Raw genomic sequence first — 52,849 nt, 5'->3', positions numbered from 1 at the left:
CCGGTGCAGGTCCGCTGGACGTGTTGCAATTGCGTCATTTCATGTTGCCGACACGGGTCTTCGTCACCGGTGCGGCGAATGGGGCGGCGAATGGGGCGGCGAATGGGGCGGGGAATGGCGTGCCAAAGCGCCTGGCCACGGCTTTGCCAGCGCAGCCACCGCCGCTGCCGCCTGCTGCGATGGCCGCAGCGAGGCGCGCCGGGACGCCGTTGCCATACGGCGCGTTGCCGGAGGTGGAGTGATGCTGGCAGGACTGTTTGAGAAACTCTTTCCGGCACGGGACGACGGCGAGGAGCTGGCCCGCTCGCGCCTCGACGCGTGGAGTGCCTGGCTTCAGCCGCTCGCGGGCGACGCCGGTGTGGGCCGCGATCCCGGATATGAAGACACGTTTTTCCAGCTCCGGGAAGAAACGCAAAAACTCTCCGGAATCGACGATGGACTCATCATCCGCTCGTGCGAGCAACTGCTCATGGAGACCGGCAAGGACTTGCGTCTGGCCGGCTACTATGCACTCGCACGGCTGCGGCAGGATGGCCCCGCAGGTTTCGCGGATGGCCTCGAGTTGGCGGCAGCGCTCGTCGACCGGTTCGGCGAAGCCGCGCTGCCCGCACGCGTCGAAGCGAAAAAGGCGGCACTTGAGATGCTGGCCACCACCCGCATGATCGAGTTGCTGGAAACCCGCGGCGACTTCGCGTCAGCAGATCTCGAACGCGCGCTGGCCGCGCTCGACGTGCTCGTCGCACACACCGGAAGCTGGCCCGAGGCCGCGCGGCCCAACCTCCAACCACTCGTCTCACGATTCGAACGGAACGATGAAGCCACGGCAGGCACGCACCACCATGCCGTACTGCCTACCTCATCGTCGTCGTTATCGCGGGCACCGGCTTCTGGCTCGATCACTTCGACGCGAGATCTGCTGGACCAGGCGCGCGCCATGGCGACCTGGCTGCGGGATCAGGAAAACGGCTACCTGCCGTCCGTGCGACTCGTGCGCAGCGTGCGCTGGGACACGCTGCATGAAGTGCCGCCCGCCGACGCGACAGGCCGCACGCGTCTGGCGCCGCCGCGCATGGAGTTGCGGCAGCAGCTCAAGCGGCTCGTGCTGCAGAAGCAGTGGCACGAACTGCTCGAACGCATCGAAGGCGCTTTTATGGAGGGAGTCAATCACCTGTGGCTCGATCTGCAGTACTTCCAGCACGTTGCGCTGGATAGCGTCGGCGCACCGTACAGCACGTGGCGCGACATGCTGCGCGCGGACTTCGCGCTGTTCCTCGAACGGCTGCCTGGCATTGAACGGCTGGCGTTCAACGACGGCACTCCGTTCGCCGACGACGTGACGCTCGAATGGATCGCGCGGCACGCTGTCGTGCGCGATCTGGAAGCGGGCGAATTGCTGGCGTCGCTTCCGGTGTCCGCCGATAGCGAGGACGGCGCAACCGGCGACTGGCCGGAGATCGAGCTGCAAGCGCGGGAACTGGCTGGACGAGATGGCATCGAGGCCGCTTTCGCCTGGCTGGAAGCGCTGCCAGGGATGAAGACCGACCGTCATCGCTACCTGCAGCGGCTCGTGATGGCGCGCGTGGCCAATCACGCGGGCCGCGCTGACACGGCACTGGCCCTGCTCGCCGAGCTCGATGCCGGCACGCGTTCGTTACCGCTCGCGCGCTGGGAGCCGGCACTTGTCTTCGAGATCAAGCAGCAACTGGTCAGAGCGCTCAAGACGATGAGCAACCGCAAGGATGCCGACAAGCCAGGCCTTGCGCGTCGCATCGGCGAATTGCAGGCGGAACTCACCGTGCTCGATCCGGCGCGCTCGCTGACCCTTTCGTAACAAAAACTCCATGAAAAACGACGATCCAATTTTGCGCTACTACGAAAGGGAAATGCGCTATCTGCGCGAGTCGGGCAAGGAATTCGCGAAAGCGCATCCTGACCGCGCGCGCATGCTCAACCTCGATCGCGTGGGTGACCGCGACCCGTATGTCGAGCGGCTCTATGAAGGTTTTGCATTTCTCACCGCGCGGCTCCAGCAGAAACTTGACGACGAACTGCCTGAGCTGACTGAAGGGCTCGTGAGCCTGTTGTGGCCCCACTACTTGCGGATGATCCCGTCGCTGTCGGTGGTCGAGCTGATTCCGCTTGCGGAAAAGCTCCAGCGAACCGATGTCGTGCCGGCGGGCGTGCCGGTGCGCTCCGCGCCGATAGCGGTGCCGCTCGTGCCAGGCTCTGAGGGTACGACGCCGAAGACGGTGCAGTGCCTGTACCGGACCACGCAGCCGGTCACACTCCAACCGGTTGCCATCACGCACGCCGGCCCGACCGTGCGCCACGACGGCCGTTCTGTGGTCCGGCTCGGGTTTGCGCTGGACGCGTCGGCGCGTCGCCAGGAAACGGATTTGTCGCGGTTGCGCCTGTACCTGAATGCGGACCTGCCGACCGCGTTCGCGATGCATCTCGCGCTCACGCGCCAGGTCGATTCAATCGCGTGGCGTATCGAGGAAGCGAACCATGGTCAGGCCGCCGGCGAAGCATTGCCGCTTACCGGTGTCGCGCTCGAGCCAGCCGGGTTCTCGACCGAAGAGCGCCTATGGTCGAAGTCCGATGCGGCGTTCTCGGGCTACCAGTTGCTCCTCGAGTACTTTACTTTTCGCGAGAAGTTCCTCTTTGTCGACCTCCGCGGGATCGATATCACGAAACTGCCTGAGAAGGCGACCCGCTTCGAGCTCGAGATCCTGCTCAAGCATACGTATCCGTCGGACCAGCGTTTTACCGCGGAGAACGTGCGGCTCTTCTGCGCGCCGGTCATCAACCTCTTCGAACTCGACGCAGAGCCGATCGAAATCGGTCACCACGAGACGGAATACCGGGTGGTGCCGGCCGGCCATCAAGGGGAGCACGTCGAAACATACTCGGTCGATGCGATCGAGGCGTTCGATCACGAAACCGCGCAACGGTACGAATACGCACCGTTCACAACGTTCCGGCACCGCGGCGGCATGCTGCGTCACGAAGCGCCGGAGCGCTACTTTCATGCTCGCGTACGCCCCGGCGTCTCCGGGCTGCACGAGACGTGGGTCATTCTCGGCGGTCATGCGTGGGAATCCATGGCTACGCTGCCTGAGGAAAGCCTCTCGCTGCGCGTAACGGGTACGAACGGCATGCTGCCGCGCAAGGGTCTGCGCGAAGCGAGCATCGCCGAGCTTGCGGCGAGCACGCCGAACGTCGTGGGTGTGAGCAATCTCGTTGCCCCGACGCTTCCGCTCTATCCGCCGACCGGCGACCGCTTTCAGTGGCGGGTGCTGTCGCATCTCGCACCGAATTTCCTCTCGATGATGAACGCGGAAGTACTGCGCGGCGCGCTCGCGCTCTACGACTGGACTCATGACGAACTGAACCGCCGGCGTCTCGCCGGCATTCTGTGGGTTTCACAGGAACTGCTCGAAGAGGTCTCGGGCGGCGCTGTCGAACGCGGTGTGCTCATCGAAGTGACCCTTGATTCCCATGCATTCGCCGGTGAGGGCGATGTCATGCTCTTTGGTGAGCTGCTGCATCGCTTCTTCGAGCAGTATGCGGAGATCAATCTGTTTACGAAGCTGTCGATCGTGAGCCTGCCGTTGCAAACGCGCACGGACTGGCCGCGCAGCAAGGCACAGAGGGCGCCGCTATGAAATTGCGCGAGTTGCCCGATCTCGATCCGCCGAATCTGGACCCGCTGGTCGCATCACTGCTCACCCGCGCCCCGAAGATGAACTTCATGCAGCTGTGTCGTCTGCTCGAGGTGCGTGTACCGGCGCGTCCGGGCTTCGGCACGTGCGATACACCTGAGCACGAACCGGTTCGCTTCAGGCCGCGTCCCCGCACGGGGTTTCCGGCCGGTGAAGTAGCGTCAGTGGAGTTCCATGACGGGACAGATATCTTCGGCCCTGCGTTCGGCTCCCGCTTGCCGCCCACTGTGCGCACCACGTTCATGGGCCTGTACGGCGTCGACGCAGCGATGCCTCCGCACATGATCGACGATATCGTGCTGCGAGAGGAAGGGCACGAGGCCGTCGAGGCTTTTCTGGATCAGTTCCATCACCGCGTGGTCACGCTGTTGTACCGCGCATGGAAGAAGTACCGCTACGCCGAGAGTTTCCGCGCGGGCGGCAGCGATGCGCATTCACGTAATCTGCTGTGCGTGGCCGGCTTTGGCTTGGGCGATAAACCTCAGCGCGCTGGCTTGCCGGATTCGCGGATGCTCGCATTGCTGGGCTTGCTGATTCAGCGTACGCGAACGTCGGAAGGCCTCGCGCGCGTCGTCGCGCTCGCCGTCCCTGGCGTCGGCGTGCGCGTCGACGAATTCTTTCCCGTACTCACGCGGGCAGGGCAGCCGCGGCCGCTGACGTCCGGCGGCCGTGCTTCGGTTCCAGAAGACCGTGCGCAGCCCGGTCTTGGGGGCAGCTACGTGCTCGGCAGGCGGCTCGTCCATCGCGGCCGGGCAGTGCGGGTCATCTTGCGCCCGGCCGACGCGCAGCAGGCCCACGAGCTGCTGCCCGGGGCCACGCTTCATCGTGAGTTGCTGGCGTACGTGCAACTGTACGTGGGCGCGAAGGCGGACGTGCACCTGCGCATGGAAGTGTCGTCGCGGCTTGCACCTAAGCCAGCCATCGGTCACCCGTCAGGCGGACCGGCGCCGCGCCTCGCGTGGACCAGTGTGCTGCCCGCCGATGAGGAACGCCTGATCAATATCGCGCTCGGCGTCTACGAAGCATTCCCGAAGCCAGCGCCTAATCCACACCTCGCACCGCGCCATGCCTGACCGAGGAATATCGATGTCCATTCGTTTCGCTACCTCAACCCTCGCATCCGCTCTCCTGCTGTCGGCGTGCGGCGCGTGGCAGTCCGTTTCCGACGCGTCGTCGAGCGCGTACCACGCTGTGTTCTTCAAGCAGATCAAGGTGCTCAAAGTCGATCTTTCCGCCCGCGAAGCATTGAACCCCGATGACGCCGGCCGCCCCACGTCGGTTGCGGTGCGCGTCTATCAGCTGAAGGACCGCAAGATGTTTGACGGCGCTTCGTACGAAGACCTTTTGAAAAACGACCGGATCGTGCTTGCGCAGGATCTGCAGGCGAGCATGGCGTCCGTGCTGAACCCGGGTGCGTCTGCGAGCCTTACGCAGCCGATGCAGGCTGACACCAACTACGTGGCTATCGTCGCGTTCTATCGCAATCCGGGCACGGGCGACGGCTGGAAATACGCAATCGTCAGGAAGAAGCTCGACGCCGACAAGCCGTTGAAGCTCGAGCTGGTCGACCAGTTGCTTGTTGCGTCGGGCAGTGAGTCTCAGAACAGCTCCCGGTGATGGACCATCGGACACGCTTAACACTTTGTGACGACGTCGGGAACTTCGACCGCAGCTTTGCAAGGAGCAATGTCGAGTACTAGTCGCGGTATCGGAATATAAATTGGCGCGCCGCGTGTCGATCCACGGCAGTCGGTATCTGACTAATGCTCGACGCACAGCGCCGGATGAATGCGGTCGCTCGCCTGTTCAGCGCGTTGCGCCATCGACATTTCAGATCGACGCGCGCCCCAGCCATTCCCGCAAATAAAGCGAAGGCGACGGTCGCGAGGCAACGGCTGCGCGAGATTTCGGTGTCCCGACGAATAGAAAGCCGAGCACGCGCTCAGAAGACTCGAAATCGAGCGCAGCCTGCACGTTCGGATCGTAAGCGTCCGCGCCCGTCGCCCAGAAGCCGCCATAGCCGAGGGCGTGAATCGCGTTGAGCATATTCATCGCGGCCGCGCCGACTGAAAGCATCTGTTCAGCTTCGGGAATGTGCGAGCTCGCTGAAGGCGCTGCGGCTATCACGACGACGAGCGGCGCCGTGTACGCAAGTTGCCGCCGATGTTCGTGCTCAGCGCGCGCCTTCGCTGGCTCGCGGCGCGCCGCGGCATCCACGAGTATCTCGCCGAAATCGGCGCGCGCGTCGTCGCGTATCAGCACAAAGCGCCACGGACGCAGCGCGCCATGATCAGGCGCGCGCATCGCGGCATCGAAGATCACGCCCAACTCGGCATCGCTCGGACCTGGCTCGGCCAGCGGCCAGTGAGACTGGCGCGAGAGCAGCGTGTCGAAAAAGGCGTGCTGCGCGTTTGTCAGACTGTCGGAAGCGACGGAGTGGCTGAGGCGACGCTGTGAATTGGCCATGGCGAACGGCTTAAGTTTTGAATCCCCCCCATCATGGCGACAAACACATGCCAATGCAAATGATTCTTATTTGCTTGTCTGATAAAAGTTTTTGGCTTATGCTGCGTTCTTGTCTGGCGCACGTTTGCACCGCAGAGCCGAAGTGGGGCTTCGACCACGGGTCACGCCCCTTGATGCCCGCCGTGCCGACGGATCGCTTTAAATGTAAATGATTCGCATTTAAAACCTGTGCCAGATGCACGAGAATTGCAGTGGACCGCTCCGGCGGGACGCAGAAGGCAATACACAACTTCATTCAGGAGCCGCGATGAGCTGGGGTGACGAAAACAGCAATTTCGTTGTCGTTGTCAATCACGAGGAACAGTATTCGATCTGGCCTGACTACAAGGCCATTCCGGCCGGTTGGCGCGAAGCAGGCAAGTCTGGCAAGAAAGACGAGTGCCTGCAATGGATCGACGAGGTGTGGACCGACATGCGTCCGTTGAGCTTGCGTCAGGCAATGGCCGGCAGCGCAGGGCCCGAAGGCGTCACGAACGCCTGAAGCATGGGCACGGAACCGATGACTTCGTCCCGGCACGAAGCGCACGTGTCGAGCACGCTCACCCTTGTCTGCCTCGCGCATGCCGGCGGCAGTGTCGCGCTGTATCGCGATTGGTCGCAGCGGCTGCCGTCGTATGTGCAGGTGCGCACGCTCGAATTGCCGGGCCACGGTATGCGCCGTTTCTCGCCGCCGCATACCGAATGGCCTGCGCTCGTGGAGCAACTTGCGGACGAACTGCTCACGCTGATCGACGGTGCGGCTCCGTTCGCCTTGTTTGGGCACAGCATGGGTTCTCTCGTGGGGCTGGAACTCATGCATGCGCTGCGCGAGCGGGGCAAGCCCGGGCCTGTCTGGTTCGGAGCGTCCGCCACCATTTCGCCGGCGCGCCGCAAACATGAAACGCACTGGCTGAATTGTTCGCATGCCGAAATGATTGCGTGCCTGCGCGAGCGCGGCGGTACGCCCGCCGAACTGCTCGACGACGCGGATTTCGTCGACTTCATGTTGCCGCTCTTGCGTGCGGACTTTCACTTGTGCGGCATGCATCCGGCGCATAGGACGGCGCGCATCGTGTCCGCGGATAGCCCCGTTATGCCCGATTGCCCCATCGACGTGTTCGTCGGCCGGGACGATCCCGCGACGGCAAACAGCGCAGACGTCGAGGCCTGGGCGGAAGAGACGCGCGGCGCATGTACCGTGCACTGGTTCGACGGCGGGCATTTCTTTATCGACACGGCGCGCGAAGCGGTACTTGCAGTCGTCGCCGGATCGCTCGCGAAACGAGGCGGTCCAGTGCCAGGCATGGAAGAAGCGCAAGAAGCGAAATTTGCACAGCCGCCGCAAGAGTCGCAGCGCGCCGCGCCCATGACCGACCCGTTGCGCAGAGCCCTTGCATGAACCACTCGCTCAAAGCGCTGTGCAGCCACCACTCGCAGTTTGAGGCAACCCGGATAAGGACCGAATGACCATGAGCCAGGCTTCGCTGCCGATCTTCGATTTTTCGCCGTTCGTTGGCCAGAGCGGGCGCTACGTCGCGCTCATCAAACAGTTTGCCGCGGCCAAGCCGTTTCGCAGCGCGACCGTCGATGAGCTGCTGCTCGCCGACGACTTCCATCGCCGCCCGCTGCGGCCCGAGGACTTCGAGTTCCTCAAGTTCATGAAGCCGGTGCGCGAGCACAACGTGAGCCGCCTCCCGGCGCTCGCGTCCGGCCGCACGCTGATGTCGATTTACGAGCTCGACATTGCGCGCGCGCCTTCGAGCGGCGAGCCGGCAGACTGGCAACACTTTACCGACTTCTACCGCGAAGACACGCGCGAACTCGGAGCGCAAATCGCGCCGTTTCTCGAAGCGTATTCGTTCGAATACCTGACTAAAGATGTCGTCACTAGCGAAAGCGTCGACGCAACAAGTGCACGCGTCACGCGCATCGTCGACGAAGAACTCGCGTTCTGGAGCGCCACGTTCGAGCGTCTCATGCGCAACGATTACCTCGAGGAGGGGCTGCGCTTCATCATGGTGCAGCGCTGGGCGTTAGCAGTTTCGACGCGCCGCGCGCTCGCACGAGCTGCTGCGAGCGGCTTCTTCGACATGTTGCCGCCCGACGAACGGCCGAGCCTTCATCGCGAAGTGCCGGATGACACGCTCCTTGAACGCGTCGCGGCCGCGAGCGGCATCACGCGCCGGCAGCATGCGTACTGGCAGTTCTATCTGCCGACCAGCACGGCCAAATGCAACCTGTTGTATGCGCTCGCGCGTCGGCCGGATCGCGCATTCGGGCTCGTCGGCGCGGCATTCGCGGCCGAGGCTGAATGGCTCGCGTTCGGTCTTGCGCTCGAACGCGCGTGCGCCCATCTGCAACCCGCGGGTCGCGGTCGCGCGCAGGCGTCTGCGTTGAAAAGCGCGTTGGAACAGCGGGCGGCGCGCGCATTGGGGCGCGTGGCCGAAAACTTCGGCGCGGCCGCGCACGCACAATACGTGCAAGGTCTCGTCGCCGGCGAGCGACTTGCCGGGCGTGCGCGCTGGGATCTCGGCGAGCAGCTGCGCTGGCTTTCGTCGATTCGCGACTATGTCGCTTTCGCGCATCGCATCAGCTCGCGCATCGACGCCGAGTGTCCCGGTATCGATCGGGAGACCTTCGTCGAGCCGCACGAAATGTGTTCGACGACGCACGTGCATAACGATCATCGTCTCGTGACCATCGAAGAGGGCGACATGCTCTTCTGGGGCAACATCGGAATGCAGCTTGCCTTGCACAAAGGCGACATGGTGCTGATTCCAGATGGCCGTCTGCATGGCTCGACGGTGGTATCGAACGAATGCACGTATCACCAGCCGATCATTCCCGACGAGTGGGTCGAGGCCCTCGTCGCCGGGCTCGATGAACCGGCGGCTGCTTCGGCCTGAATGCGGTGCAACGACGAGCAAGCGGCAACACCATGCAGGCGCCCACGGCGAAGATCGACAACAAAGGTGCCTCTTCCCCACGACAGCAATATCGACGTCCCGGCCACGCGGTCCGGGATGCCTCGCGCGTTCGGCGCGTACAACAGTGGGTCAGGAAGAGAGAGCGAACGATGCAAAGTGGCAACAGTGCTATCGGAGAGGCAGATCGATTCGAAGTCAGCGACTGGAAAAGCCGGATCATCGCAGGCAGGGCGACGGGTGCGGCCGTGTCGGCGCCCGCGTGGCTGGACGCCTCCTACGCGACGCTGCGCGAGCAGGTGCTGGATCCGGCGTATCCGTGTTTTTTCGGCACGATGGCGGAACGGCGCGGCGAGATGTTCTACTCGTTCGTCAACGGGCGCGATCTGCGCGATCTACCCGCGACGATGCAAACCTTCGCAGAGCTCGCATCGCAGCCAGCGTACCGGAGAAACAATATCGCAGTGTTCTTCGAGCCGGACCCGCAGCCGCTTTCGCACGACGCCTATAGAACGTTGTTCTGGGGCATTCTGCAGCGCCTGCACGACATCGACCCGGACCCGTCCGCGGACCAGCAGCCGGACCCGATGGACGAGGCGTGGGAGTTTTCGTATGCCGGCGTGCAGATGTTCGTCGTCTGCGCGTGCCCGTCGTTTCGCGCGCGCCATAGCCGCAATCTGGGCCCAGGCATGGTGCTGCTGTTTCAGCCGCGTTCGGTGTTCGTCGACACGATCACGAACAAGGTGATTGGCCGCGAGGCGCGTAACCAGGTGCGCAAGCGCCTCGAAACGTGGGACGACATTCCCGCGCATCCGGATCTCGGCTTTTACGGCGATCCGGGCAACCTCGAATGGAAGCAGTACTTTCTCGACGACGCGAACGCGCCCATCGAGGAACGCTGTCCGTTCCTGAAACGCCGCACCCAGGGGGGGCATTCGGTGCATTCGGTGCAGGTGCACCGTCATGCGCCTGCCCACGGCACGCGTCACGAACACGAAAGAGCCTTCGCGCAAAGCGACGATGCGCGAAGCACCGATAACTGAGGGGGCCGGTGCGAGAGGCTGCCGGCTTCCGCCTCGTGCACTCACGCTCGCAATGGAAGGAGCTTCATGTCGTTACTTTTGCAACTGGTCAGCAGATCGCGCTGGATGATTGCCGCCGCGCTCATTACCAGCGTACTCGGTGGCCTCGGCAATGCCGCGCTCCTTGCGCTCATCAACCAGGCGCTCATCGCGACGCCGGACGGCCTCGCGCGGCTCGGCTTGCAGTTTCTCGCCGTGGGCCTCGTCGTACTCGCGATGCGCGCGCTCGCGCAGTCGCTCTTCATGTGGCTCGGCCAGCAGGCGAAGGCGACGCTGCGCATGCGCACCATCCGCCGCATCGGCGACGCCGCGTTTGCTCAGCTGGAAAAGCAGGGCGCGGCGAAATCGCTAGCAGTCCTCACGCAGGACCTCGATACGATCGTCGTGTTTTTCGTGAGCCTGCCTTCGCTTGCGATGCAAAGTGCGGTAATCGCAGGCTGTCTCGCGTATCTCGGCTACATGTCATGGCCGATCCTGCTCGTTGCAATCGTCACCATCGTGCTCGGCATGACGGGCTTTCGCTACGCGCATAGCCGTGCGATGTTTCATCTGCGCGCGTCGCGCAAGCGCGAGGACGACCTCGTCCGGCACTTCCGCGCGCTATTCGACGGCGCCAAGGAGCTGAAGCTGCACCGTGCGCGCAAGCGTGCTTTCGTCGAAGACACGCTCGCGAGCAACGTCGAGGCGGTGCGCGTGCAGCGCACGCGCGGCTACATGCTGTATGCGGCCGCGTCGAGCTGGGGCAACTTCATCCTGTTCGCCTTTATCGGTCTCACGCTCTTCGTTTTCGCGCGCTACATCAAAGTGGACCCGCACGTCATGTCGGGCTACGCGATCGTGTTCGTCTACATGATCATGCCGATCGAAGCCGTCCTGTCTGCGATGCCGAGCCTCAGTTCGGCGCGCGTTGCGCTCGAACGTATCGAACAGGTCAACGCGGAACTGCCGGGCGAAATCATGCTCGAGCCGCCAACCGCCGTGTCGTTCGAGAGCATTGCGCTCGACGGCGCCACGCATCGTTACTTCCGTGAAAAGGACAACGAAGTATTTACGCTCGGTCCAGTCGACCTCACGTTCCGGCCCGGCGAGCTCGTTTATCTGATCGGCGGCAACGGCAGCGGCAAGACCACGCTCGCCAAGATGCTGGTCGGCCTTTATGTGCCGGAGAGCGGCCGTCTGCTGCTGAACGGCGAGCCCGTCGACGAGGCGCGGCGCGATGTTTATCGTCAGCATTTCTCCGTCGTGTTCAGCGACTTCTTCCTGTTCGACACGCTGCTCGGCATGCAAGCAGACGGACTCGACGCGCAGGCGCAGCAGCTACTCGCGGACCTGCAGCTCGACCACAAAGTGAGCGTGAAAGACGGCAAGTTTTCCACGCTGGACCTCTCGCAAGGACAACGCAAACGGCTTGCGCTTGTCGTCGCCTATCTCGAGAACCGGCCGTTCTATGTGTTCGACGAATGGGCCGCGGACCAGGACCCGCTGTTCAAGGACGTGTTCTACGAGCGCCTGCTGCCGGAGCTGAAGGCGAGAGGCAAGACCGTGCTCGTCATCACGCACGACGATCGCTACTTTCATCTCGCCGAGCGCTTCATCAAGCTGGATTTCGGCCAGATCGTCGAAGAAGAAGCGGGCGCCGCGCGGCCCACGAGCCTCACGGCCGCCCCTCACTGATTCGGGATTCATCTTTCATGACCAGCAATCCGTCTGTTATCTCCGCGCCGCTCGCGCAAGGTGAACCGATGTACGAACTCGACGGCGTGTCGTTTCGCGTCGGCGAGCGCGTGCTGTTGCACCCGCTTGCCCTCACGCTGCCCAAGGCTCGTGTGTGCGGGCTGATCGGTCACAACGGGTCGGGCAAATCGACACTGCTGAAGCTGCTTGCGCGTCAACAGTCGCCGACTGCAGGCACGCTGCGTTTCGCCGGTCGTCCGTTGCACGCGTGGGAGAACCGCCAGTTTGCCCGTCAGGTGGCCTATCTCCCGCAGCACCAGCCGGCGGCGAACGGCATGACGGTGCGCGAGCTGGTCGCACTCGGCCGCTATCCCTGGCATGGCGCGCTCGGCCGCTTCACCGGGGTCGACGGCGAAAAGGTTCACGAGGCCATGACGCTGACCGACATCACGCGGTTCGCGGATCGCGCGGTGGACAGTCTGTCGGGCGGCGAGCGACAGCGTGCGTGGATCGCGATGCTGGTCGCGCAGGACAGCCAGTGCCTGCTGCTCGACGAACCGATTTCCGCTCTGGATATCGCGCATCAACTGGAAGTGCTCCATCTCGTGCGCACACTGAGTGAGCAACGCGGTCTCGGCGTGGTGGTCGTGCTGCACGACGTCAACATGGCCGCGCGATTCTGCGACGACCTGATCGCGCTCAAGGGCGGCCGGCTGCTCGCGAGCGGCAGCGCGACGGAGCTCATCGAAGAAAAGATGCTCGGCGCGATTTACGGCGTGCCGATGGGCACGGTCGCGCATCCGCGCGGCGGCACGCCGATCAGCTTCGCGTATTGACCGGCACGCGCGGGCCCGCGCTCGCCTCGCTTCGGCGATGAGCCGCGGGCCGCGCAGCTCCGGTACGACATAACGGCGTTCCCAAGAGACGCCAGGCTTTCCCCGCAATGACGAAATTCACGCTGCTGGCACGAGTGCATAGGCAAACGCAGATGCGTGCGACGGCGGCGCGCTGCGCGCCGCGCTTTGCGGCCTTGGGCGATGACAGCCGCGCGGCGCGCGGCCAATCTCGGAGGTGGGGATGTCTGTTACCAATACGCTGCGCCAGGATGGCGCGGACATGCATGCGACGAATCGTGTCGCACAGAACCATGCGTTAAGCGGCGCCGCGTCGCTCTTTGAGGCGCCGCACGAAACCGCGGCGGCGCCCGCAACGGATCTCGTTTCGGCGATGAAGCGGCATGTCCGCGCGCGCGCCGATCAACTGGCGGTGCGCTTTCTCGCCGACGGCGACACCGATGCCCACGAGCTGACTTACGCGGCGCTCAACGCACACGCCCGGCGGCTTGCGGCTGTCTTGCGCCGACATGGCGCGCCGAACGACCGCGTACTGCTGATGCTGCCGAGCGGGCTCGATTACGTGGTGTCGTTCTTCGCCTGCCAGTATGCAGGGATGATCGCCGTGCCGGCGTATCCGCCAGAAGCGCTGCAAAGCGGACATGTCGAACGGCTGCGGCGCATGTCGGACGATTGCACCGCGCGCATTGCAGTGGTGGAAAACGCATCGCAGGCGTCGCTGCGCAAGTGGAGCAGCGAGCTTGATCTCCACGGCGCCGCCTTCGTGTCGCCGGACGAAGGCAGCAGCCACGAAGGCTTTTGCATCGAACACGCCGAGCCCGACGCCATCTCGTTCCTGCAGTACACATCCGGTTCGACGTCGTCGCCGAAAGGGGTAATGGTTAGTCATGCGAACGTATGCGTGAACGTCAGCGCGATGTCGCGCGGCATGGGTTGCCGTGCCGGCGATCGCATGTTCTCCTGGCTGCCGCTCTATCACGACATGGGGCTGATCGGTAGCCTGCTGATGCCGGTGCTGTGCGGCTTCCAGGTCACGTTGATTTCGCCGCTGCATTTTCTGGAGCGCCCCGTGCGCTGGCTCGCCGGCATAGCACGCGAGCGCGCGACGGTAACCGGTGGACCCGATTTCGCCTATCGGCTTTGCACGGACCGCGTGCGCGATGCACAGCTTGCGGGACTCGACCTGTCGTCGCTGCGCGTGGCGTTTTGCGGCTCCGAGCCGATTCGCCAGACGACGCTCGACGGCTTCGCAGCGCGCTTCGGCGCCCACGGCCTCGATCCGCGCGCGATGTACGCATGCTATGGGCTTGCCGAGGCGACGCTGTTTCTCACGGGCGTCGAGGCCGGCTCGGGCGCGCCGCACACGCGTTTCTCCGCATCCGCGCTCGCGTTGCGCCCGCCAGTCGCGCGGTCTGTGACCGATGACAGTGAAGGCAAAGCCGTTGTGGGTTGCGGTGTGACTGCGTTCGGCCACGAGCTTGCCATCGTCGATCCGCAGACAGGCGAGCGCTTGCCGGATCGGCACGTCGGCGAAGTGTGGTGCGGCGGGCCGAGTATCACGCAGGGTTACTGGGAAAATCCGCAGGCGACGGCCGCCGTGTTTTTCGCCGACACACCCGGTTTTTCGGGGCGCTGGCTGCGCACAGGCGACCTGGGTTTCATCCATGACGGGCAGTTGTTTTTTTGCGGACGCCGCAAGGACATGATCGTGTTGCGCGGCGAGAACGTATACCCGCAGGATCTGGAAACTGTGCTCGCGGATCGCGTGGAATGGCTGCGCCGCGGGCGCGTCAGCGTGTTTCCGGTCGAGGCGGCCGACGGCGCGAAAGGCATCGGCGTGGCTGCGGAAGTGCCGCGCGGCAGGGCGCGGCAGGTGGCGCCGGAAACGATTTATAGCGCGATTGCGGCGGCGCTCGGCGACGCGTTCCGATACGAAGCCGCGTTGATTCTCCTGCTCGAACCCGGTGATTTGCCGCGCACGTCCAGTGGCAAGTTGCAGCGCAGCGCGTGCCTGGTCGCTTGGGAAAGCGGTGCGCTGGTGCCGTTCGCGATACACGACGCGCGGTCCGAAAGGCCGCACGCTATTGCCACACGTGCGGTCGCGCAACACATGAGCGGCGAAGCCTTGACGCCGACCGCGGAAATCGTCGCGCAGGTGTGGAGCGAGGTGCTGGACGTGCCGGCACCGTGCGCGTCGGACGATTTCTTCGCGCTCGGCGGCCGTTCGCTGCTGGCGGCGAAGGTTGCATCGCGTCTACGGGAGCGGTTGGCGTGCGAAGTACCGGTTGGCATGATGTTTAGTCATACGAAGCTTCTGAGCCTCGCGGCCGCATTGGATCTGCGCCGCGCGGCGTCGGCAGAAAACTGCGCGGCTATTTCGGCGCTCGTGCGCCGCGCTGAAAGCGAGCGTGTCGCGGCTCCGCTGTCGTTGCCCCAGGAGCGTCTATGGATGCTGTGGCAGATCGACCCGGACAGCCCCGCCTATAACATTTCCGCCGCGCTTTCGTTAACGGGTCCGCTCGACGCCGACGCCGTCAAAAGCTCTCTCCATGCGCTCGTGCGTCGCCATGAAATACTGCGCACGCGCTTCGACGATACCGGTGGCGCGCCGCGCCAAATCGTTGCGCCCTTGAAGGAAACGGGCGACCTGCGCGCCGCGTGGCACTGGGAAGTTGCCCTCGCACGCGGCATTAGCGACGAAGCATTCGACGCGCAGCTGCGTGTGCGTGCCCGCGAGCCGTTCGATCTGACGCGCGGGCCGCTCTTTCGCGCGACGCTGTTCGTTCGCGACGACGAGCGACACGTGCTGCATTTCGTGATGCATCACATTATCGCGGACGGGTGGTCGATCAATGTGCTGCTGCGCGATTTCTCTGCGGGTTATCGCGCCGCGCGGCGCAGCGGCGCCGCCCTTACCGGTGCACCGCCGGCACTCGCGGTCCAGTACGGAGACTACGCTGCATGGCAGCGCGAGCGCTTTTCCGTAGACGGCGGCGCCCGGCTCGACGCACAGCTCGACTATTGGCGGGATCGTCTGGCCGGTTACGACGCCTTGCTGGATCTCCCGACCTTGCACGAACGCGGCCGTCGCTATGAGCCTCGCGCCGAACGCATCGACGTGCGCATTCCCGTCGCGCTCGCGAGCCGCCTGGCGTCGCTCGCTCGCGCGGAGAACGCCACGTTGTTCATGGTGCTGCTCGCAGCCTTCGCCGCGCTGCTCTCGCGCTATAGCGGCGCGCAGGACGTGGCGATCGCGGTGCCGGTCGCCGGCCGCGACCGGCTTGAAACCGAGGAGCTGATCGGCTTTTTCGTCAACACACTCGCGGTGCGCGCGTCGGTGCAGAGCGCGATGCCGTTCGCCATGTTGCTGCGCGAAATCCGCGAGCACAGCATCGAGGCGCAGGCGAATGCCGAGGTGCCGTTCGAACGCGTGGCGGCCGCGCTGCAATCGGGCCGCCGCGCAGGCGGCAGCCCGCTCGCACAGATCAAGTTCGTACTGCACGACGCGTTCGACACGGTGCTCGATCTCGACGGCGTGCAGTGCGCCCTCGTCGACGCGGACGCGAGCGACGCACGCTTCGAACTCGCGCTCGACGTGCTGCGCGAGGACGCGGGCGGATTGCGCTGCGTGTTCGCGTACGCCGCCGAGCTTTACGACGACGTGTTCGTCGCGCAATTCGCGCGGCACTACGTCGAGCTGCTCGAACAGATCACCGACGCGCCGCTGTGCACGATCGGCGAATTACGGCTTGACGACGATGAAGCGGCCGGCGGCAGCGCGCCTGTCGCGGGAGCCGATGCGCTGTAGCGCGCCGCAGTCGTCAGGCCGCCAACATTGCCACCGAGATCGCCACCGACACCGAAACACACGGCCCGCGCGTCTTCGCACGGCCGTCAGACACCTGGATCACACCACGCACACCATGCAAGCCATCCATTTCGACACCGACTTTCTGCCTGCGCGCGTCGCGCGGTTTGCCATCGAACGGCCGCACGCCGTTGCGCTCGTCGACAGTGCAGGGCCGCTCTCGTGGCGCGATGTGTGGGCGTGGTCGGGGCGGCTTGCCGCAGCGCTTGTCGACGCAGACGTGCGGCCAGGCGATCGCGTGGTGCTCGCGTTGCCGCGCAGCGCGGCGTTCGTCGCGTCGATTCTCGCCGTCTGGCGCGTGCGAGCGTGCTACGTGCCGCTCGACCCAGCGTTGCCCGAGGCGCGTCTGCGCTGGCAGGCCGAGGACTGCAGCGCGCGCGTAGCGGTGACGCTTGAGGCAACGGAGTCTGCGATGCACGCCCGCACGCCTGCGTGGCTGCCCGAAGGTGCGGCGGCACTGAACCCCCATGCGTTGCGCGTAGTCAGCACGAGCACCGCGGCCGCCGATCAATGCGAAATCGTTGCGGATACACAAGCCGACGACGCGATGTTCGCGTGGCCCGCCTACGTGATCTATACGTCGGGCTCCACTGGCCGCCCGAAGGGCGTCGTGCTCAGCCACGGCGCGCTCGCCGCGTATCTGCGCGGCGTCTCGGAGCGCCTGCCCGACGGCATTGCAAGCGCGGCTTATCTGTCGACGCCCGCCGCCGATCTCGGTCACACGTCCTTGTTCGGCGCGCTCTGGCACGGCTGGACGCTTCATCTGATCGACGCGGAAACCGCCGCCGATCCCGACGCGTTCGCCGCCTACATGCACGCGCATGCCGTCGATCTGCTGAAGATCGTGCCGAGCCACCTCGACGCGTTGTTGCAGGCGCAGCGGCCTGAGCGGGCGTTGCCGCGCCGGTGTCTCGTGATGGGCGGGGAACCCGCGCCGACGCGTCTCGCCGAGCGCATTGCGACGTTGCGTCCCGAATGCGGGTTGATCAATCACTACGGACCGACCGAGACGGCTGTCGGTGTGCTCACGCGTGGCGGCGCGCAAAGCCGCACGGCGACTCTGCCGCTCGGCAAGCCCCTCGCACACGTTGACGCACGTATCGTCGATGCGCACGGCAACGCGGTGCCGAAAGGCGCGGCGGGCGAGCTGTGCATCGGCGGCGCGAGTCTCGCCGATGGTTATCTGAACCGGCCGTCGCTGACCGCTGAACGCTTCGTGCCTGATCCGAATGGCCACGGCGCACGGCTCTACCGGACGGGCGACCGAAGCCGCCGTCTGCCGGACGGTGACTTCGTATTCCTCGGGCGCCTCGACGATCAGGTGAAGATTCGCGGCTTTCGCGTCGAGCCCGAAGAGATCGCCGCGCGCCTGCGCGCCGAGCAAGGCGTGCGCGATGCCGTAGTGATCGCGCATGCAGATAACGAAGACGCGGCGCCGCGCCTCGTCGCCTGGCTCAGTTCCGGCGAGTCGCTCGACGTCGACGCGATCCGTGCGCGTCTTGCCGCGGAACTGCCCGACTACATGGTGCCGACGTCGCTCCAGGTGCTGCCCGCGCTGCCGCTTACCGCGAACGGCAAAATCGACCGTGCCGCGTTGCCGGTGCCGCAGCACGACAAGGCGGCGCATGCCGCGCGCGTGGAACCGCGCAACGACGCCGAACGCACGCTTGCCGGCATCTGGAAGCTCGTGCTCAAACGCGAGGACGTGGGCGTCACGGACAATTACTTCGAGATCGGCGGGGATTCGATTCTCAGTCTGCAGATCATTGCGAAGGCGCGCGCCGCGGGGTTCAAGCTCACGCCGAAGCAGATGTTCGATTACCCGACGATCGAGGCGGCGGCGCGCGTTGCGGTGGCGTTGCGGGCAACCGCTGCGCCAATGGCCGCAGCACAACATACGCATTCCTTTTCACATAATTCGTCATCCATAACATCTCGCGACGACGCTCTCTGGTTAGAACAGGCCGGCGTCTCGCGTGATTCGGTCGATGCCGTCTATCCCGCCACGCCGATGCAGCAGGGCCTGCTGTTTCAGGGAATGCTCGACGGCGAGCCGGGCATGTACGTATCCCAACTACGCCTGACGATTGACGCGCTGAACATCGATACGATGCGCGCGGCCTGGCAGGCGGTGATCGCGCGTCATCCGGTCTTGCGCACGCGCTTCGTATGGCCGGCCGGCGGCGAGCCGTTGCAGGTCGTCGAGCGGGAGGTACGCATGCCGTTCGACGTGCATGCCGGCAGTGTGCCGGTTGCAGCGGCGACCGCGTCGTCCGACGCGCAGTATGAGGCGGGCTATGACGCCGCTCGCGAGGCGCTCGTCGCGCGCGGCTTCGAGCCGGGCGTCGCACCGCTGATGCGCGTCGATGTATTTGAGCGTCCCGACGGCGCGCACGACCTTCTGTGGACTCATCATCACGCGCTGACGGACGGCTGGAGCACCGCCCAGGTCGTGACCGAAGTCGCGCGCACGTATGCGGCGATGGAAGCGGGCGGCGCTGGCGATGCGTCGCCCGGCGCGCCTTATGGCGATTACGTCCGCTGGCTGCGCCGCCAGTCCGATACTGCGCCGTTCTGGAGCGCACGGCTCGCCACGCGCGAGGACCCGGTGCGGCTCGCCGATGCGCTCGGCAGTCTGATGCGGCCTTCGCCGGAGGAGGGCGCCGTGGGGGCCGTGGCAAAAGCGCTGATTCGCGAGATCGACGGAGCCTCGCACGCGCGCCTGAAACGCGCCGCACAGCGCGCGCAAGTCACACTGAGCACGCTCGTGCAGGCAGCGTGGGCGCTCGTGCTCGCGCGTTTCTCGGGGCGTACACAGGTCGCGTTCGGCATGACGGTGTCAGGCCGTCCTGTCGAGTTGCCGGATGTGCAATCGATGGTCGGGCTCTTCATCAACAGTCTGCCGCTGTGGATCGACGTCGAATCTCATGCGCCGGTGCGCGCGTGGCTTGCCGCGCTGCAGCGGCGTAACGTGGAGTTGCGCGACGTCGAGCACACGCCGCTGGCGAGCTTGCAGCAATGGGCAGGCGCGCGCGTCGATGCACTGTTCGACAGTCTGATCGTGTTTGAAAACTATCCGCTCGACGACGCACTCGGTGTGCTGTCCGCCCGTGGCGGCGTCCCGCGCGTGCGCGCCGTGGAGACATACAACCGCAGTCACCTGCCGTTGATGCTGGTTGTCGCGCCTCGTCACGTGGGTGGCGGCGACACGCTGAGGCTCGAGTGGCATCGGCATGCGGCGCACGTGTCGGCGGACGGATTGACTCTTGTGGCAGCCTATTTCGAACAGATGCTGGATTGTCTTGCGACCGCGCTCGTCGACAGCCATAGATCCGATGTGCGGGTGCGCAATCTGCTAATTGATCGTACTCCGAATTTAAATGCGGCGCGCGCGGCCGCCTTTGCCTACGAGCCGATCACCGCGCGGATCGCGTTGCGGGCGCGCGAGCGGCCGGATGCGGTTGCACTCGTCGATGGCGACGAGCATGTCACCTATGCGCAACTCGATGCATGGTCCCGCGCGATTGCACATGAGTTGAAGCGCCGCGGCGCGAGCGCGGAAGTGCGCGTGGGCGTCGCATTGCAGCGCTCGGCGGCGCTCGTCGCATCGCTGCTCGGCGTGCTGCGCGCGGGCGCGGCCTATGTGCCGCTGGATCCTTCGTATCCGGCTGAGCGCCTTGCGCATATCGTCGACGATGCGCAGTTGCGGCTGATCGTCGCCGATGCGCCGAGTCTCGCGCAGCATGCGGCGCTGTTCGGCGCGCGGCCTACGCTCGATGCTGTGGCGTTGCGCGATACGGCGCGCGGTGAGGAGCCACGCGATGCCGAAGCTGATCCGCAACCGCATCCTCAGCAGCTCGCCTACGTGATCTACACATCCGGCTCCACGGGCGTGCCCAAAGGCGTGGGGATCACGCACGAAAACGTCGCGCGCCTCTTCGACGCCACACAGTCCCACTTCGCCTTTAGCGCGACGGACGTCTGGACACTGTTCCATTCGTACGCCTTTGACTTCTCCGTGTGGGAAATTTTCGGCGCACTGGTGCATGGCGCGCGACTTGTCATCGTGCCGCACTGGAGCACGCGCGAACCGGCTGCCTTTCATGCGCTGCTGCGCGAGCAGCGCGTGACGGTGTTGAACCAGACGCCTTCGGCCTTCACGCAACTGACGCAGGCCGACGAAGGCAACACGCTCGCGTCGCTGCGCGCGGTGATCTTCGGCGGCGAGCGTCTGGAGCCCGCGTCGCTCGCGCGATGGGCGGACGGCGCGCGTCGCCAGCGCGTGCTGCCGGCGCTCGTGAACATGTACGGCATCACTGAAACGACGGTGCACGTGACGCATCGCGCGCTGGATGAAGCGTCGCTACGCGAGGCGCGCAGTGTGATCGGCGCGCCGCTCGACGACCTCACGCTGCACGTGCTCGACGCGGATCTGAACCGCGTGCCGTCGGGTGCAGTGGGCGAGCTGTATGTGGGCGGCGCGGGGCTTGCGCGCGGCTATCTCGGCCGCGCGGCGCTGACGGCGCAGCGCTTCGTGCCGGACCCGCATGGTGCGCCGGGTGCACGCCTGTATCGCTCGGGCGATCTTGCGCGGCGCCTGCCCGACGGCGACCTCGAATACCTGGGCCGCAACGACGACCAGGTGAAGATCCGGGGCTTTCGCATCGAGCTCGGCGAGATTCAGGCGGCACTGCTGGCCCACCCCGAGGCGCGCGATGCGGCTGTGCTCGTGTCCGGCGATGTGAACACCAGCGCGAGTGACCGGCGCCTCGTCGCCTACGTGGTGCCGCGCGGCGAACCGCATACGGGCGATCCCGCGCGCTGGCAGGCGTGGCTCGCTGCGCGTCTGCCCGCGCATATGGTGCCGTCGTCGTATGTGGAACTCGAGCGCTTTCCGCTGACGCCCAACGGCAAGCTCGATCGCCGCGCGCTGCCTGCGCCGGAAACGGTGGCGAACGCGGTGGGCCGTGCGTCCTACGCGGCTCCGCGCGACAAAACGGAAGCGCGAATTGCCGCGATCTGGCAACAGGTGCTTGGGGTGGAGCGCGTCGGTGCGCTCGACGATTTCTTTCAGCTCGGCGGACATTCGCTGCTGGCCGTGCGTGTCGTTTCCGCAGTGAGGGCGGAGTTCGGCGACGCGCCGGCATTGCGCGCGGTGTTCGAGCATCCGCGGCTCGACGATTTTGCACGACTGTTGCGTGTGCAGGCGGAACAGGCAGACGAAGCACAAGGACACCTAAGCACTAACGCCATCCAACGCGCACCTGGGGCCGCTGCCGCTCAGGTCGACCTGAGCGCATCGATTCCGCTGTCGCCGTCGCAACAAAGCTTGTGGTTCCTGTGGAAGCTCGACCCGCGGAGCGCGGCATATCACGTCAACGGTGCGCTGCGTTTTGACGGCCGCCTCGATGTCCGCGCGCTCCGTGCCGCATTCAGCGCGCTGGTCCAGCGGCATCCGGCATTGCGCCTGCGTTTCGGCGAAGTGGAGGGCGTTCCGTTTCAGCGCATCGACGCAACGAGCGGCAGCGAAATTCGCGTGATCGAGCTGCCTCGCCGCGCTCACGATACCAACGCGAGCGACGAAAACCCGGATGAAGCGCTTGCCGCGTGTCTTGCCGCGCTCGTGCGCGTGCCCTTTGATCTGAACGGCGAGCCGCCGATACGCGCGACGCTCGTGCGCGTCGCCAACGATCGTCATGTGCTGCATCTGGTACTGCATCACATCGTCAGCGACGACTGGTCGGTGGGCTTGTTGTTCGCCGACTTTGCGCGTCTCTATCGCGAACATTGCGCGGCGTGCGGTATCGGTTCAGTCGAAGCGGCCATCGACGCTACGCATGTCGCGGCGACCGCGGCGACCGCGTACCGCGAGCTGATCGCCGCGCGCGCGGCGCAACTGACGCCGGAGCGCGAGGCCGCTCAACTCGCGTGGTGGCGCGCCGCGCTCGCGACCGACGACGAGTGCCCCGCCACACTCGCGTTGCCCTACGATCGCGTCCGCAGCGGCACGCGCCGTGCGGCTGGCGCGCGCCATCGCACGCGTGTTCCGGGCGGCACAGCAAATGCGCTGCGTGCGCTCGCGAGTGCGCATCGCGCGACGCCTTTCATGACACTTCTGGCCGCATTCGGCGCGTTGCTCTACCGATATTCGGGCCAGTCCGACATCCGCCTCGGCGTGCCGCTCGCGGGTCGCGAGCATCCGGGCGCGGCAAATGTCGCCGGCTTTTTCGTCAATACCGTAGTGGTGCGCACCGCACCGCGCGGCGAGATGCGTGCAGTGCAGCTGATCGACGAGGTGCGCGAGCGGCTGCTTGGCGCCTACGCAAACCAGGAGGTGCCGTTTGCGAGCGTCGTCAAGACCGTGCAGCCTGAGCGCGAGCTGACGCAGACGCCATTGTTTCAGGTGCTCGTGAATCAGCAGCAGCGCCACGATTTGACGACATCGTTCGGCGACGAGGTGCGCGTGTCCGTGCAGGAAGTCGACAACGGCGAGGCGCAGTTCGACTTGATGCTGAACATCGCAGAGACGGCTGACGATGCGTTCGATCTGACCTTCACGTACGCGACCGATGTGTTCGACGCGTCGACCATCGAACGGCTCGCACGTCATTTCAACGGATGGCTCGAGCAGTGGGCTACGGCACCGGATGCGCGAATTGCGTCGTTTCAGTTCGGAGAGCTAAGCGAGCGGGCAACGCCTTCTATGCCGGCTGCCTTTGCCTATGAGCCGATCACCGCGCGGATCGCGTTGCGGGCGCGCGAGCGGCCGGATGCGGTTGCACTCGTCGATGGCAATGAGCATGTGACCTACGCCCAACTCGATGCATGGTCCTGCGCGATTGCACATGAGTTGAAGCGCCGCGGCGCGAGCGCGGAAGTGCGCGTGGGCGTCGCATTGCAGCGCTCGGCGGCGCTCGTCGCATCGCTGCTCGGCGTGCTGCGCGCGGGCGCGGCCTATGTGCCGCTGGATCCTTCGTATCCGGCTGAGCGCCTTGCGCATATCGTCGACGATGCGCAGTTGCGGCTGATCGTCGCCGATGCGCCGAGTCTCGCGCAGCATGCGGCGCTGTTCGGCGCGCGGCCTACGCTCGATGCTGTGGCGTTGCGCGATACGGCGCGCGGTGAGGAGCCACGCGATGCCGAAGCTGATCCGCAACCGCATCCTCAGCAGCTCGCCTACGTGATCTACACATCCGGCTCCACGGGCGTGCCCAAAGGCGTGGGGATCACGCACGAAAACGTCGCGCGCCTCTTCGACGCCACACAGTCCCACTTCGCCTTTAGCGCGACGGACGTCTGGACACTGTTCCATTCGTACGCCTTTGACTTCTCCGTGTGGGAAATTTTCGGCGCACTGGTGCATGGCGCGCGACTTGTCATCGTGCCGCACTGGAGCACGCGCGAACCGGCTGCCTTTCATGCGCTGCTGCGCGAGCAGCGCGTGACGGTGTTGAACCAGACGCCTTCGGCCTTCACGCAACTGACGCAGGCCGACGAAGGCAACACGCTCGCGTCGCTGCGCGCGGTGATCTTCGGCGGCGAGCGTCTGGAGCCCGCGTCGCTCGCGCGATGGGCGGACGGCGCGCGTCGCCAGCGCGTGCTGCCGGCGCTCGTGAACATGTACGGCATCACTGAAACGACGGTGCACGTGACGCATCGCGCGCTGGATGAAGCGTCGCTACGCGAGGCGCGCAGTGTGATCGGCGCGCCGCTCGACGACCTCACGCTGCACGTGCTCGACGCGGATCTGAACCGCGTGCCGTCGGGTGCAGTGGGCGAGCTGTATGTGGGCGGCGCGGGGCTTGCGCGCGGCTATCTCGGCCGCGCGGCGCTGACGGCGCAGCGCTTCGTGCCGGACCCGCATGGTGCGCCGGGTGCACGCCTGTATCGCTCGGGCGATCTTGCGCGGCGCCTGCCCGACGGCGACCTCGAATACCTGGGCCGCAACGACGACCAGGTGAAGATCCGGGGCTTTCGCATCGAGCTCGGCGAGATTCAGGCGGCACTGCTGGCCCACCCCGAGGCGCGCGATGCGGCTGTGCTCGTGTCCGGCGATGTGAACACCAGCGCGAGTGACCGGCGCCTCGTCGCCTACGTGGTGCCGCGCGGCGAACCGCATACGGGCGATCCCGCGCGCTGGCAGGCGTGGCTCGCTGCGCGTCTGCCCGCGCATATGCTGCCGTCGTCGTATGTGGAACTCGAGCGCTTTCCGCTGACGCCCAACGGCAAGCTCGATCGCCGCGCGCTGCCTGCGCCGGAGGCGGTCTCTCATGCTACGCAGACCGTCACCGCATCGACGCCGGCGGAGGCCGCATTGCTATCCGTGTGGCGCGCAGTGTTGCGCCGCGACGATATCGGCGCGAACGACAATTTTTTCGTGATCGGCGGCGATTCCATTTTGAGCCTGCAAATCGTGTCGAAAGCGCGTGATGCCGGCTTGCACATCACGCCCCGCATGGTGTTCGAAGCGCCGACCGTGCAACAGCTTGCGCGCGCGGCGCAACCGCTGCCGGCGGAGTCTGCCGCGTCATCGTCCATTGCAGCGGCGGCGCTGCCGCGTGCCGATGGTCCCGCGTCGTCCGATGCATGGCGAGCGCTCGGCCTCGCCCCCGAGCATATCGAAGATGTTTATCCGGCGACGCCGCTGCAGAGCGGCTTGCTTTACCACACGCTCGCGGAGGCCGGGCAGGGCGCTTATCTCAACCAGATGCGCGCGACGCTCTCGGGTGCGCTCGATGTCGCCGCGATGCAGGCTGCGTGGCAGGCTGCACTCGAACGTCATGCGATTTTGCGCACGCACTTTGCGTGGCAGCACGGCGGCGCGGTCATGCAGATCGTTCATCGGAAGATCGCGCTGCCGTTCCAGGCGCATGACTGGTCCGCTGCGGCGGATTACGATGCGCGCCTTGCCCAATGGCGCACGCACGATCTCGCGGACGGCATCGCGCCGGACACGGCGCCGCTCATGCGGGTCGCGCTGTTCATCCGCGATGCGCGTACCGCCGACCTCGTGTGGACGCATCATCATCTGCTGCTCGACGGCTGGAGCGTGTCGCTGCTGTTCGCCGAAATTCTGCACGACTATCGATCGCGCATGGGCGGCACGGCTGCCGTGTTCAACGCGGCACCGCCGTATCGCCGCTACGTCGAGTGGATTCGCGAGGCGGCCGACGATCCCGCGACCGAAGCATGGTGGCGCGCGTGGGCCGCGCGTGCCGACGATCCGACAACGCTCATCGCAAGTCTCGGCGAGCCACGCGCGGACGAACCGGGCGCCCATGCGCGGCGCCGCGCGCTCGATGAGGCACTTGTCGCGCGCTTGCAGGCCACAGCACGTCGTCACGAGATTACGCTCAACACGATCATGCAGGGCGCGTGGGCCGTGCTGCTCGCATGCTATGGGCATCGGCGCGGCGTGGTCTACGGCACCACGTTCGCGGGACGGCCTGCGCATCTGCCGGACGTCGAGCGAATGCCCGGGCTTTTCATCAATACGCTGCCCGTATGCGTCGATGTCGATGCCAACGCCGAGCTCGGCGCATGGTTGCGCAAGCTGCAAGGCGAGCTGACGGAGCTGCGCCAGTACGAACACACGCCGCTCGCGCGCGTGCAGCAATGGAGTGGACGCAGCGGCGATGCATTGTTTGACAGCATCGTCGTGTTTGAAAACTATCCGGTCGATGCCGTTCGCAACGGCGACGCGAGCCTGAAGGTGGAGGCCGTCGACTCCGTCGATCCGACGCATTACCCGCTGGCGCTCGCGATCATTCCGCGCGGGCGGACGCTTGCGCTCGAATGGGCGTGGAACGGCGAGCGGATCGATCGCGACACAGTGGAGACAATTGCATCGCAGTACGAAGCAGTGCTGACGCAGATGGCAGAGGGCGTGCAGCAGCGGGTCGGAGCGCTGAAGCTGCCCATGCAGCGTGAAGCGAAGCCGCTGCAGAAGTATCCATTCGAATCCCTCGGGATGGCACTGGCAGCGCAGGCGAGGCGCACGCCGCAGGCGCTGGCGCTGTGCTGTGAAGATGCGTCGCTCACCTATGCGCAGCTGGATGTGTGGTCATCGGCCCTCGCAGCACGGCTCATCGCGCGAGGCGTGGGCGCGGAGCGGCGCGTGGGACTGTGCGTCGCGCGCGGGCCGGCGCTGATTGCGGCGCTCGTCGGGATCATCCGCTCGGGTGGCGCGTTTGTGCCGCTCGATCCGGAGTATCCGGCTGCGCGGCTCGCGCAGATGATCGACGATGCGGGCATTGTGCAGGTGGTTGCGGACGCATCCAGTGCCGGACGCGTTGCTGGCGTGCTGGCGCAGTGTGAAGTGGTCGACGTCGGCTCGATGGCAGGGGTGGTAGCTTTGGGGTCACCGGCGGATGCAGCGCGCCACACCGACCTCACACTCCACCCCGAGCAGCTCGCCTACGTGCTCTACACCTCGGGCTCGACCGGCCGGCCCAAGGGCGTCGCGGTGAGCCACGGCGCACTGTGGACCCATCTGCAGGACTTCCTCGCGACTTACGGCATCAACGAAGCGGACACGGTGCTGCATTCGTCGACGATCAACTTCGATGTGGCGCTGCACGAAACGCTGCCCGCGCTGCTGCGCGGGGCGACGGTGGAAATGCGCGGGGTGCAGCCATGGGATCTGCAAACCTTGAGCGAGCGGCTGGTAACACGCCGCGTGACGTTCGCGCGCATTCCGACGGCGCTGTGGCAGCAGTGGCAGCGCCCTGCGCCGCCGCGCGAACAGCTCGCGCTGCGTCAGGTGACGGTGGGCGGCGAGGCACTGCCGGGCGATGCGCTCGCACGCTGGCGCGACGGGCCGCTCGCCGACATCCGGCTCGATAACCTGTACGGCCCGACCGAGACGACCGTGGCCGCGCTGTACCGCCGCACCGAGGCCGCGGACGTGAACCAGGTGACGGTGCCGATCGGCCGTCCGTATCCGGGGCGAACCGCGCGCGTGCTGGATACATTCGGCGATGAAGCGCCGGTGGGTGGCCTGGGCGAACTGTGCATCGGCGGGCCGACGGTGGCGCGCGGCTATCTGGGGCGCGCGGGGCTCACCGCTGAGCGCTTCGTGCCGGACCCGTATGGCGAGCCGGGCGCGCGCGTGTACCGCAGCGGCGACCTGTGCCGGATGCGCGCGGATGGCACCGTCGAATTTCTCGGAAGGCTGGACCAGCAGGTGAAGCTGCGCGGGCAGCGCATCGAGCTGGGCGAGATCGAGGCGGTGCTGCGCCAGTGCGAGGGCGTGCGCGAGGCCGCGGTGATGGTCGTGGGCGAAGGGCAGAAGCAGCGGCTCGCGGCGTATGTGGCGGTTGGTGGTGAAATAGCAGACGCCAGCGCAGCAGCTGCGCCCACGCCCGACGCCGCCCACCTGCAACGCGAACTCGAACAGAAGCTGCCGGGCTACATGGTGCCGTCGTCGGTGACGGTGCTCGCCAGGCTGCCGTGGATGCCCAACGGCAAGCTCGACCGCGCGGCGCTGCCGGCGCCGCAGGCCGAAGCACGCGAGCGCGTGGCGCCGTCCAACGAAGTCGAATCCGCGCTGCTGTCGATCTGGAGCGCCGTGCTCGGGCGTGACGATCTGGGGGTGACGGAGAACTTCTTCGAGGCGGGCGGCGATTCGATCCAGAGCCTGCAGATCATCGCGCGCGCACGCGAGGCGGGCTGGCGGCTCACGCCGCGGCAGATCTTCGAGCATCCGACGGTGGCCGCGCTCGCGCAGCGCGCGCAGCGGCTGGATGCACCTGGCGCTCACGCACCCGACGACGGCGCTGCACTCGGCTTGACGCCGATCCAGCGGCTGTTCTTCGAGCGCTATCCGCACGGGGAATCGCACTGGAACCAGGCGGTGCTGCTGAAGGTGAAGGGGCGGCTCGTGCCCGAGGCACTGGAGCGTGCGGTGGCGGCGCTGGAGGCGCGTCACGATGCGCTGCGTTTGCGGTTCGTGCAGGAGGCAGGGGCGTGGCAGCAGGTGGCTGACGCTGCGCACACCTCGCCGACGCCGCAGACCGCGGTCGTTCGCCATGAAACGCCCGGCTCGTTAGCGGACCTGAAGGCGGCCTGCGAGCGCATCCAGTCGAGCCTCGATATCGTGCAGGGACCGGTGTGGCGCGTCGGCCACTTCGAGACACCGGACGAGACGCGCGTGCTGATCGCGATTCACCACCTGTCGGTGGACGGCGTGTCGTGGCGCGTGCTGCTCGAGGAGCTGCAAAGCGCGTACGAGCAGGCCGAACGGGCTGAACCGATCCAGCTCCCCGCGCCGTCGATGCCATGGCGTGCGTGGGTGCGGGCGCTTCATGACTATTCTCGATCAGAAGCTGTGCAGTCCGAAGCAAGTTGGTGGGAGGACGCGCTGAGCGGGGCTCAGGCTGCGTCGGGACTTCCGTTGCGCCCGCCTGCCGGCACGCGGGTGGCCGAAAGCGGCACGATAGACTGGGCACTCGATGCAAGCCGCACCCGCGACCTGTTGCACAACGCGTCGCGTGCCTATCGGACGCGGGTCGACGAACTGCTGCTCGCCGCGCTCGCGCAGGCGCTCGGCGCATGGAGCGGCGCGGCGGAAATCGCCGTGGAACTGGAAGGCCACGGCCGTGAGGACGTGATCGACGGCGCCGATCTGAGCCGCACCGTGGGTTGGTTCACCACGCGTTTCCCGGTCGCACTGCCCGCCGCATCGGCGGCGCCCGGTGACGCGCTGGTTGCGGTGAAGGAGCGCGTGCGCGCTGTACCGAACAAGGGGTTGCATTGGGGATTGCTCGACGCGAGCCGCATGCGGCCGCGTCCCGCCATCAGCTTCAACTATCTGGGGCGCTTCGATCAGTCGTTCGACCCGGCGTCGCGCTTCGCTTTCAGTTCCGAGGACGCCGGCAGCAGCTACGGCGAGGGCGCGCGCCTCGACTATGCGCTCGACCTGAACGGCATCGTTACCGGCGAAACGTTGCTGCTGCGCTGGCGCTACGACCCGGCGCGAATCGACCGCGAAAACGTCGAGCGCATCGTCGCGGCCTTCGGCCAGCAGGTCGACGCGCTGATTGCGCACTGCCTTGCTGCGCCGCCGGGCGCGACGGCTGCGGACTTCCCGCTGTCGGGCCTCGATCAGCGGCAGTTGCGTGGGTTGAATCTGGCGCTTGGCGGCGTCGCCGATATCTACCCGGCTACGCCCCTGCAGCAAGGGCTGCTCTACCACAGCGAACTGCATCAGGGAGAGGGCGTCTACGTCAACCAGGTGCAATTGACGCTCGATGGCCGCCTCGATGCGACAGCACTGCGCGCTGCGTGGCAGGCCGCCGTGGCGCGGCACGACATGCTGCGCACGCGCTTCGAGTGGCGTCATGGCGAGTCTGCGCTGCAGATCGTGCAGCGTGAGGCCGTGCTCTCTTTCACGGTGCACGACTGGCGCAGTGAAGAGGACTACGATGCATGTCTTGGCAGGTGGAGATCGGCCGATGTCGCCGCGGGTATCGATCCGTCGCGCGCGCCGCTCATGCGCGTGAATGTCTTCCGGCGTCCGGATGGCCGCTTCGATCTCGTGCGCACGCATCACCACGTGCTGACGGACGGCTGGAGCGGAGCACGGCTTCTCGCCGAAGTGTTCGACGACTACGAACGTACATTGGGCGTTTGCGCGCATCCGGCGCAAAGCACGCCGCCGTCATACCGGCGTTATGTCGAATGGCTCGCGGCGCAGCCCGATCCGCGCGAGTGGTGGATGAGGCGTCTCGAAGCTGCTGACGATTTCGGCACCCTGACGGCGAGCCTCGCCGCGCCGCGCGACACAGCGGCGAGCGCAACCGCGGCTGAACTGTCGAATCTACCGTTAGCCGCGTCGCGCAGGATCGCGCTCGAACTCGACGCGACGCTCGATGCGCGAGTGCGCCGTGCCGCCCAGCGGCATCGCGTGACCCTGAATACGCTGATGCAGGGGGCGTGGGCCGTGCTGCTGGCGCGATTGAGCGGCAAGGCTTCCGTCGCGTTCGGCGTGACGGTAGCCGGACGCCCGTCGTCGCTGCCAGGCGCAGACGAAATGTTTGGACTCTTTATCAACAGTTTGCCGGTATTCGCGACGGTGCCCGCTGACATGAGCGTGCCGGCGTGGCTCGGCGCATTGCAGTCATACAACCTGCAGATGCGCGAGGTGGAACATACGCCGCTCGCGTCGTTGCAGCAGTGGGCGGGCCGCAGCGGCGACGCGCTGTTCGACAGCCTCATCGTCTTCGAAAACTATCCGGTCGCCACTCGCGCGGCACCCGCGGAGGCCGGCGCGCTGCGTATCGACCGCGTGGATTCGGTCGAGCGGACGCACTATCCGCTGGCGCTCACGATTCTGCCGGCCACGCGCATCCAACTGCAGTGGCAGTGGGACCGCCGCCGTCTCGCGCACGCGCAGGTGGAGCAGTTGCAGCGGCACTACCTTGCGCTGCTTGAGCAACTCGCCGATGAAGGAGAGTGCGCGCCGCGTTTCGTCGGCGAACTCGCGGTGCGGCGCAGTGGCTTGCCCGCGGAGCCGTTGGCCGCGTCGCTGCCCGCATGGCGCGCGTGTCACGAGCGCTTTGGGGTTGAAGCGGCGCGCGTGCCGCAGCGGATCGCGGTCCGGCAAAACGGCGAGGCGTTCGACTACGCGACGCTCGCTCGCTGGTCCGCGGCAATCGACGCGCGCCTGCGTGCGAACGGCGTCGCACGGGAAGAGCGCGTTGCGGTCTGCATGCGCCGCTCGCCGGCGCTGATCGCAAGCATGATCGGGGTGTGGAGGAGCGGCGCGGCTTATGTTCCCCTCGACCCCTCGTTCCCGCCTGGGCGTCTTGCCGACATGCTGGACGACGCAGGCGTGACGCGTGTCATCGTGGATGAGGAAGGCCGCGCACGGCTCGGCAGCGTGCTCGACAGTCGCATTGTGCTGGAAGCGGGAACGGTGCAAGCGGTGGGAGACGCACAAACCCTTTCGGGTAATGCAGCGAGCGCAGCATTACCCGCGTTGCCGTGCGACGCATCGCAACTGGCTTATGTGATCTATACCTCGGGTTCGACTGGGCGGCCCAAAGGTGTCGCGGTTTCCCACGGCGCGCTGGCGCGGCTGCTCGCGAGCGTCGGCATCGCGCCGGGACTTAATCAGGATGACATACTATTGTCGGTCACCACGCCGTCGTTCGATATTTCGCTGCTCGAGTTCTGCCTGCCGTTGACGAGAGGCGCGTGCGTGGAGCTGGCCGACGCGCAGACGGTGGCGGACGGCGTCGCGCTAGCCCGGCTGATCGACGAAAGCGGCGCCACATTCGTGCAGGCGACGCCCTCGGGCTGGCGTCTTCTGATCGCAGCGGGTTGGCGCGGGGCGTCGCGCGGAAGGCTGACCGGCATTGCGGGTGGCGAGCCGCTGCCTGCCGACCTGGCGGCGCAGCTTGCGAAATGCGGCGTCGAATTATGGAATCTGTACGGCCCCACGGAGACGACGATCTGGTCGAGCTGCGCCCGCGTGTCGCAGGACCGCCCCATCACCGTAGGCCGCGCCTTGCATGCGAACGTGCTGCGGATCGTCGACGCGAGCGGGCAGTTGACGCCGCAAGGCGGCATCGGCGAGCTCTGCATCGGCGGAGACAATCTCGCGCGCGGTTATCTGGGCCGCCCGGGCCTCACTGCCGAGCGCTTCGTGCCGGACCCGTACGGGCCGCCTGGCGCGCGCCTGTATCGCACTGGCGATATGGGCCGCGAGCGGCTCGACGGCGAATTCGAGTGTCTCGGCCGCATCGACCAGCAGGTCAAACTGCGCGGCTACCGCATCGAACTCGGGGAGATCGAGGCGGCACTGCGCGGCTGCGACGGCGTGCTCGACGCGGCGGTTGCGCTGGCACCGGGCGCGGGCGATGCCGGGGCGAAGCTCGTCGCGTATGTCGTTCCCGAGGCCGCAGGCGAAGCGCATGCGCTGCCCGCCGGCTGGCGTCAGGCGCTGGCCGCGCGTCTGCCTGGCTACATGATTCCAGCTGCGTTCCATGTGACCCGCGCATTGCCGCGCACCGCGAACGGCAAGCTCGATCGCAACGCGCTCCTGCGTTTCGAGGCGATGCCCACGGCAGACACCGCATGGGTCGAACCGTCGGGCGAAACGGAAACGCTGATTGCACGGCTTTTCGGCGACGTGCTCGGGCTCGCGCGGGTCGGCGCGGACGACGACTTCTTCGCGCTCGGCGGACATTCGCTTGCGGCCGTGCGCCTCGTCGCGAGATTGTCGGAGCAGCTCGGCCGCAAGGTCGCGCTGGCCGCGCTGTTCGACTGCCCGACGCCGGCACTGTTGGCGGCGTTGCTTTTTCCCCGTGTCGAAGACGAGGCCGGGCGCGCGGTGTCGCCGCGTGGAGTGACGGGTGACGAGTTGCAGGCGCTCGATGAGTTGTTCGATGAGCTTGAATGAAATTGGCGCGCGGAAGCTGGCTTGTGTCGATGCCATGTGTATGGACATCGATCCCGGCGGCTGTCCGCGTTGCTTTGCGTCGCTTCGATCAAACACGAATACTGCGCGCCGCGGCAAAGCACGCTCTGACCGCTACATATTGAGACCATGCTGACTCCCATTCGCAAAGAACCGAACGAACCAGCGGATGCTTTCTCCGCTGCGCACACCGATCCGTCGAGCCAGGCGCTCACCATCTCGCGCAAATACGCGGCGCTGTCGCCGGAGCGTCGGCGCCGCTTTCGCGAGAAGGCCCGCGAGCAGGGCATCGATCCTGCGCGGCTGCCGATTGTTCCGCTGTCACACGGAGCGGATGCTGTCGATGAGGCGCCAGCGATTGCCGTTTCGGCTGCGGAATTGGCGACCTACCCGCTTGCGCCCGCGCAGGAGCGCCTCTGGTTCCTCTGGAAGCTCGATCCGCTCAACCCCGCCTATAACCTGTCGCGTGCGCTCCGGTTGACAGGGCGTCTCGACGTGCGCGCGTTGCGTCGGGCGTTCGATGCGCTCGTCGCGCGTCACGGCGCATTGCGCACGCGCTTCGTCGAGACGCGCGGCGTCGTGGCGCAGTGCATCGCCGACGAGACCCACTACCTTTGGCGCGAGCACGCGCTGCACGATCCTGCGCAACTGCGCGACCTGTTGCGGACGGTCGCGCGCGAGCCGTTCGATCTCGTTCAAGGTCCACTGCTGCGTGTCGATCTCGTTGCCATCGATGTGGACTGCTATGCATTGTCGGTCGGGGTTCATCACATCGTGTCTGACGGCTGGTCGCAAGCGCTGCTCGTTCGCGACCTGGCGGCGCTGTACCGCGCGGCATTGACGGGCGAAGACGCGGCGCTGGCTCGCGCGTTGCCGCCGCTCGATCTCCATTTCGGCGATGTCGCGGCGTGGCAGAACGAATGGCAGGAGGGCGCGCTCGCCGACGATCTCGCGTATTGGACGAAGCGCCTGAGTATCGGGCGTCCCACGCTCGAGCTGCCTCTCGACCGGCCACGCGCGGCAATGCGCGGCATTGAAGGTGGGCGTGTCAGACGCGACGTCGGCGCAGCGCTCGCAGACTGTTTGCGCGGCCTCGCGCGTACTCGGCGCACGACGCTTTTTACCGTGCTGCTCGCCGCTTATGCCGCGCTGTTGTATCGCTACGGCGGTCAGTCGGGCGTGCGGATCGGCGTGCCGTCGGCAGGGCGGCAACGCAGTGAAACAGCGGGGCTGATCGGCTTCTTTGTCAACACGCTCGTGATCGACGTGGACGTCGACGGCGGCATGCAGTGTGCGACGTTGTTGTCGCAATTGCACGCTCGCGTGCTTGAAGCGCATGCGCACCAGGCGGCGCCGTTCGGCCGCATTCTCGACGCGTTGCGGATCGAGCGCGATCTCGGACGCTCGCCGCTGTTTCAGGTCATGTTCAACCTGGAGCAGGCGACGAGCGAAGCATCCGTTGCGATGCCCGGACTCGTCGTCGAGCCGGAGGCGGGCGGCACCGATACGGCGCGTTTCGACCTGGTGCTGAACGTGGTCGACGATGGCCACAGTTTGCGCCTGATGTTCAACTATGCCGCTGACGTGTTTGACGCGAGCACCGTCGAGCGGATCGCATCGCAGTACGAAGCAGTGCTGACGCAGATGGCCGAGGGCGTGCAGCAGCGGGTCGGAGCGCTGAAGCTGCCCATGCAGCGTGAAGCGAAGCCGCTGCAGAAGTATCCATTCGAATCCCTCGGGATGGCACTGGCAGCGCAGGCGAGGCGCACGCCGCAGGCGCTGGCGCTGTGCTGTGAAGATGCGTCGCTCACCTATGCGCAGCTGGATGTGTGGTCATCGGCCCTCGCAGCACGGCTCATCGCGCGAGGCGTGGGCGCGGAGCGGCGCGTGGGACTGTGCGTCGCGCGCGGGCCGGCGCTGATTGCGGCGCTCGTCGGGATCATCCGCTCGGGTGGCGCGTTTGTGCCGCTCGATCCGGAGTATCCGGCTGCGCGGCTCGCGCAGATGATCGACGATGCGGGCATTGTGCAGGTGGTTGCGGACGCATCCAGTGCCGGACGCGTTGCTGGCGTGCTGGCGCAGTGTGAAGTGGTCGACGTCGGCTCGATGGCAGGGGTGGTAGCTTTGGGGTCACCGGCGGATGCAGCGCGCCACACCGACCTCACACTCCACCCCGAGCAGCTCGCCTACGTGCTCTACACCTCGGGCTCGACCGGCCGGCCCAAGGGCGTCGCGGTGAGCCACGGCGCACTGTGGACCCATCTGCAGGACTTCCTCGCGACTTACGGCATCAACGAAGCGGACACGGTGCTGCATTCGTCGACGATCAACTTCGATGTGGCGCTGCACGAAACGCTGCCCGCGCTGCTGCGCGGGGCGACGGTGGAAATGCGCGGGGTGCAGCCATGGGATCTGCAAACCTTGAGCGAGCGGCTGGTAACACGCCGCGTGACGTTCGCGCGCATTCCGACGGCGCTGTGGCAGCAGTGGCAGCGCCCTGCGCCGCCGCGCGAACAGCTCGCGCTGCGTCAGGTGACGGTGGGCGGCGAGGCACTGCCGGGCGATGCGCTCGCACGCTGGCGCGACGGGCCGCTCGCCGACATCCGGCTCGATAACCTGTACGGCCCGACCGAGACGACCGTGGCCGCGCTGTACCGCCGCACCGAGGCCGCGGACGTGAACCAGGTGACGGTGCCGATCGGCCGTCCGTATCCGGGGCGAACCGCGCGCGTGCTGGATACATTCGGCGATGAAGCGCCGGTGGGTGGCCTGGGCGAACTGTGCATCGGCGGGCCGACGGTGGCGCGCGGCTATCTGGGGCGCGCGGGGCTCACCGCTGAGCGCTTCGTGCCGGACCCGTATGGCGAGCCGGGCGCGCGCGTGTACCGCAGCGGCGACCTGTGCCGGATGCGCGCGGATGGCACCGTCGAATTTCTCGGAAGGCTGGACCAGCAGGTGAAGCTGCGCGGGCAGCGCATCGAGCTGGGCGAGATCGAGGCGGTGCTGCGCCAGTGCGAGGGCGTGCGCGAGGCCGCGGTGATGGTCGTGGGCGAAGGGCAGAAGCAGCGGCTCGCGGCGTATGTGGCGGTTGGTGGTGAAATAGCAGACGCCAGCGCAGCAGCTGCGCCCACGCCCGACGCCGCCCACCTGCAACGCGAACTCGAACAGAAGCTGCCGGGCTACATGGTGCCGTCGTCGGTGACGGTGCTCGCCAGGCTGCCGTGGATGCCCAACGGCAAGCTCGACCGCGCGGCGCTGCCGGCGCCGCAGGCCGAAGCACGCGAGCGCGTGGCGCCGTCCAACGAAGTCGAATCCGCGCTGCTGTCGATCTGGAGCGCCGTGCTCGGGCGTGACGATCTGGGGGTGACGGAGAACTTCTTCGAGGCGGGCGGCGATTCGATCCAGAGCCTGCAGATCATCGCGCGCGCACGCGAGGCGGGCTGGCGGCTCACGCCGCGGCAGATCTTCGAGCATCCGACGGTGGCCGCGCTCGCGCAGCGCGCGCAGCGGCTGGATGCACCTGGCGCTCACGCACCCGACGACGGCGCTGCACTCGGCTTGACGCCGATCCAGCGGCTGTTCTTCGAGCGCTATCCGCACGGGGAATCGCACTGGAACCAGGCGGTGCTGCTGAAGGTGAAGGGGCGGCTCGTGCCCGAGGCACTGGAGCGTGCGGTGGCGGCGCTGGAGGCGCGTCACGATGCGCTGCGTTTGCGGTTCGTGCAGGAGGCAGGGGCGTGGCAGCAGGTGGCTGACGCTGCGCACACCTCGCCGACGCCGCAGACCGCGGTCGTTCGCCATGAAACGCCCGGCTCGTTAGCGGACCTGAAGGCGGCCTGCGAGCGCATCCAGTCGAGCCTCGATATCGTGCAGGGACCGGTGTGGCGCGTCGGCCACTTCGAGACACCGGACGAGACGCGCGTGCTGATCGCGATTCACCACCTGTCGGTGGACGGCGTGTCGTGGCGCGTGCTGCTCGAGGAGCTGCAAAGCGCGTACGAGCAGGCCGAACGGGCTGAACCGATCCAGCTCCCCGCGCCGTCGATGCCATGGCGTGCGTGGGTGCGGGCGCTTCATGAGTATGCCGAATCATCAGAACGCGTGGCGGAGCTCGCATGGTGGCAAACCATACTCGACGCGCCCGCCTTGCAAGCCGGCCCGCTGTTCCAGGCGCTCGCCCCGAAACCGCAACCGCAAAAGACGCTGCTCAAAAAGCTCTCGCGACAACTGACCGTCTCGCTCGTGCGCGAAGCACCGCGCGCGTACCGCATGCGCGTCGACGAAGTGCTGCTTGCGGCGCTTGCGCGCGCCGTCGGCGATAGGGTGTCGCGTGACGAAGTGCTGATCGAGCTCGAAGGCCACGGTCGCGAGGATGTGATTGACGGCGTGGACCTGAGCCGCACCGTGGGCTGGTTCACGACCCAGTATCCGCTCGCGTTGCCGCGCGGCACGCACGCTGCGGACGCGTTGCTGCGCGTGCGCGAGCGTCTTGCGGCCGTGCCGCTGCGCGGACTCGGCTGGGGACTGCTCGCCTGTTGCGCGGATGCCGCAAGCCGGTCGGCGCTACGCGCGTTGCCGACGCCGGAGATCGCCTTCAACTATCTGGGCCGCTTCGATCAAACCTTCGACCCGACAAGCCGCTTTGGCTTCGCCACCGAAGCGTCGGGCGACGCCATCGCGCCTCGTGCAAAGCTGCCGGATCGCGCGCTCGACATCAACGTCTGGATTGCCGGCGATTCGCTTGCACTGAACTGGGGCTACGCACCGCAGTTCATATCCGATGCGCTTGCGGAACAACTGTTCGCGTCGTTCGAATCCGCGCTGGGCGACCTGGTGGCACATCTGCGCACCGCCATGCCGGAAGCCGAGGCGCCCGCGCCGCGGCGGCCCGTTCCCGAGCCGCTCGAAAGACTCGCACGGCACGATGCGGTCGCGGCGAGCTGGACCGCGCGCGCCGTCTATGAGGCAAGCCTGCCCGTGCCATCCGCCGACGCACTCGCGGCCTGGTTCGCGCGACGCCGGCCGCAAGCCGCGCCCGCCCGCGCTCTCGCCGCGCCGTCGGCGGCCGTCCCGCTGAATGCGCTCGGCGCGCCCACCACGCTGTTCTGCCTGCACCCGGGCTACGGCATGGTCGGCGAGTACCGCACGCTGGCTCAGGCGCTCAACGGTCGCGTGAGTCTCATCGCGATCCAGGCGCCCGCGTTGCGCGGCGAGCCGTGGCAAGGCAATACTTTCGAGGCGCTCGCCGCGCATTACGCCGACTGTATTGAAACGCTGCAGCCGCACGGCGACTACGCGCTGCTCGGCTGGTCCTTCGGCGGCCGGCTCGCCATCGCCATCGCGGACCATGCCGAGCGGCGCGGCGAGGGCGTGTCGTTCGTCGGCATTGTCGATACTGCGACGCACCGGGAGGAGGGCGCCGGGTCTGCCGACGCCAACCGCGTCGCCGCCGACGACACTGCGCCCGCGTCCGCGCTCGCGCTGCTTGAAGAAGCGCAGCCGTCTCTGCTCGGAGACGCCCTCGCAGCCGACGCCCTGCATGCGAGCTTGATGGCGCGGCATGCGTTGCCGCGGATCGGCTGCGACCTGCATGTGTGGCGCGCGCTGCGCGTCGGCGATTCGCGACGCAGGATGGCGTGGGCGGAACACACGCGTGGCCGGCTGCATCAGTTCGACGTCGACGCGAGCCATTCGAGCATCGTCCACCATCCGCTGCTGGCGATGCAGCTTGCGCAGTGCTTTGCGCAAGCGCTGCCACGAGGCCGCGAAGGTGAGCGGGTGAGCGCGCCTTGAGCCGCGGCCGCTCGCATTTCAGCGGGCGAGTTACCTAAGCCTTCGCGCCCGCCGCCCTATCTCGCCTTCCAACACGAACCTCTAACATTGAATGCGAACGAGTATTGTTTACATTACGATGCCAACTTGAGAAAATCACGGGGCGCCGGAAACGGCGTCCACACGCCGCGCATGACACGGGGATAGAAGAATGGGGATCAAGAAGAATGAAGCTTGAGAAGGCAGCGAAATGCAGTGCTTTGCGCGCGCGCGGTGTGCCGCGTCTGCGCCCAATCTACGTCGCTTCGATACTGGCTTTGGCCGGGGCCGGCGCGCACGCGCAGGAATCGCCGCCTGCGGCCTCCGGCGCCGGCACCGGCGCGGCGAAGGAATTGCCCGCTGTTCAGGTGCGTAGCTCTGCTGAAGATCCGCAAGGGCCGGGCGTCGGCTATGTCGCCAAACGCTCGATGACCGGCACCAAGACGGATGCCTCGTTGCTCACGAGTCCGCAGAGCGTGTCCGTCATCACGCGTCAGCAGATGGACGATCAGGGCGCGCAGACCGTCGACCAGGCGCTGCGCTACACGCCGGGCGTCTACTCGCAGGACGGCACCGACATCCGCTTCGATCAGCTGTACGGTCGCGGCTTCACGCTCGACTCGTATCTGGACGGCCTGCATCTATACCAGTCGCCGCGTTTCGCGACGCCGCGCATCGACCCTTACTTCATGGAGCGCATGGAAGTGCTGCATGGTCCCGCGTCCGTGCTGTACGGGCAGGGCAGTCCGGGCGGCCTCGTCAACTACGTGAGCAAGCTGCCGATGGAGCAGCCGTATCACGAAGTGATGATGCAGGTCGGCAACCACAATAACTATCAACTGGGCTTCGACCTGAGCGGTCCGGTCGACGCGAACGGCACCGTGCTGTACCGCGTCACAGGCGTGGCCCGCACGGCGGAGACACAGGTTAGCGAGATCAAGGACCAGCGGCTTGCCATCGCACCTTCGGTCACGATCCGTCCGGACCGCGACACCACGTTCACGCTGCAGGGCAGTTTCCAGCGCGACCCGAACGGCGGCCTGTTCAATCCCGTGCCGGCAGGCGCGACACTGTTTAGTAACCCGAACGGTCAGCTCGGGCCGGACAAATATTTCGGCGATCCGAACCGCGACGGCATGCATCGCACGCAATACTGGTTCGGCTATCAGTTCGACCACGCGATCAACGACAAGATCAGCGTGTCGCAGAACCTGCGCTATCTGCACATCGACCAGCATTACTACCAGACTTCGGTGACGAGCGCGCTCGGCGCCAATCAGCGCATTGTGTCGATGTGGGGCAACGTCGACAACGAGCACTACACGCAATTTCAGGTCGACACGCACGCGCAGGCGAAAGTCACGACGGGGCAGATCCAGCACACGTTGCTGTTCGGTCTCGACTATCAGCGCTCGATGCTCGGCGACACGGAAGGCAATTCCGTGCTCGGCACAGTCGATCTGTACAACCCGAACTTCGCGTCGCTGCCGACGCAGCAGGCCAACACGCGCCTCGATTATTCGTTGAGCACGGTCGGCGTGTATGCGCAGGACGAAGCGCGTTGGCGCAACTGGGTGCTGACGGTCGGCGTGCGCGAGGACTGGACGGGCGGCAATCAGCAAACCACCTTGCTCACGACGGGCGCCGGCACGACCTACCATTCGAACGATCATGCGTTCACTTGGCGTGCCGGACTTGCTTATGAGTTCGAGAACGGCATCGCGCCGTATCTCAGCTATTCGCGCTCGTTCCAGCCGGTGCTCGGCGCGACGTATTCCGGCGCACCGTTCTCGCCAACGAGAGGGCGCCAGGTCGAGGCGGGCGTGCGCTATCAGCCGAAGTGGTTCGACGGCTTCTTCTCGCTCGCCGCGTTCACGCTGACGCAGGACAACGTGTCGGTGACCGATCCGAACCATCCGACCAACGCGGTGCAAACCGGCCAGATCCGCTCGCGCGGTCTCGAATTCGAAGCGCACGCGAATCTCACCGCAGACGTGAAAGTGATTGCTTCGTACACCTACCTGAATCAGGAGGTAACGAACAGCACGATGATCAATCTGGGCAAGCGGCCGACCATCACGCCGCGCAATACGGCTTCGCTGTGGGCCGATTACACGTTCCACCGCGGACCGCTGCGCAACTTCGGCGTCGGTTCCGGCGTGCGTTACATCAGCAGTTCAGCGGGCGATGCAGCCAACACGTTCACGGTGCCCGGACGCGTGCTGGTCGATGTGGGCGCGCATTACGACATCCAGAACTGGCGCCTGTCGCTCAATCTGAACAACGTGTTCGACCGCGAGTACATCTCCTACTGCACGACAGCGGCGGTGTGCTACTGGGGCGCGACGCGCACCGTGCTCGGGACGGCGCGTTACCAATGGTGATGGCCATGCGCAAGCGGCGGACGCTTTGCACGCGGCTCGCGTCCTCATGACGGCACGTGTCGCGGTTCGCCACAAGCGACGCCTCGCGCTTGCCGGTTTGAGCGCGGTAGCGCTCACGCCATTCGCACGCGCCGCGGTCGGCGCGGCTGACGGCGCAGCGAAGGAGCCGCCCACGCGCGTCGTCGTGCTCGACTGGCCGTTGACGGAAGTCGCGCTGTCGCTCGGCATGGTGCCCGTCGGCGTTTCGCGTCCCTCGTGGTATGCGAAGCTCGACGGCGTGCCGGCCTTGCCGCCGCAGGTTGTCGATACAGGCTTGCTGTATCAGCCGAATTTCGAGGTACTTGCGGCGCTGCAGCCCGAGCTCATCGTCATCACGCCATGGCACGCGCCGCTGCGCGCGTTGCTCGAGCGGATTGCGCCCACGCTGACGGTCCAGCTGTTCGGTCCCGGCATCGACGTGTATCCGGCAGTTCGGGACGCCACGCGCACGCTCGCCGCTGCGCTCGGCCGCGACGCCGCAGCCGATGCGCTGATCGCGCAAGCCGCGGCGAATCTGGCCGCGGCGTCCGGGCGTCTTGCGGATTTTCGTGCGACGAGGCGCCCCGTCTATTTACTGCGTCCGATCGACGACCGGCATATCGCCGTGTTCGGCAACAACAGCCTTTTTGGCGGCGTGCTCGGCGCGCTCGGAATCCGCAACGCGTGGCAGGGCATGGCCGACCCACAAGGCATGACCGAAGCAGACCTCGGCGCGCTCGCGCAACAGGCGGATGCGCAAGTCGTCACCATCGGCGTGCCGCCCGGTGTCGCCGCGCAACTCGCGCGAAGCCCGCTGTGGAACGCGTTGCCGTTCGTGAGGCAAAACCGCGTGCGAAACATCGGCCCGCTGCCGGCGCTCGGCGGGGTGGTTGCGTCGATGCGTTTCGCCGACAGCCTCGCCACAGCGCTTAAAGGAGTCACGCAATGAACCGCTCGACGATGACTGTGGCCGCCGCGCCGCGCGCCTGGCGGCTGCCCGCGCTGCTGCTGGCGCTGGCGGTGTGGCTCGTTTATCACACACTGTCGGCGCGGCTGCCCGTCGCACAATGGCGAGGCGCGCTGCTGTCCGGCACGGACGCCTCGCTGCCGCAACTCGTCGTGCGTTACGGCTGGCTGCCGCGCTTGGCCATCGCGCTGATCGCCGGCGCGGCGCTGTCGCTGGCGGGCGTGGTGTTCCAGCAGGTGCTGCGCAATCCGCTGGCCGAGCCGCTGACGCTCGGCGTGTCGGCGGGCGCCTATCTGGCGTTGACGATCGCCGCGGTGACCGCGCCCGCGCTCGCCGCGGACATGCGCTTCACCGTCGCGCTGGCGGGTGCCGCGCTCGCGATGCTCGCCACCATGACGATGGCGTGGCGCAAGGGCTTCGCCGCGGTCTCTATCGTGCTGGCGGGGATGATCGTCAATCTGTACTGCGGGGCATTATCCGTTATCCTAACTATCGTGTTCGAGCGTTCGCTCACGGCGGTGTTCATCTGGGGCGGCGGCTCCCTCGTGCAGAACGGTTGGGCAAACGTCGTCTGGCTGCTGCCGCGCGTGCTGGTCTGCGGGATTGCCGCGGCGCTGCTGGTGCGCCCGCTCACGCTGTTTTCACTCGACGACGGCAGCGCGAGCCAGCTCGGCATGTCGCTCGAATGGACCCGGCCCCTCGCGCTCGGCGTCGCCGTGACGTTGAGCGCGTTCGTGGCGAGTGCCGTCGGCGTGATCGGCTTCATTGGTTTGGGCGGCCCCGTGCTCGCGCGTCTGATGGGCGCCCGCCGCGTGCGCGACCAGTTGCTGTGGGCGCCGCTCGTGGGCGCGCTGCTGCTCGCCATCGCGGATCAGGCGGTGCAGAGCTTGCCCAGCGTGCTCGGCGAATTGCTGCCGACGGGCGCCGCGGTCGCGCTCTGCGGCGGCCCGCTGCTGCTGTGGATGCTGCGCCGCGTGCATATCGAGGCGCCGCGTCCCGCGTCCGCTGACAGTGCGCCGCCCCGTCGCGCATTGACCGTGCCCGCACTGCTGCTGGGCGGCCTGCTCGTCGCTGCGGTCGTCGTGTCGCTGTGTTTTTCGATGACGCTGCACGGCTGGCAATGGAGCGGCGCGCAGCAGTGGAGCGGCGTCTGGTTCTGGCGCGTGCCGCGGCTCGTCGCCTCGCTCGGTGCCGGTGTCATGGTAGCGCTGGCCGGCACAATTCTGCAGCGGGTCACCGGCAATCCGATGGCGAGTCCCGATCTGCTCGGCGTGAGCGGCGGCGCGATGCTCGGCATGCTGGCCGCGGCGGTGGTGGCGGCTGCGCCGTCCACGCCGGTGTTGCTCGCGGGATCGTCGGCGGGCGCGCTGATCTGTCTCGTGATGATCGTCGCGCTGGGGCGCCGCAGCGGTTTCGCGCCGGAGCACGTGCTGCTCGCGGGCATCGCCATCAGTGCATTCTCGCAGGCGGTCGTCATGCTCGCGACGGCGAGCGGCGGCGCGTATGCGAACCTGTTGCGTCCGCTGCAGTACGGCTCGACCTACCTGATCGTGCCCGCGACGGCAATCGCGGTCGGCGCGTGCACGGTCGTCGCGGTGTGCGTCGCGTATCTGGCCGCGCGCTGGCTGGAGATCCTGCCGCTCGGCGCCAACGTGGCCAATGCGCTCGGCGTCGGCGCACAGCGCGCGCGCCTGATGCTGCTCGTGCTTGCCGCGATACTGACGGCGGGCGCGACGGTGGTGATTGGACCCATGTCGTTTGTCGGCCTGATGGCGCCGCATCTCGCGCGGCTGCTGGGGTTTGCGCGCGCGCGTTCGCAGATGCTCGTGGCGGCGCTGATCGGCGGCTTGCTGATGGTGCTGTCCGACTGGCTCGGGCGGAACCTGATTTTTCCGCAGCAGATGCCGGCGGGCGTGATTGCGACGCTGCTGGGCGGGCCGTATTTGATGTGGTTGTTGCGGCGGTGATGAGACTCTGCGGTAAGCCTGCGGCGCAGCAGCGGCCCTCGCTCTCACGCAACACTCAAAGTCAAAACGAAAAACTCGTATTCAACATCACGAGCCGCGATTCCCCAACCGCGATAATCAGATTGCTGTTGCTCGACGGATAGTACGTCTTGTCGAACACGTTTTTCACGTTCAGTTGCACATGCGTCGGGATCTTGCCGATCTTCGTGTCGTAAGCGGCAAACAGGTCGGCAACGACATAGCCCGGCAGCGTGAAGCTGTTCGCCGTGTCGCCGGGCCGCTGGCTCACGAGCCGTGCTCCGCCGCCGAAGCGCCATTGCCCCGGCAGATACGGCAGCATCGTGTCGTAGACAGCGAAGAGGCTGCCCGTATGGCGCGCCGCATTCATGAGACGCGTACCGTTGTCGCGGTCCGTCGCGTTGGTGTACGCGTAGCTGCCGATCACGCTCACGTGCTGCGTGAGCCGTCCGGCGACATCGAGCTCGATACCGCGCGACCTCGCGCTGCCGACCGTCTCGGTCGTATCGCCGACAGTGACCGCGACGTTCTGCTTGTCGATCTGATAAACGGCGAGCGTGCCGGTGATGCCGTGCGCGTCGAACTTGAGGCCCGTTTCATAGACGCGTCCCCGTTCCGGCGCGAGCGGCTCGCTGACCTGGGTGGCGACGTTCGGCACGAACGACTTGCTGAAGTTCGCGTAGGCGGAAAGCGCGGGCGTCATCCGGTAGACGAGGCCGAATTGCGGCAGCCACACCTGTCCATGCGAGTGATCGGCGACGACGAACGGGCGGCCCATGCCCGACAGCTGCTGCCAGTTCTCCCAGCGCACGCCGCCGACGGCGAACAGTCCGTCGGTCAGATGAACCGTGTCCTGCGTCACCACCGAATACGTGTGAACCTTCGAGAGACTGTCGCTTTGCGTCGCGCTCGGCGTGCCGCCCGGCGCGAGCCTGCCGTACACGGGGTCGAACAGATCGAAGCCGGACACCGCCTTGCCGCGAATCGTGTCGCCGCGAAAGCTGCGCTGGCGTTCGTACTCGCCGCCCACGTACAGCTCATGACGCATGCCCGCGAGGTTCAGATTGCCGCTCGCGCCGACCGTCGCAATCTCGTCCGAATCGTTGCGCTGCAGGTTGGCATCCGAGGTGCGGCTCATGATGCCGGTCGTGCTGTTGAACGCCGTCGCGCGCGTGATGTACTGGTTGTAGCGGTCGCGGCTCCATCCGTAAGTTGCGCGCACGCGCCATTCGTCGGAAAAGCGATGTTCGACTTTCGCGCGCAGCGTTTCCTGTTCGCCGGAACTCTGTGCCCAGGGTTCCTCGTAACGCGTATAGCGCAGGGCATCGTCGGGATGACCGTTCACGAGCACCGTGCCGCGGTCGAACGGCGTCGTGTAATCGGCGTACTGGTAGCTCACGTCGATCGACGTATTCGCGTCGTGCCACGACAGCGACGGGGCGATCAGCGCGTCGCGCTGACGTCCGAAGCTGCGCCAGTAGCGCGCGGTGGTTGTATTCGCCGGTGAGGCGGAACGCCAGCGTGCCGCCCGGGACCTCGCCCACCGCGCCGACCGGCCCCGTCAGGTCGAAGCTCGTGCCGCTGCCTCGATGGCTCGTGTAGTTCGCCGAGACCAAGCCGTGGAAGGTGTCTTCCGGCTTGCGCGTGATCAGATTGATGACGCCGCCGGGCTCCTGAATGCCGTAGAGGAGCGACGCCGGGCCCTTGAGGACTTCGACGCGGTCGATCGTCGCGAGGTAGTGGTGAAGCGTCGTCGAGCGCATACCGTCGACGAGAATCGAGCCGTCGTCGTTCGAGCCGAAACCGCGCTTGATGAACGCATCGCGCGTCCCGCCGAGCGTGTTCGTCTGCGTGATGCCGCTCACGTTGCCGAGCACGTCGTCGAGCGTGCGCGCCTGCTGGTCCTGCATCACGCTCGAGCTGACCACCGCGACGGACTGCGGAATGTCGCTGATTTTCGTTGCGACGCCGCTCGACGTTTCGCTCGTGCGCGGGCGGTAGCCGGCCGTCGGATCGGCGAGCGGCGCGGCGTGCACGGCGACGGCCGGCAGTTCTGTCGTGGCTGCGGCGGTGGTGGCGGGCTGGACGCTCGTCGCGCCGTCGGAGGAGGCGGCGAGTGCGGCGGGCGCGGTCGCCATATACATCAACATAGAAAGAGGAAAGCGGATGCCGGAACGGCGAGCGCGGCCCGGCGGCGCGGAAGTTTTGACGAAGCGCATGAATGGTTCGGACGACGCGGCACCCGCAGCCGACTAGCGGGGAAGGTCCACGACGTGAGTTCTTATTAAGGATGCGAGAGCATAATGTAAATGAGAATGATTATCAAATGAAAGAACGATGAACGGAGTTGACCCTGTGCGCCGTGGCGGCTGGCGTCCGCGGTGTCTGCCATTGCCTGCCCGTAATCAACGGTGACGGGCGCGCGCTCAGCCGGCGGCCACCGCGCGAGCAGGCGAGGCACGGTTGCTCTAAACTAGCTGCCGCCCACGCCAGCCCCATCTACGTCACGACCTCGATGCCCGCTCATTCCGACGATCCCGCCGACGCGCCCGATTCCTCTACGCGCAGCCTGCCGAAGCAACCGGCGTTTCAGCGCTTCTGGTGCACGCGCATTCTCTCGTCGCTGTCGTTCCAGATGCTCGCGGTCGCGATGGGCTGGCACATCTACGCGCTCACGCACAGCGCGTTCGCGCTCGGCCTCGTGGGACTCGCGCAATTCCTGCCGATGTTTTTGCTGACGCTCGTCGTCGGTCACTTTGCGGACCGTTATGACCGCCGGCGCATCGCGGCTGTTTGTCAAAGCCTCGAAAGCGTCGCCGCCTTGCTGTTCGCCTGCGGCACGTTCGGCGGATGGATCAGCGCGCCGGTCATCTATGTGCTGGCGGCATGCGTCGGTGCGGCGCGTGCGTTCGAGTCGCCGGCGGTCGCGTCGCTCCTGCCTGGCGTCGTGCCGCGCGGGCAATTACCCAAAGCGACGGCGTGGGCAACGTCGGCGAACCAGACGGCACAGATCGCCGGTCCGGCGCTCGGCGGCCTGCTTTACGGCATCGGGCCGGGCGCCGCTTATCTTGCTTGCACGTTGTCGTTCGCCGCCGCGGCCACGGCCGTGCGGGGCATTCCGCTGCGCGCGAAGCCGGCGAGTCGCGCCCCCGTGACGCTGGAATCGGTGTTCTCCGGCATCGCCTTCATTCGCAAGGAGCCGGTGATACTGGGAGCCTTGTCGCTCGATCTGTTTGCCGTGCTGTTCGGCGGCGCCACCGCGCTCCTGCCCGTGTTCGCGCGTGACATCCTGCATACGGGGCCGCTCGGGCTCGGCCTGTTGCGCTCGGGCGCCGCGATCGGCGCGCTCGCCGGCACCGTCTGGCTCGCGCATTTCCCGCTGCGCAACCGGCCGGGCGCGGCGATGTTCGGCGGCGTGATCGCGTTCGGCGTGGCGACGCTCGTGTTCGGCATGTCGCATCAGTTCATCGTTTCGCTGCTTGCGTTGATGGCGCTGGGCGCGTCGGACACCATCAGCGTGGTCGTGCGTCTGTCGCTGGTGCAACTGCGCACGCCCGACGACATGCTCGGGCGCGTGAGCGCCGTCAATTCGCTTTTCATTGGGACATCGAATCAATTGGGCGAATTCGAATCCGGTGTCACGGCGGGCTGGTGGGACGCGCGCACGGCCGTGCTGGTGGGCGGCATCGCGACAATCACGGTCGCCTTGCTGTGGATGAAGCTATTCCCGGAACTGAGGAACACGCGTTCGCTGGAGCGCGAAGAGGAACTCGCGGCGAGCGCCTGAGAAGCGCGAGGCTTGGTGGAGCCCGCTTCTCTCATGCGACGAGAACCTGCTTCTCGCAAAAGCAGGCTTCTGCGCGGGAGCGCGGGCGCGTAACGTTGAGCGCGTTACCTGCGGGACAGCCCGCCAAGGAGCCGTTTCATGACAAGCCTCGCATCACAGCCGCCCGCTTACCCTAGCGATATTGCCTTTACGCCGACGGTCAAGGCATGGCAAAGCCGCCATGGCTCGCGCGACGCCTACGCGCGCATGGAGGAAGAGCACGGCTGGCAGACGCGGCTTACGCCCGACGTCGCGCGTTTCATCGAGCAGCAGACCAGCGTGTTTCTCGCCACGGTCAGCTCGGAAGGGCAGCCGTATATCCAGCATCGCGGCGGGCCGGCCGGTTTTCTGCGCGTGCTCGACGATCACACCATCGCCTTTGCCGATTTCGCCGGCAACCGGCAGTACGTGACCGCCGGCAATCTGGCCGACAACCCGAAGGCGCATCTGTTTCTGGTCGACTACGCGCATCGGCGGCGCATCAAGATATGGGGCGAGGCGCGTGTGATCGACGACGATCCCGCGCTGCTCGCGAAGCTGATGCCCGAAGGTTACAAGGCGCGCGGCGAACGCGTGATCGTGATGACCGTGCGCGCGTGGGACGTCAATTGCCCGAAGCATATTCCGCAACGTTTCGACGCGGCCGATGTCGCCGCCGCGTTGAAGCAGCGCGATGAGCGTATCGAGGAACTGGAGGCTCAGCTGGCCGAGCTCAAACGCAAGCTCGGCGATGCGGGCGCAATTGATCGGCGCTGAACGGTTACGTAGAACGTTACGCTCGCCGCGCCACAATAAAACCGCGCCGGCGCGCCGAGCAATGGTCTAGCGAGCGCGTCAGGCCGCGGCTTCGCTGGCCGACATCAGCGCCGTGCGGATGGCGTGCGCCAGTTCGCCGGCCTGGAACTTCGCGACGTAGCCGTTGGCGCCGGCATTCTTCACATGCGCTTCGTTGGCCGCGCCCGTCAGCGACGAATGGATGATCACCGGAATGTCCCGGGTCCGTTCGTCGGCCTTGATCTGACGGGTCAACATGAAGCCGTCCATCTCGGGCATTTCGAGGTCGGTCAGCACGAGCGCGATGCTGTCCTTCACGCGTGCGCCGTTGGACTGCGCTTCGTCGGCGACCTGCTGCAAGGTCTGCCACGCCTCTTCGCCGGTCTTGGTCATGACGAACTCCGCGCCGATCGCGGTCAACGCCTGCTCGATCAGCTTGCGGGCGAAGCCCGAGTCGTCGGCGGCGAGAATCTTCGCGCCCGGGCGGATGCCGAGCGCATCGCCGACCGACGTCGGGTCCACGCTCGGATGCTGCGACGGGAACACGTCGCGTAACACCTGCTCGACGTCGATCACCTGCGCGAGCCGCGAGTCGCCGGTATTGCCGTCGATCCGCGCAATGCTCGTGACGAGATTGCCGCCTGCCGCGCCTTCCGCCGAGAGCACCTGGTTCCACTCCAGCCGCACGATGTCGTCGACTTCTTCGACAGCGAACGCCTGCGTGGAGCGCGCGAATTCCGTCACGAGCAGAATATTCAGCCCGCGCGTGGGCTCGCAGCCCATCAGCCGCGGCAGGTCGATCACGGGAATGATCTGCCCGCGAATGTCGACCGCGCCCATCACGAAAGGCGACGAGCCGGCGATCGGCGTGACGGGCGGCATGGTGGAGATTTCTCGCACCTTGAACACGTTGATGCCGTAAAGCTCGTGCGCGTCGCTGCCGGGCACCGAGCCCAGCCGGTACAGCAGCAGCTCGAATTTGTTGGAACTGGTCAGGTTGGTGCGTTCGTCGTGCGAGCGGTTATCTGCTGCCATCGAATCTCTCCGGAATTGCGGTGCGGGGGCGCGCGCGCGTTCGTCGATGCCCGGCGCGCTTCTTACTTTCTGTTATCGGCGCCGCTGCCGAAAAATTCAGCGGCGCGCCGGTTTTCTGCTGGCAATCCCTGGGTGTGGGTTCAATCGCAGGTCAAATCCCCGATTCATTCGCATGCAGAACGCGGCGTCATTCGTGTGAAGGTTACCTAACGTTACACAAGCGACAGCGTCGTATCACATGGTGCGAAGGCCCGCTTCTAGAATTTTCCAGACGAAAAAACGCGCGCCACGCGCCGTCCATCAGGCGCGCAGCGGTATATCAATTGTGTGTAAGTCGCCTGCAAGGCGGCCGCGCCTCGCGTCCTTCACCGTCGCCGTTTCGCTTCCATTCCAAGGAGAAACTATGATCCGCTTGCCTCTCGCCACCTTTTCGAGTGCCTGCACGGCCGGCCTGCTGCTCGCCGCTTCGGCCACGACGGCCACCGCTCAGACGGCGACCCCTGCCGCGCCGGAAGCGGGCCGTTTGCATGCCGCCGACCAGACGTTCATCGCCGAGGGCACCCAGGCCGTGGCCACGCAGCGCGACGCGGCCCGCATCGCGACCTCGCGTTCGACCGACCGCGACGTGAAGGCCTTCGCCGAACGCGTGTCCGCGGATAACGCGAGGATTTCGGACTCGTTGCGCGCGGCGAGCCCGCGCGGTGTCGACGTGCCGAAGAACGACCCCGACAGCGCCGTGCTCGCGAGCATCAACAACCTGCGCGGTGCCGAGTTCGACAAGACCTATATCGAACAGGTCGCGCTCGCGGGCGAGCAGAAGGCGCTGTCGGCGTTCCAGGCGGAAATCGCTTCGGGCCGCGATCCGCAACTGAAGGATGCGGCGAGAAAGGCGCTGCCGACCATTCAGGAGCATTACGCGATGGCGCAGGAACTGGCTAAACGCAAGCATCTGCCGGCTGCCGCGCAGTAAAGTCGCGCACCCGCGGTTCGACGCGTTGGTTCTGTGCCGTGCCCCGGTGGCCGAACCAACGCCCGGCCGCTTGGGGTCGCTCAAGCCAGCCCGCCGTTTGCGCGCAACACCTGGCCGTTCACCCAGCCGGCCTCAGAACTGACGACAAACGCCACCACCGAAGCAATGTCCTCCGGTTGTCCGAGACGCTCGAGCGGCGGCATCTTCGCGAAGTGCTGGATCTGCGCCTCCGTCTTGCCGTCGAAGAAGAGCGACGTCGCGACCGGTCCCGGCGCCACCGCATTCACCGTGATGTTGCGCCCGCGCAGCTCTTTCGCGAACACATGCGTGAATGCCTCCACCGATGCCTTCGTCGCGTTGTAGATCGCATAGCCGGGCAGGTTCAGCGCGAGCGTGGTGCTCGAAAAGTTGACGATGCGGCCGCCGTCGTTCATGCGGGCCGCCGCTTCGCGCAGCGTGTTGAAGGTGCCGCGCACGTTGATGTCGAACGCGCGGTCGTAGAGTTCGTCGCTCGTGTCGGCGAGCGGCGTCGGCTTGATCACGCCGGCATTGTTGACGAGCACGTCAACCTTTCCCAGTTGCTGCTCGGCTGTCTCGAACAGGCGGCGCACGTCGGCGGCTTTGGAGACGTCGGCCTTCACGGCGATCGCCCGGCCGCCGGCGGTGTTCAGCTCCGCGGCGAGCGCATCGGCTTCGCTAGCGCTCGCCGCATAGTTGACGACAACGGCAAAACCGTCGTTCGAGAGACGCCGTGCAATGGCCGCGCCGATGCCGCGCGAGGCGCCGGTGACGATAGCAATCTGAGCGTTTCGAGTCGTGTTCATGGTGTGTTCCCTTGATGTGTTGAGTCGGTGAGGGAATGATGGAGTCTTTCGCTTCTGAGATAATCGGGTGGGGGCGACGATCATCGTTCCAATCACTTTAACAATCATCCGCCAAGGGCTGACCGCACATGGATCGTTTTGAGGAAATGCGTGTCTTCGTCCGGGTCGCCGAGCGGCAGAGCTTCACGCGCGCGTCCGACGATCTGCAGATACCGCGCGCCACCGTCACGAATCTCGTGAAGCGCATGGAGGAGCGGCTCGGCGCGCGCCTCCTGGAGCGCACCACGCGCACGGTGCGCCTCACGCCGGACGGACAGGCGTACTACGGCCGCTGCGTGCGGCTGATCGCCGATCTGGAGGAGGCCGAAGGTTCGTTCTCGAACCTTGCGCCGAAGGGGCTGTTACGGGTCAACCTGCAAGGCACGCTCGCGCGGCACTTCATCGTGCCGGCCTTGCCGGCGTTTCTGGCGCGCTATCCCGGCATCGAGCTGACCATCGGCGAGGACGACCGGCTCGTCGACCTCGTGCGCGAAGGCGTCGACTGCGTGCTGCGCGCGGGCAACCTGCAAGATTCGTCGATGGTGGGGAGGCGCGTCGCGCAACTGCCGCAGGTCACGGTGGCGAGCCCCGCGTATCTGGAACAGTACGGCGAGCCGGCCGATCCGCATGCGCTTGCGCGGCACCGCGCCGTCAACTACGTGTCGAGCGCGACGGGCAAGCCGGTGCCGCTCGAATTCAGCATGGAAGGACGCAACACGCCGATGCTGCTGCCGGGCGTGGTTTCGGTCACCGGCGTCGAGCTTTACACCGGCTCGGCGGTGGCCGGCCTCGGAATCGTTCAGGTGCCGCGCTACCGGGTGCGCGACGAGCTGGCGAGCGGGCGGCTCAAGATCATTCTGGCGGACTTCCCGCCGCCGCCGCTCCCGGTGTCGGTGCTGTATCCGCAGAACCGGCAACTGTCGTCGCGCGTGCGTGTGTTTGCGCAGTGGCTGCGCGATATCTTCGAAACCGCGCACACGGCGTGAGCGCGGCGGTGCACAGCGCAACTGCGGATTTTCGCAGGTGCGACGCGTGCAAAACTGTATAGATATATGGGCTATCCATTTAGCTCCACTTGCGCCATGATCGGGTAGTGAGCGAACTCAAGCATACCCCGACTGCCGGTGAAGATTTCCCTCGAACATGGAGCCAGTTTCTGGA

Annotated in this window: 24 protein-coding genes and 1 pseudogene; 21 read left to right on the top strand and 4 right to left on the bottom strand. The window is 66.3% G+C overall.

Annotated elements, in window-relative coordinates:
• The 5 genes from HV711_RS34105 to tssJ form a co-directional block, all read left to right on the top strand.
• Nucleotides 1-242 (top strand): hypothetical protein (locus HV711_RS34105; RefSeq protein ID WP_254604905.1); only part of this gene is annotated, 242 nt, incomplete at its 5' end.
• Nucleotides 242-1,831 (top strand): type VI secretion system protein TssA, encoded by a 1,590-nt coding sequence (tssA, locus tag HV711_RS26850; protein ID WP_035483716.1) that lies wholly within the window; start codon nucleotides 242-244, stop codon nucleotides 1,829-1,831. The genes HV711_RS34105 and tssA, both read left to right, overlap by 1 nt.
• A 10-nt stretch (nucleotides 1,832-1,841) precedes the next feature.
• On the top strand, nucleotides 1,842-3,668 hold the full coding sequence (gene tssF / locus HV711_RS26845) for a type VI secretion system baseplate subunit TssF (protein WP_035483715.1): 1,827 nt from the start codon (nucleotides 1,842-1,844) through the stop codon (nucleotides 3,666-3,668).
• Entirely contained in the window at nucleotides 3,665-4,798 is a 1,134-nt protein-coding gene (gene tssG / locus HV711_RS26840; protein ID WP_035483711.1) for a type VI secretion system baseplate subunit TssG, read from the top strand. The genes tssF and tssG overlap by 4 nt, the downstream gene beginning before the upstream one ends.
• Before the next feature lie 13 nt (nucleotides 4,799-4,811).
• Nucleotides 4,812-5,342 (top strand): type VI secretion system lipoprotein TssJ, encoded by a 531-nt coding sequence (tssJ, locus tag HV711_RS26835; RefSeq protein WP_015002265.1) that lies wholly within the window; start codon nucleotides 4,812-4,814, stop codon nucleotides 5,340-5,342.
• 213 nt (nucleotides 5,343-5,555) lie between these two features.
• On the opposite strand, the gene HV711_RS26830 is transcribed toward tssJ, so the two are convergent.
• Complete coding sequence (locus tag HV711_RS26830; RefSeq protein ID WP_082201557.1) at nucleotides 5,556-6,191, bottom strand: nitroreductase family protein; 636 nt, start codon at nucleotides 6,189-6,191, stop codon at nucleotides 5,556-5,558.
• Nucleotides 6,192-6,498: 307 nt separating this feature from the next.
• On the opposite strand from HV711_RS26830, the gene HV711_RS26825 reads away from it, so the two are divergent.
• The 12 genes from HV711_RS26825 (at nucleotide 6,499) to fhuB (ending at nucleotide 44,202) form a co-directional block, all read left to right on the top strand.
• Nucleotides 6,499-6,732, top strand: coding sequence for an MbtH family protein (locus HV711_RS26825; RefSeq protein WP_013587898.1), 234 nt, complete (start codon nucleotides 6,499-6,501; stop codon nucleotides 6,730-6,732).
• 3 nt (nucleotides 6,733-6,735) lie between these two features.
• Entirely contained in the window at nucleotides 6,736-7,629 is an 894-nt protein-coding gene (locus tag HV711_RS26820) for a thioesterase II family protein (RefSeq protein ID WP_035483707.1), read from the top strand.
• A gap of 70 nt (nucleotides 7,630-7,699) precedes the next feature.
• On the top strand, nucleotides 7,700-9,136 hold the full coding sequence (locus HV711_RS26815) for a cupin domain-containing protein (protein ID WP_035483704.1): 1,437 nt from the start codon (nucleotides 7,700-7,702) through the stop codon (nucleotides 9,134-9,136).
• Between the two features lie 170 nt (nucleotides 9,137-9,306).
• The gene (locus HV711_RS26810; protein ID WP_028362873.1) at nucleotides 9,307-10,197 is read left to right on the top strand and encodes a YqcI/YcgG family protein; all 891 of its coding nucleotides are present in this window, start codon (nucleotides 9,307-9,309) and stop codon (nucleotides 10,195-10,197) included.
• A 66-nt stretch (nucleotides 10,198-10,263) separates the two neighbouring features.
• Nucleotides 10,264-11,910, top strand: a complete 1,647-nt coding sequence (locus HV711_RS26805) for a cyclic peptide export ABC transporter (protein WP_035483703.1) — start codon at nucleotides 10,264-10,266, stop codon at nucleotides 11,908-11,910.
• A gap of 17 nt (nucleotides 11,911-11,927) precedes the next feature.
• Entirely contained in the window at nucleotides 11,928-12,746 is an 819-nt protein-coding gene (locus HV711_RS26800; RefSeq protein WP_035483700.1) for an ATP-binding cassette domain-containing protein, read from the top strand.
• 241 nt (nucleotides 12,747-12,987) lie between these two features.
• Nucleotides 12,988-16,572 (top strand): condensation domain-containing protein, encoded by a 3,585-nt coding sequence (locus tag HV711_RS26795; RefSeq protein ID WP_035483698.1) that lies wholly within the window; start codon nucleotides 12,988-12,990, stop codon nucleotides 16,570-16,572.
• A 115-nt stretch (nucleotides 16,573-16,687) separates the two neighbouring features.
• Nucleotides 16,688-33,037 carry a non-ribosomal peptide synthetase gene (locus tag HV711_RS26790; RefSeq protein WP_175145344.1) on the top strand — a complete coding sequence of 5,450 codons (16,350 nt, stop codon included), beginning with the start codon at nucleotides 16,688-16,690 and terminating at the stop codon, nucleotides 33,035-33,037.
• A 147-nt stretch (nucleotides 33,038-33,184) separates the two neighbouring features.
• A complete protein-coding gene (locus tag HV711_RS26785; protein ID WP_175145342.1) occupies nucleotides 33,185-38,848 on the top strand; it encodes a non-ribosomal peptide synthetase in 5,664 nt (1,887 codons plus the stop codon).
• Nucleotides 38,849-39,054: 206 nt separating this feature from the next.
• On the top strand, nucleotides 39,055-41,250 hold the full coding sequence (locus tag HV711_RS26780; RefSeq protein ID WP_035486133.1) for a TonB-dependent siderophore receptor: 2,196 nt from the start codon (nucleotides 39,055-39,057) through the stop codon (nucleotides 41,248-41,250).
• A gap of 46 nt (nucleotides 41,251-41,296) precedes the next feature.
• On the top strand, nucleotides 41,297-42,217 hold the full coding sequence (locus HV711_RS26775; protein ID WP_035486136.1) for an ABC transporter substrate-binding protein: 921 nt from the start codon (nucleotides 41,297-41,299) through the stop codon (nucleotides 42,215-42,217).
• Nucleotides 42,214-44,202 carry a Fe(3+)-hydroxamate ABC transporter permease FhuB gene (fhuB, locus tag HV711_RS26770; RefSeq protein WP_035486139.1) on the top strand — a complete coding sequence of 663 codons (1,989 nt, stop codon included), beginning with the start codon at nucleotides 42,214-42,216 and terminating at the stop codon, nucleotides 44,200-44,202. Before HV711_RS26775 ends, fhuB begins: the two co-directional genes overlap by 4 nt.
• A 61-nt stretch (nucleotides 44,203-44,263) precedes the next feature.
• On the opposite strand, the pseudogene HV711_RS26765 reads toward fhuB, so the two are convergent.
• Nucleotides 44,264-46,364 (bottom strand): annotated as a pseudogene (locus HV711_RS26765) (TonB-dependent siderophore receptor).
• 371 nt (nucleotides 46,365-46,735) lie between these two features.
• Between HV711_RS26765 and HV711_RS26760 the strand changes: the two are divergent.
• Both HV711_RS26760 and HV711_RS26755 read left to right on the top strand, forming a co-directional pair.
• Nucleotides 46,736-48,007, top strand: coding sequence for an MFS transporter (locus HV711_RS26760; protein WP_035486142.1), 1,272 nt, complete (start codon nucleotides 46,736-46,738; stop codon nucleotides 48,005-48,007).
• A 138-nt stretch (nucleotides 48,008-48,145) separates the two neighbouring features.
• A complete protein-coding gene (locus HV711_RS26755) occupies nucleotides 48,146-48,802 on the top strand; it encodes a pyridoxamine 5'-phosphate oxidase family protein (protein WP_035486145.1) in 657 nt (218 codons plus the stop codon).
• 78 nt (nucleotides 48,803-48,880) lie between these two features.
• On the opposite strand, the gene HV711_RS26750 is transcribed toward HV711_RS26755, so the two are convergent.
• Nucleotides 48,881-49,855 carry a chemotaxis protein CheV gene (locus HV711_RS26750; protein WP_013587913.1) on the bottom strand — a complete coding sequence of 325 codons (975 nt, stop codon included), beginning with the start codon at nucleotides 49,853-49,855 and terminating at the stop codon, nucleotides 48,881-48,883.
• Nucleotides 49,856-50,258: 403 nt separating this feature from the next.
• Here HV711_RS26750 and HV711_RS26745 point away from each other — a divergent pair, with 403 nt between their 5' ends.
• Complete coding sequence (locus HV711_RS26745; protein WP_035486149.1) at nucleotides 50,259-50,825, top strand: DUF4142 domain-containing protein; 567 nt, start codon at nucleotides 50,259-50,261, stop codon at nucleotides 50,823-50,825.
• A gap of 80 nt (nucleotides 50,826-50,905) precedes the next feature.
• Here HV711_RS26745 and HV711_RS26740 read toward each other — a convergent pair whose 3' ends face one another.
• Entirely contained in the window at nucleotides 50,906-51,649 is a 744-nt protein-coding gene (locus HV711_RS26740) for an SDR family oxidoreductase (RefSeq protein WP_035486151.1), read from the bottom strand.
• Between the two features lie 128 nt (nucleotides 51,650-51,777).
• On the opposite strand from HV711_RS26740, the gene HV711_RS26735 reads away from it, so the two are divergent.
• Nucleotides 51,778-52,674: a LysR family transcriptional regulator gene (locus HV711_RS26735; RefSeq protein WP_013587916.1), complete on the top strand. Its 897-nt coding sequence runs from the start codon at nucleotides 51,778-51,780 to the stop codon at nucleotides 52,672-52,674.
• Nucleotides 52,675-52,849: the final 175 nt, after the last annotated feature.

Source organism: Paraburkholderia phenoliruptrix (genome assembly GCF_902859825.1).
GTDB lineage: Bacteria > Pseudomonadota > Gammaproteobacteria > Burkholderiales > Burkholderiaceae > Paraburkholderia > Paraburkholderia phenoliruptrix.
The sequence above is the reverse complement of the archived record's forward strand: the minus strand, read 5'-3'. Positions and strand labels throughout refer to the sequence as shown.

Bases quoted from the DNA above. Each gene is read 5' to 3' on its own strand.
- HV711_RS26810 (WP_028362873.1), top strand. From the start codon at position 9,307: ATGCAAAGTGGCAACAGTGCTATCGGAGAGGCAGATCGATTCGAAGTC.
- HV711_RS26755 (WP_035486145.1), top strand. From the start codon at position 48,146: ATGACAAGCCTCGCATCACAGCCGCCCGCTTACCCTAGCGATATTGCC.
- HV711_RS26760 (WP_035486142.1), top strand. From the start codon at position 46,736: ATGCCCGCTCATTCCGACGATCCCGCCGACGCGCCCGATTCCTCTACG.
- fhuB (WP_035486139.1), top strand. From the start codon at position 42,214: ATGAACCGCTCGACGATGACTGTGGCCGCCGCGCCGCGCGCCTGGCGG.
- HV711_RS26800 (WP_035483700.1), top strand. From the start codon at position 11,928: ATGACCAGCAATCCGTCTGTTATCTCCGCGCCGCTCGCGCAAGGTGAA.
- HV711_RS26830 (WP_082201557.1), bottom strand. From the start codon at position 6,191: ATGGCCAATTCACAGCGTCGCCTCAGCCACTCCGTCGCTTCCGACAGT.
- HV711_RS26815 (WP_035483704.1), top strand. From the start codon at position 7,700: ATGAGCCAGGCTTCGCTGCCGATCTTCGATTTTTCGCCGTTCGTTGGC.
- tssA (WP_035483716.1), top strand. From the start codon at position 242: ATGCTGGCAGGACTGTTTGAGAAACTCTTTCCGGCACGGGACGACGGC.
- HV711_RS26735 (WP_013587916.1), top strand. From the start codon at position 51,778: ATGGATCGTTTTGAGGAAATGCGTGTCTTCGTCCGGGTCGCCGAGCGG.
- HV711_RS26820 (WP_035483707.1), top strand. From the start codon at position 6,736: ATGGGCACGGAACCGATGACTTCGTCCCGGCACGAAGCGCACGTGTCG.
- HV711_RS26780 (WP_035486133.1), top strand. From the start codon at position 39,055: ATGAAGCTTGAGAAGGCAGCGAAATGCAGTGCTTTGCGCGCGCGCGGT.
- HV711_RS26795 (WP_035483698.1), top strand. From the start codon at position 12,988: ATGTCTGTTACCAATACGCTGCGCCAGGATGGCGCGGACATGCATGCG.
- HV711_RS26790 (WP_175145344.1), top strand. From the start codon at position 16,688: ATGCAAGCCATCCATTTCGACACCGACTTTCTGCCTGCGCGCGTCGCG.
- HV711_RS26805 (WP_035483703.1), top strand. From the start codon at position 10,264: ATGTCGTTACTTTTGCAACTGGTCAGCAGATCGCGCTGGATGATTGCC.
- tssJ (WP_015002265.1), top strand. From the start codon at position 4,812: ATGTCCATTCGTTTCGCTACCTCAACCCTCGCATCCGCTCTCCTGCTG.
- tssG (WP_035483711.1), top strand. From the start codon at position 3,665: ATGAAATTGCGCGAGTTGCCCGATCTCGATCCGCCGAATCTGGACCCG.
- HV711_RS26825 (WP_013587898.1), top strand. From the start codon at position 6,499: ATGAGCTGGGGTGACGAAAACAGCAATTTCGTTGTCGTTGTCAATCAC.
- HV711_RS26785 (WP_175145342.1), top strand. From the start codon at position 33,185: ATGCTGACTCCCATTCGCAAAGAACCGAACGAACCAGCGGATGCTTTC.
- tssF (WP_035483715.1), top strand. From the start codon at position 1,842: ATGAAAAACGACGATCCAATTTTGCGCTACTACGAAAGGGAAATGCGC.
- HV711_RS26750 (WP_013587913.1), bottom strand. From the start codon at position 49,855: ATGGCAGCAGATAACCGCTCGCACGACGAACGCACCAACCTGACCAGT.
- HV711_RS26775 (WP_035486136.1), top strand. From the start codon at position 41,297: ATGACGGCACGTGTCGCGGTTCGCCACAAGCGACGCCTCGCGCTTGCC.
- HV711_RS26740 (WP_035486151.1), bottom strand. From the start codon at position 51,649: ATGAACACGACTCGAAACGCTCAGATTGCTATCGTCACCGGCGCCTCG.
- HV711_RS26745 (WP_035486149.1), top strand. From the start codon at position 50,259: ATGATCCGCTTGCCTCTCGCCACCTTTTCGAGTGCCTGCACGGCCGGC.